The 44,579-nt window shown below is 71.6% G+C and carries 37 protein-coding genes and 1 pseudogene; 6 read left to right on the top strand and 32 right to left on the bottom strand.

Features of this window, described 5'->3' with window-relative positions; all coding sequences use genetic code 11:
• Nucleotides 1-203 precede the first annotated feature (203 nt).
• Nucleotides 204-776 carry a TetR family transcriptional regulator gene (locus ABZ565_RS29690; protein ID WP_361033484.1) on the bottom strand — a complete coding sequence of 191 codons (573 nt, stop codon included), beginning with the start codon at nt 774-776 and terminating at the stop codon, nt 204-206.
• A 119-nt stretch (nt 777-895) separates the two neighbouring features.
• Here ABZ565_RS29690 and ABZ565_RS29685 point away from each other — a divergent pair, with 119 nt between their 5' ends.
• Nucleotides 896-1,825 (top strand): SDR family oxidoreductase, encoded by a 930-nt coding sequence (locus ABZ565_RS29685; protein ID WP_361033481.1) that lies wholly within the window; start codon nt 896-898, stop codon nt 1,823-1,825.
• Between the two features lie 17 nt (nt 1,826-1,842).
• On the opposite strand, the gene ABZ565_RS29680 is transcribed toward ABZ565_RS29685, so the two are convergent.
• Together ABZ565_RS29680 and ABZ565_RS29675 are read right to left on the bottom strand one after the other, a co-directional pair.
• Nucleotides 1,843-2,715 carry an ABC transporter permease gene (locus tag ABZ565_RS29680; protein WP_361033478.1) on the bottom strand — a complete coding sequence of 291 codons (873 nt, stop codon included), beginning with the start codon at nt 2,713-2,715 and terminating at the stop codon, nt 1,843-1,845.
• The gene (locus tag ABZ565_RS29675; protein ID WP_361033475.1) at nt 2,712-3,620 is read right to left on the bottom strand and encodes an ABC transporter ATP-binding protein; all 909 of its coding nucleotides are present in this window, start codon (nt 3,618-3,620) and stop codon (nt 2,712-2,714) included. Before ABZ565_RS29675 ends, ABZ565_RS29680 begins: the two co-directional genes overlap by 4 nt.
• A gap of 133 nt (nt 3,621-3,753) precedes the next feature.
• Between ABZ565_RS29675 and ABZ565_RS29670 the strand changes: the two genes are divergently transcribed.
• Nucleotides 3,754-5,055 (top strand): histidine kinase, encoded by a 1,302-nt coding sequence (locus ABZ565_RS29670; RefSeq protein WP_361033472.1) that lies wholly within the window; start codon nt 3,754-3,756, stop codon nt 5,053-5,055.
• Nucleotides 5,056-5,123: 68 nt separating this feature from the next.
• A complete protein-coding gene (locus tag ABZ565_RS29665; RefSeq protein WP_361033511.1) occupies nt 5,124-5,795 on the top strand; it encodes a response regulator transcription factor in 672 nt (223 codons plus the stop codon).
• Between the two features lie 29 nt (nt 5,796-5,824).
• Here the strand turns inward: ABZ565_RS29665 and ABZ565_RS29660 are convergent, their stop codons facing one another.
• From ABZ565_RS29660 to ABZ565_RS29625, 8 genes are all read right to left on the bottom strand, one after another.
• Entirely contained in the window at nt 5,825-6,436 is a 612-nt protein-coding gene (locus ABZ565_RS29660; RefSeq protein ID WP_361033469.1) for a response regulator transcription factor, read from the bottom strand.
• Nucleotides 6,433-7,611 carry a sensor histidine kinase gene (locus ABZ565_RS29655; protein ID WP_361033466.1) on the bottom strand — a complete coding sequence of 393 codons (1,179 nt, stop codon included), beginning with the start codon at nt 7,609-7,611 and terminating at the stop codon, nt 6,433-6,435. The genes ABZ565_RS29660 and ABZ565_RS29655 overlap by 4 nt, the downstream gene beginning before the upstream one ends.
• A complete protein-coding gene (locus ABZ565_RS29650) occupies nt 7,608-8,348 on the bottom strand; it encodes an ABC transporter permease (RefSeq protein ID WP_361033463.1) in 741 nt (246 codons plus the stop codon). Before ABZ565_RS29650 ends, ABZ565_RS29655 begins: the two co-directional genes overlap by 4 nt.
• Nucleotides 8,345-9,280: an ABC transporter ATP-binding protein gene (locus tag ABZ565_RS29645; RefSeq protein WP_361033460.1), complete on the bottom strand. Its 936-nt coding sequence runs from the start codon at nt 9,278-9,280 to the stop codon at nt 8,345-8,347. Before ABZ565_RS29645 ends, ABZ565_RS29650 begins: the two co-directional genes overlap by 4 nt.
• A 208-nt stretch (nt 9,281-9,488) precedes the next feature.
• A complete protein-coding gene (locus ABZ565_RS29640) occupies nt 9,489-11,381 on the bottom strand; it encodes a peptidoglycan binding domain-containing protein (protein WP_361033457.1) in 1,893 nt (630 codons plus the stop codon).
• 418 nt (nt 11,382-11,799) lie between these two features.
• Nucleotides 11,800-12,255 carry a DUF6113 family protein gene (locus tag ABZ565_RS29635; RefSeq protein WP_361033454.1) on the bottom strand — a complete coding sequence of 152 codons (456 nt, stop codon included), beginning with the start codon at nt 12,253-12,255 and terminating at the stop codon, nt 11,800-11,802.
• Nucleotides 12,252-13,151, bottom strand: coding sequence for an N-acetyl-1-D-myo-inositol-2-amino-2-deoxy-alpha-D-glucopyranoside deacetylase (gene mshB, locus ABZ565_RS29630; RefSeq protein WP_361033451.1), 900 nt, complete (start codon nt 13,149-13,151; stop codon nt 12,252-12,254). The genes ABZ565_RS29635 and mshB overlap by 4 nt, the downstream gene beginning before the upstream one ends.
• Before the next feature lie 52 nt (nt 13,152-13,203).
• Complete coding sequence (locus tag ABZ565_RS29625; RefSeq protein WP_018100847.1) at nt 13,204-13,398, bottom strand: hypothetical protein; 195 nt, start codon at nt 13,396-13,398, stop codon at nt 13,204-13,206.
• Nucleotides 13,399-13,561: 163 nt separating this feature from the next.
• Here ABZ565_RS29625 and ABZ565_RS29620 point away from each other — a divergent pair, with 163 nt between their 5' ends.
• Nucleotides 13,562-15,688 (top strand): alpha/beta fold hydrolase, encoded by a 2,127-nt coding sequence (locus tag ABZ565_RS29620; protein WP_361033448.1) that lies wholly within the window; start codon nt 13,562-13,564, stop codon nt 15,686-15,688.
• 1 nt (nt 15,689) lies between these two features.
• Here ABZ565_RS29620 and ABZ565_RS29615 read toward each other — a convergent pair whose 3' ends face one another.
• The 19 genes and pseudogenes from ABZ565_RS29615 to ABZ565_RS29525 all read right to left on the bottom strand — a co-directional run.
• The gene (locus ABZ565_RS29615; protein WP_361033445.1) at nt 15,690-16,748 is read right to left on the bottom strand and encodes a hypothetical protein; all 1,059 of its coding nucleotides are present in this window, start codon (nt 16,746-16,748) and stop codon (nt 15,690-15,692) included.
• Nucleotides 16,749-16,926: 178 nt separating this feature from the next.
• Nucleotides 16,927-18,186, bottom strand: a complete 1,260-nt coding sequence (locus ABZ565_RS29610) for a dipeptide ABC transporter ATP-binding protein (RefSeq protein ID WP_361033442.1) — start codon at nt 18,184-18,186, stop codon at nt 16,927-16,929.
• Nucleotides 18,176-19,153, bottom strand: a complete 978-nt coding sequence (locus ABZ565_RS29605; protein WP_361033439.1) for an ABC transporter ATP-binding protein — start codon at nt 19,151-19,153, stop codon at nt 18,176-18,178. Before ABZ565_RS29605 ends, ABZ565_RS29610 begins: the two co-directional genes overlap by 11 nt.
• 13 nt (nt 19,154-19,166) lie before the next feature.
• Nucleotides 19,167-20,141 carry an ABC transporter permease gene (locus ABZ565_RS29600; protein ID WP_361033436.1) on the bottom strand — a complete coding sequence of 325 codons (975 nt, stop codon included), beginning with the start codon at nt 20,139-20,141 and terminating at the stop codon, nt 19,167-19,169.
• Nucleotides 20,134-21,057, bottom strand: coding sequence for an ABC transporter permease (locus tag ABZ565_RS29595; RefSeq protein ID WP_361033433.1), 924 nt, complete (start codon nt 21,055-21,057; stop codon nt 20,134-20,136). The genes ABZ565_RS29600 and ABZ565_RS29595 overlap by 8 nt, the downstream gene beginning before the upstream one ends.
• A gap of 100 nt (nt 21,058-21,157) precedes the next feature.
• Nucleotides 21,158-22,789, bottom strand: a complete 1,632-nt coding sequence (locus tag ABZ565_RS29590) for an ABC transporter substrate-binding protein (protein ID WP_361033430.1) — start codon at nt 22,787-22,789, stop codon at nt 21,158-21,160.
• A gap of 320 nt (nt 22,790-23,109) precedes the next feature.
• Entirely contained in the window at nt 23,110-23,586 is a 477-nt protein-coding gene (locus tag ABZ565_RS29585; protein ID WP_361033427.1) for a hypothetical protein, read from the bottom strand.
• 177 nt (nt 23,587-23,763) lie between these two features.
• Nucleotides 23,764-24,909 (bottom strand): dipeptide ABC transporter ATP-binding protein, encoded by a 1,146-nt coding sequence (locus tag ABZ565_RS29580; RefSeq protein WP_361033424.1) that lies wholly within the window; start codon nt 24,907-24,909, stop codon nt 23,764-23,766.
• Nucleotides 24,902-25,960 (bottom strand): ABC transporter ATP-binding protein, encoded by a 1,059-nt coding sequence (locus ABZ565_RS29575; RefSeq protein WP_361033421.1) that lies wholly within the window; start codon nt 25,958-25,960, stop codon nt 24,902-24,904. The genes ABZ565_RS29580 and ABZ565_RS29575 overlap by 8 nt, the downstream gene beginning before the upstream one ends.
• Nucleotides 25,961-25,970: 10 nt before the next feature.
• Nucleotides 25,971-26,927 (bottom strand): ABC transporter permease, encoded by a 957-nt coding sequence (locus tag ABZ565_RS29570; protein WP_361033418.1) that lies wholly within the window; start codon nt 26,925-26,927, stop codon nt 25,971-25,973.
• Nucleotides 26,920-27,852: an ABC transporter permease gene (locus ABZ565_RS29565; RefSeq protein WP_361033508.1), complete on the bottom strand. Its 933-nt coding sequence runs from the start codon at nt 27,850-27,852 to the stop codon at nt 26,920-26,922. The genes ABZ565_RS29570 and ABZ565_RS29565 overlap by 8 nt, the downstream gene beginning before the upstream one ends.
• A gap of 165 nt (nt 27,853-28,017) precedes the next feature.
• Nucleotides 28,018-29,661 (bottom strand): ABC transporter substrate-binding protein, encoded by a 1,644-nt coding sequence (locus ABZ565_RS29560; RefSeq protein ID WP_361033415.1) that lies wholly within the window; start codon nt 29,659-29,661, stop codon nt 28,018-28,020.
• Between the two features lie 460 nt (nt 29,662-30,121).
• Nucleotides 30,122-32,029 carry a translational GTPase TypA gene (gene typA / locus ABZ565_RS29555; protein ID WP_361033412.1) on the bottom strand — a complete coding sequence of 636 codons (1,908 nt, stop codon included), beginning with the start codon at nt 32,027-32,029 and terminating at the stop codon, nt 30,122-30,124.
• A 138-nt stretch (nt 32,030-32,167) separates the two neighbouring features.
• Nucleotides 32,168-32,827, bottom strand: coding sequence for a hypothetical protein (locus tag ABZ565_RS29550; RefSeq protein WP_361033409.1), 660 nt, complete (start codon nt 32,825-32,827; stop codon nt 32,168-32,170).
• Nucleotides 32,828-32,944: 117 nt separating this feature from the next.
• The gene (locus tag ABZ565_RS29545) at nt 32,945-35,254 is read right to left on the bottom strand and encodes an ABC transporter family substrate-binding protein (protein ID WP_361033406.1); all 2,310 of its coding nucleotides are present in this window, start codon (nt 35,252-35,254) and stop codon (nt 32,945-32,947) included.
• Nucleotides 35,255-35,458: 204 nt separating this feature from the next.
• Nucleotides 35,459-36,010: an isochorismatase family protein gene (locus ABZ565_RS29540; protein ID WP_361033403.1), complete on the bottom strand. Its 552-nt coding sequence runs from the start codon at nt 36,008-36,010 to the stop codon at nt 35,459-35,461.
• A gap of 33 nt (nt 36,011-36,043) precedes the next feature.
• Nucleotides 36,044-37,450 (bottom strand): MFS transporter, encoded by a 1,407-nt coding sequence (locus ABZ565_RS29535; protein ID WP_361033505.1) that lies wholly within the window; start codon nt 37,448-37,450, stop codon nt 36,044-36,046.
• Between the two features lie 11 nt (nt 37,451-37,461).
• Nucleotides 37,462-37,914 carry a MarR family transcriptional regulator gene (locus tag ABZ565_RS29530; protein ID WP_361033400.1) on the bottom strand — a complete coding sequence of 151 codons (453 nt, stop codon included), beginning with the start codon at nt 37,912-37,914 and terminating at the stop codon, nt 37,462-37,464.
• A gap of 97 nt (nt 37,915-38,011) precedes the next feature.
• Nucleotides 38,012-38,119: pseudogene (locus ABZ565_RS29525) on the bottom strand (acetylxylan esterase); the annotation flags it as partial.
• A 166-nt stretch (nt 38,120-38,285) separates the two neighbouring features.
• Between ABZ565_RS29525 and ABZ565_RS29520 the strand changes: the two are divergent.
• Together ABZ565_RS29520 and ABZ565_RS29515 are read left to right on the top strand one after the other, a co-directional pair.
• A complete protein-coding gene (locus ABZ565_RS29520) occupies nt 38,286-40,376 on the top strand; it encodes a TPM domain-containing protein (RefSeq protein WP_361033502.1) in 2,091 nt (696 codons plus the stop codon).
• Nucleotides 40,377-40,476: 100 nt separating this feature from the next.
• Complete coding sequence (locus tag ABZ565_RS29515; protein ID WP_361033397.1) at nt 40,477-41,190, top strand: PspA/IM30 family protein; 714 nt, start codon at nt 40,477-40,479, stop codon at nt 41,188-41,190.
• An 18-nt stretch (nt 41,191-41,208) separates the two neighbouring features.
• Here the strand turns inward: ABZ565_RS29515 and ABZ565_RS29510 are convergent, their stop codons facing one another.
• Both ABZ565_RS29510 and ABZ565_RS29505 read right to left on the bottom strand, forming a co-directional pair.
• A complete protein-coding gene (locus tag ABZ565_RS29510; protein WP_361033499.1) occupies nt 41,209-43,770 on the bottom strand; it encodes a SpoIIE family protein phosphatase in 2,562 nt (853 codons plus the stop codon).
• A 194-nt stretch (nt 43,771-43,964) separates the two neighbouring features.
• Nucleotides 43,965-44,393, bottom strand: coding sequence for an ATP-binding protein (locus ABZ565_RS29505; protein ID WP_361033496.1), 429 nt, complete (start codon nt 44,391-44,393; stop codon nt 43,965-43,967).
• Between the last annotated feature and the right edge of the window lie 186 nt (nt 44,394-44,579).

Raw genomic sequence — 44,579 nt, 5'->3', positions numbered from 1 at the left:
GACCTGCTCGTCGTCTCGCTCGGCGGCCAGGGACAGTACAACCACGTCATCAACGACACGGGCTCCCCGACCTCCGGGACCTCGACCGTCCCGTCACAGGTGGTTTCGTTCCCGTAGGGCTTCAGCAGCTACGGACTCCGTTCGCCGGAGCCCTCCGCAACCACGCCCGCTCCGTCACTTCCGACGGGGCGGGTGTCGTCGTGTCAGGGGCGGCCGCCCGTCATCAGGGATTCGAGTCCGGCCAGGCCCTCCAGGACGAACGCGCCCAGGCCGCGCGCACCGACGGTGTCGATCCAGCGCTCGAAGGCGACCTTGAAGACGGCGATCCCCGCCTCGGCCGCCAGGCTCGCCGCCGGTTCACTGACGCCGCGCGCCCGCAGGGCCTCCCCCATCGCCGCGGCGAGCGAGGCGAGTTTCACCAGCTCGCGCTCCTGGAGCTCCGCGTTGGCCGTGATGATCCGCTGCCGCCGCCGGGCGTGCTCGTGGCGCTCGTCGAACACGGCCGCGGCCGCCTGGAGCCCTTCCGCCACCGCGTCCATCGGGGGCGCGGACGGGGGTGCCCCGGCGAGGCCGCTCACCAGGCGCTCCTGGAGCAGTGTGGAGCCCGCGAACAGCACCTCGCGCTTGTCCGCGTAGTGCCGGAAGAACGTGCGTTCCGTGAGCCCGGCCCGCTTGGCGATCTCGGTCACGGTCGTCTGCTCGTAACCCCGCTCGCCGTACAGCTCCATGGCGGCCTGCTCCAGCCTGCCGCGCGCGTTCGGCTCCCATCGACCCATGCGGCGAGTCTATGGGATGACAGTGACAGACATGAGAGCTAGGCTGATGACAGTCGCTGACATCGGGGTCGGCCGTGTGTTCCGCTGCCCGGCTCGTCAGCCTGTTCAGGAGGTTCCTCATGCGTGTATTCATCACCGGCGCGTCCGGCTGGATCGGTTCCGCGGTCGTTCCCGAGCTCATCGGGGCAGGTCACCAGGTCGTCGGGCTCGCCCGTTCGGATGCCTCGGCCGATGCGCTGGCCGCCGCCGGGGCCGAGGTGCGGCGCGGATCACTGGACGACCTGGACGTGCTGCGCGAGGCGGCCGCCGCCGCGGACGGGGTCGTCCATCTCGCCTTCAAGCACGACATCGCGTTCTCCGGGGACTTCCAGGGCGCCACCGACGCGGACCGCCGGGCCATCGACGCCTTCGGGGACGCGCTCGCCGGCTCCGGCAAGCCCTTCGTCATCGCGTCCGGGCTCCTCGGGCTGGCCCCGGGCCGGGTCGCGACCGAGGAGGACGGGCAGAGCGCAGACCCGGACGCGCCCACCGGGGGACCGGGCAGCCGCCAGGACAACGCGCGGGCGACGATCGCCCTCGCCTCCCGCGACGTCCGCTCGTCCGTCGTCCGGCTGCCCCCGACGGTCCACGGCGACGGGGACCAGGGCTTCGTCCCCGCCCTCATCGCCACCGCCCGCGCCAAGGGCGTCTCCGGCTACGTCGGCGACGGCTCCCAGCGCTGGCCGGCCGCCCACCGCGCGGATGCCGCCCACCTGTTCCGGCTCGCCCTGGAACAGGCCCCCGCCGGTTCCACGCTGCACGCGGCGGCCGAGGAGGGCGTCGCGCTGCGGTCCGTCGCCGAGACCATCGGCCGCCACCTCGGCGTCCCCACGGCCTCCGTCGCCCCCGAGGACGCGGCCGCTCACTTCGCCTGGCTGGGCGACGTGGTGAACCTCGACTCGCCCGCATCCAGCGCCCCGACCCGCGACCGCTTCGGCTGGAAGCCTGCCGGGCCGGGGCTCATCGAGGACCTGGAGCAGGGGCACTACTTCGGCGCGCCGGGGGCGTAACGCGTCACCGCGCCGCCTCACTGGTCGCGGCGGTGCACCGCGCACACCGCCACCGCCGCGGCCACCAGCGCCCACAGGGCGTACACGGTCCAGGCGCCCGCCTCGGACCACGGGTAGAGCTCGGGCGCGCCCTGCGCGAGGGCGCCGTCCCGCAGGCGCTCCCACCCACTCAGCGGCAGGGTGTGCCGGAGCACCGCCGTCAGGTGGCGGCGGTCGCTGAGGAGCATCGGGAGCAGGAGCAGCACCGCCACGCACGCCACGATCGACGTGCCCGTGTGCCGGATCACCGTGCCCAGCGCGAAGCCCGCGAGCGAGGCGACCGGGGCGAGCAGCGCGGAGGCGGCGAGGACCTGGAGCACGCCGGGGTCGCCGAGGGAGACGGAGGCGTCGCGCGCCGACAGGAACGCCTGCGTCGAGGCGAAGGAGGCGGCGGCGACGAGCACACCGAAGACCGTGCTGACGGCGGCGAGGACGACGGCCTTGGCGGCCATCACCGAGCGCCGGGCGGGCACGGCGGTGAAGGTGGTGCGGATGAGCCCCGTCCCGTACTCGCCGGTGACCGACACGGCGCCGATCGCGGCGAGGGCCAGCACCAGCACCAGGGCGGCGTTGTCGGTGAAGGCGTCGAGGAGCGCCAGGCGGTGGTGGGCGAAGAAGTCCTGGCTGCCCTTGTCGTACTGGTACCAGTACTTGTAGTGGTCGTAGGCCGTACCGGCGTTGAACGCGACGACGGCCAGCGCGCTGAGCGCGTACAGCCAGGGCGTCGAGCGCAGCGACCACGTCTTCAGCCACTCGGCGGCGATCAGGTCGGTGAAGCGCGCGGGGGGCCCGTCGTGCGTCACGGGGGCGGTGGGGGCGGTGGGTGCCGTGGTGGTCTTCGCCGTGGTCATCGGTGGTCTCCTGCCTGGTACTGGACGCTGTCCGCGGTGAGTTCCATGAACGCCTCCTCCAGCGAGGCGCCGAGGGGGGTCAGTTCGTGGAGCAGGACCCGGTGGCGCAGGGCGAGTTCGCCGATGCGTTCGGCGGGGAGCCCGGTCACGGAGAGCCGGTCGCCGTCCCCGGCCACCGAGGCGCCCTCGGCGGCCAGCAGCGGCGTCAGGTCCGCCGCGTCCGGAGTGCGTACGGTGACGCTGAGGCGGGTGGAGCGGGCGGCGAACGCGCTCAGGCTCTCGGCGGCGATGAGCGCGCCGCTCCCGATGACGACGAGCCGGTCGGCGGTGTGCTCCATCTCGGTCATCAGGTGGCTGGAGACGAAGACGGTACGGCCTTCGGCGGCGAGCCGGCGGAAGAGCCCGCGCACCCACAGCACGCCTTCCGGGTCGAGGCCGTTGAGCGGTTCGTCGAAGAGCAGGACGGGCGGGTCGCCGAGCAGGGCCGTGGCGATCCCCAGGCGCTGGCGCATCCCGAGCGAGAAGCCGCCGACGCGTCGGCGGGCCGCTGCCGCGAGGCCCACTTCGTCCAGGAGCTCGTCGACCCGGGCGCGGGGGATGCCGTTGCTCCGGGCCAGCACGGCGAGGTGGGCGCGGGCCGTGCGGCCGCCGTGGACGTCGCCCGCGTCGAGCAGGGCGCCGACGTGGCGCAGTCCGCGGGGGTGGTCGCGGAAGGGGCGGCCCCGGACGGTGGCCGTTCCGGCGGTCGGCTCGACGAGGCCGAGGAGCATGCGCAGGGTGGTGGTCTTCCCGGCCCCGTTGGGCCCGAGGAAGCCGGTCACCTCGCCCGGCCGGACGGTGAAGGTCAGGTCGTCCACGGCGGTGGTGCCGCCGTATCGCTTGGTCAGTCCGTTGGCTTCGATCATGGGACCCACCCTGCGGGGCGCGACCGGGCCGTGTCGTCGGGCCGTCGCTGACAACCGGGCGGGGCGGACTGCACCCGTGGGTGTACAACCGTGGGCCGATGCGCCGGTGTTCGGCACTGGTTACGCTCGGCACATGTCCAGCTCACCGGTCCTGCCCCAGCTCAAGCGCGTCCCCCCGGCCGCGTGGGTGGCGGCTGCCTGGTTCGGGGGCCTGGCGATGACCGTCCTCATGCGGGTGCGGATGCCCGGCGAGTACGAGGCGTCCGTCATGCGCGGGGTCCTCTTCTACCGCTGGGACGGCCTGCTGACGCATCTGCTGTCCACGGCCCTGCTGATCACCGGGTGTCTCCGCCTCGGCCGGCGCCCGCTGGGCGCCGTGGCGGTGCTGCTCGCCGCCTCGGCGCTGGCCACGATGCCGCTCGGCGTCACGGAGATCCCCCTGGCGCAGTTCCTGGCCGTCGATGTCGCCCTGTATTTCACGGCAGCCGCCCGCCCCCTGCGCACGGGCGTCCTCGCCCTCGTCATGTCGGTCGCCGTCCTGATCGCCTTCGTGGGCGGCCGGGCGCTCGCCGGCTGGCCCGCCGGCACCTCGGCGGAGGTGGCCGTCGCCCTGACGGCGGTCGTCGCCTGGCTGGTGGGCCGCTCGGTGCACGAGAGCCGCAAGCACGACGCGGAGCTGACGGCCAGGGCAACGGACCGGGCGATCGTCGCCGAACGGCTGCGCATCGCCCGCGAGATGCACGACGTGGTCGCGCACAGCGTCGGCATCATCGCCCTCCAGGCGGGCGCCGCGGCCAGGGTCGTGCACACCCAGCCGGACGCCGCCCGCGAGGCGATGAGCGCGGTGGAGGCGGCGGGCCGGGAGACGCTCTCGGGGCTGCGCAGAATGCTGGGCGCGCTCCGGGAGACCGGGCCCGGCCAGGACGCCGCGGGGCGCGAGGACGCGCCGCTGCGCCCCGCCGAGGGCCTGGCCGACATCGACCGGCTCGCCCGGGCCACGACCGCTGCCGGGGTCCGGGTCGAGGTGGACTGGCGGGGCGAACGACGGGCACTGCCACCGGAGTTGGAGCTTTCGGCGTTCCGGATCGTCCAGGAGTCGGTGACCAACGTGGTGCGCCATGCGGAGACCGACGCCTGCCGGGTCCGCGTCGAATACGGCGAAGAGGAGCTGACCATCGAGATCACGGACCGGGGCCGGGGCGGGGACCGGGGCGCGGGCCGCTCCACGGGGCGCGGAGCGGCCCCCGGGTTCGGCCTGGCCGGGATGCGGGAGCGGGTCGCCCTGCTGCACGGCGAGTTCGCCGCCGCCCCGGCCCCGGGCGGCGGCTTCCGGGTCGCGGCCCGGCTGCCGGTGCCCGCGCCGGAGCGTGCGCGGGAGGCGATACCGGCGCCCCCGGAGCCGGAGCCGGAACCGGCGCGGGGAGCGGCGGCATGAGCGGCGGTACGAGCGGCGGCGGGCGCCCCGACGCGCCCGTGGACGCCGCCCAGGACGCGGACGGTGCGATGGCCGCCCCTCCCCCGGTCCGCGTCGTGCTCGCGGACGACCAGCCGCTGGTGCGGGCCGCTCTGCGCATGGTCATGGCGGACACCCCGGACATCGAGGTGGTCGGCGAGGCGGGGACGGGCGAGGAGGCGGTCCGGCTGACCGCCCGACTGGCGCCGGACGTCGTCGTGATGGACATCCGGATGCCCGGCATGGACGGCATCGAGGCCACCGAGCGGATCACCGCACAGGGCGGCGATGCGCATGTGGTGGTCCTGACGACGTTCGACGACGACGATTACGTGTACGGGGCGCTGCGCGCCGGGGCGGCCGGGTTCCTGGTCAAGGACATGGCGCTGGACGACATCCTGGCGGCGGTCCGGGTGGTGGCGTCCGGCGACGCCCTGATCGCCCCGGGCGTCACCCGGCGGCTGATCAAGGAGTTCGCGGCCCGTCCCGCGCCCTCCGCGCCGGTCCCGGCGCCCTTGTCCGCGATCACCGAACGGGAGCGGGAGGTGCTGGTGCTGGTCGGCGGCGGGCTCTCGAACGCGGAGATCGCCGAGCGCCTGGTCATCAGCGTCGCCACGGCGAAGACGTATCTCACCCGCCTGCTCGCCAAGCTGGGCGCGCGGGACCGGGTGCAGCTGGTCATCATCGCGTACGAGGCGGGGCTGGTGTCCCCGGGGCGGTGACACCCGTCCGCGGTGCGTGAGAGGGGCTGCTACAACCAGCCCTTCTCGCGCGCCATGCGGACCGCCTCGGCACGGTTGCGGGCGGCCAGCTTCTGGATCGCCATGGAGAGGTAGTTGCGGACGGTGCCCTGGGAGAGGTGGAGGGCGGCGGCGATCTCCGCGTTGGTCGAGCCGTCGGCGGCGGTGCGCAGGACCTCGCTCTCGCGGTCGGTCAGCGGGTTGGCGCCGTCGGCGAGGGCGGCGGCGGCGAGGCCGGGGTCGATGACGCGTTCGCCGGCGAGCACCTTGCGTACCGCTTCGGCGAGCTGGGAGGCGGGGGCGTCCTTGACCAGGAAGGCGTCGGCGCCCGACTCCATGGCGCGGCGCAGATAGCCGGGCCGGCCGAACGTCGTGACCACCACGACCTTCACGTCCGGCAGGGCCTCGCGGAGCCGGGCCGTCGCCTCGATGCCGGTCATGCCGGGCATCTCGATGTCCAGGAGGGCCACGTCGACGGAGTGTTCCCGGGCCGCCGCCAGGACCTCGTCGCCCCGGGCGACCTGGGCGACCACCTCGATGTCCGGTTCCAGTCCGAGGAGCGCCGCCAGGGCCTCGCGCACCATGGACTGGTCCTCCGCGAGGAGAAGTCTGATCATGCTCATTCCGCGGATCCTAGGCCGGATTCGAACGGAATGCTGAGGACCATGGTGAAGCCTTTGCCCGAACGGGGCTGGGTGGCCCGGGTGGTGAGGGTGCCGTCCACCGAGGCGAGGCGTTCGGTGAGCCCGGTGAGGCCGTTGCCGGGCGTGGTTCCGGCGGCGCCCCGGCCGTCGTCGGCGACGGTCAGTTCGAGCACCCGCCCGTCCAGTGTCTGACGGGGTGCCAGGGTCACCGTGCAGCGGTGCGCACCGCTGTGGCGTACGACGTTGGTGACGGCCTCCCGCAGCCCCCAGGCGAGCACCTCCTCCGCCTTCTCGGGCAGTCCGTCGGGGATGGCGGCCGGGACGTCGGCGTCGACCCCGGCGGCGGCCAGCGCGGTGCGGGCCCCGGCCAGTTCGCCGGGGAGGGTCGGCCGGCGGTATCCGGTGACGGCACTGCGTACGTCCACCAGGGCCTGGCGGCTGACCTGTTCGATGTCCGCGACCTGGGCGGCCGCCAGTTCGGGCCGGTCGGGGAGCATCCGGCCGGCCAGCTCGCTCTTGAGGGTGATCAGCGAGAGGGAGTGGCCCAGCAGGTCGTGCAGATCGCGGGCGAGACGCAGGCGCTCCTCGTTGGCGGCCAGCTGCGCGACGGTGGCCCGGGCCTGGCGCAGCTCGATCGTGGTGCGGACCAGCTGCCGTACGCCGGTCATCGCGAAGCCGCCCAGCAGGGCGGGGAAGACCAGGGCGGTGACGGTCTCGCGCGGGTCCTCCAGAGTCGCGCCGACGCCCACCAGGACGGCGGTGACGACGGGGATCAGCCACCGCGCGGTCCGCAGCGGCATCGTGGCACCCGCCGACACCGCCACGTACACGAAGAGGACCAGCCAGGGCGTGCCGAACGTCAGCGCCAGCAGGACCGCCAGGACCCCGAGGAAGGCGAGCGATGCCCGGACCCGGAAGAGGTCGAGCGCCTTCGACGTGTGCCGGAAGACCAGGACGAGGTAGGCACCGACGAAGACCAGCAGTCCGAGGACGCCGAGCGCGGTCGCCCACCGGGTGTGGTTGCCGTCGGCGAGGTCCTTGACCGGTGCGCTCATGAAGGCGAGCCAGATGCCGATCCACAGCAGCTTGATCCCGGCCTGGCGGGCGGTCGCGGGCGGCCGCCCCAGCCCCACCGACGTCTCGTCGTCGTTCACGCCTTCAGGGTGTCCTTCCGGTAGAGCCAGGCCGCGCCGCCCGCGAAGAGCAGGAAGTAGACACAGAGGACGGCGACGTCCTTGGCGTGCGGCGCGCCGCCCATCTCGACGGCCTGGCCGAGTGCAGCGTACGCGTGCGTGGGAAGCCACTCGGAGATGTTCTGGAGCCAGTGCGGGAAGGTCGCGCTGGGCATCCAGAGGCCGCCGAGGATGGAGAGCCCGAAGTAGATGATCATCGTGACCGGGCGGACCGCGTCCCCGCTGGTGAGGTAACCGATGGCGACGCCGAGGGCGGCGAAGACCAGGGAGCCGGCCCAGATGACGCCGGTCAGGGCGAACCACTGCCAGAGGTCGAAGCGGACGTGTTTGACCGAGGCGGCGACGAGGAAGACCACGACGATGCAGGGCAGGGTGACCATGGCGGCGCTGGCGATCTTCGCCAGGACATAGCCCCGGCCGGGCAGCGCGGTCAGCCGCAGCTGGCGCACCCAGCCCTTCTCGCGCTCCTTGGCGATGCGCTCGCTGTTGCCCATGAGGACGGCGGTCAGCGCGCCGAAGGAGGCCATGGAGACCATGAAGAAGGACTGGAGGGTCAGATCGGTGTGCGGGATCTTGTCGGTGTCGTTCTGGGTGCCGGAGATCAGCAGGTAGATCACCGACGGGTAGATGACCGAGAAGAACATGAACTTCTTGTTCCGCAGGGTGCGGGTGACTTCGAGCCGGATCAGAGTGTTCACGAGTGCTTGGCCTCCTCGGCCTCGGTGATGGCGACGAATGCCTGTTCCAGGCCGAGTCCGGCGACTTCCAGCTCGCGCGGGTACAGACCGAGGCCGTAGAGGGCGTGCACGGTCGCGTCGGCGTTGTGCGACTGGATGCGCACCCGCCGGCCGTTGATGTCGAGCGAGGCGAGGAACGGCAGTGCGCTCAGGGCGGCCCGGTCGATCGCGCCCTCCAGCTCGAAGGCGATCCGGCGGGCCCCGGCCTTCGCCTTGATCTCGGCGGCGGTGCCGTCGGCGAGGAGGCGGCCCTTGTGCAGGACCAGGACGCGGTCGGCGATCGCGTCGGCCTCTTCGAGGTAGTGGGTGGCGAACAGAACGGTACGGCCCTGCTCGGCCTGTTCGCGCATGGTGGCCCAGAACGCCTGGCGGGCGGTGACGTCCATGCCGGTCGTCGGCTCGTCGAGGACGATGAGGTCGTTGGCGCCGGCGGTGGCCAGTGCGAACCGCACGCGCTGCTCCTGGCCGCCGGAGAGCTTGTTGACCATCCGGCCGGCGATCGACGCGATGCCCGCACGGGCCAGCACCTCGCCGACCGGGTGGGGGCGGGGGTGCAGATCGCAGGCCAGCCGGACCAGTTCCTCGACGGTGACGTCCTCCATCAGGCCGCCGCTCTGCAGCATGGCGCCGACCCGGCCGGCCTTGATGGCCCCCTGCGGGGTGGTGCCGAAGAGGCTGACCGTGCCGGAGTCGGCGGTGCGCAGGCCGAGGAGCAGGTCGAGGGTGGAGGACTTGCCGGCTCCGTTGGGGCCGAGGAGCGCCACGGTCTCGCCGGGATGCAGGTCCAGGGTGAGCCCGTCGACGGCGCGTACGTCTCCGTAGACCTTGCTGACCTGGTCGAAGCTGACCACCGCGGTCCTCGTCGCGGTCGCTCCGGTGGCTGTCGTTGTCATGCGTCCAGCCTGGCCGACCGGAGGGTGCGCGCGGCAGGGTCAGCGGTCGTGGATCCGGGATGACAGATGTCATGCGCCGGGGGTGACGGGTGTGCGGGGGCCGGATGCGGGGAAGCCGCCACCCCGGCCGGGGTACGGTTCCGCCCGTTCACGCCACCGCCCCCGGCCGGGGTCCGGTCGGGGGCGGGTCGGACGGGGTGCGGGCGGGTCAGCCGTTGCCGTCGAGGTCGATCGTGACCGTGCGCTCGGCGGGGGTCTTCCCCAGCAGCGCGCCCTTCATGGCATAGGCCACGTCGTCCGCGCTGAGCTGGTGCTTCTTGCCGTCGCCCTTGGTGATCATGATGCCGTCGAAGACACCGGCGAGGAGCCGGTCGATGGCCTTCTTGTCGTAGACGTCGACCAGCTTCCCGTCGACCGGCTTCATCGACAGGATCTGTGGCAGCGACTTCGCCGGGCCGAACGGGATCTGCTTTCCGCCGGCCTTGATGACGATCAGACCGGACATCGCGGGCTCCGCGAACTCCTTCATCGCCCGGTCCAGTTCGGCCTGGGTGATGGTGGGTTCCTTGGAGACGACGGGCAGTTCGACGGGCCTGGAGCTGCCGGTCTCGACCTGGGCGCGGTAGGCGTCCCGGACGGAGCCCATCGCCTTGTTCACGTCGATCGCCTTGCCGGCCTTGCCCGGTACGGCGACGGCCTTGCCCGGCTCGAACTTGATGGTGCCGTCCTTCGCGGTGCCCGAGGCGCCGGCCAGGTCCTGGAGCGCGACGCCCAGCTTCTCCTCGTCCACCGGGAAGACCGGCTCGACGGTCCGCTCGCCGCCGAAGAGCGAGCCGATCACGGAGACCGGGTTGTAGTCGCTGCCGGCCGCGGCGCGCACCGTGGCCTGGCTGTCCAGGGAGAGCCCGGCCTTGTCCGGGGCGAGCTGCGTCTCCTTGCCGTCCACGGTCAGCTTGAGCGGGGTCGCGGCGCGCTTGGCGAGCGCGGCGTCCAGCTTCTCGACGCCGTCCTCCTTCGTGCCGCCGCCGATGTCGACGCCGAGGACCGTCGTGCCCTTGGGTACGTCGGAGTGGTTCATCAGGAGTCCGGCGCCGTACGCGACACCGAGCAGGCAGACGGCCGCCGCGCCGAGCAGGACCAGCTTCGAGCGGCCCTTCCTGGCGGGCGCCGGCTTCGGAGCGGGCCGGGCCGCCGCGGCCGGCCGCGGCGCCGCGGCTCCGGGTCCGCCAGGGCCCCCGGGCCCACCGGGTCCGGTGCCCATCGGGTCGCCCGGGACGTTCCGGTCGCCGGGCACGACGGGGATGCCGCTGTTCAGCGTGTCACCCGAGACGTTGCCGCCGGGGCCGCCCGGGATCGGGGCGAACTGCGGGGTGAGGATGGCGGTGTCGTCGGACATGCGCGGCGGCACACCGCCCTGCCCGGGGCCGCCCGGATTCCGCGGACCTGGGCCCGTCGGGAAGGGGCCGGAGCCGTCGAGGTTCGGGGTGAGCGGCGAGGTGCCGGCGGCCGGGCCCGTGGTGGGGCCGGCCGGGCCCGGCGGGCGGACGCCCAGGTCGGGGGTGGAACCCGGGCCGCCCGGGCCCTCGCCGGGGCCCTCCGGGAAGTCGCGCCGCGGGCCGTCCGAGAAGTACGGCAGGTCGGTACGGGGGCCGGAGGGCGGGGAGACGCGGCCGGGACCGGGAGCACCGGGGCCGGTCGGGGCGCCGGGGCCACCGAAGCCGCCAGGCCCACCCGTCACACCAGCACCGCCGGACCCGCCGACACCACCAGGCCCGGCCGGAGCGCCCGGACCACCAGCCGCACCCGGACCACCGGCACCGCCCGGACCACCGGCACCGACCGGCGTCGGGAAGCCCGCGCCGTCCGTGTCGCCGCCGGGCCGTCCGTCCGTCGGGGGCGTCGCGGCCGCCGGGGGCTTGCGGGGGGCGAACCAGTCGCTGCCGCTCTTCTCCTTGGCCGGCTTGTCGGACTCCGCCGGGTCCGCGTCCGCGCCGCCCTCCGCGATCGGTGCCTGGGGCGTCTGCGGTGCGCCGCCCGGCGCGGACGCGCCCGGACGCGGGGTCGAGCCGGTGCGCTCGCCCTCGCCGTCGGCGTCGCTCATGGGCGTACGCATGACAACAGGCGGGATGGGGCGCGAGCCCGGGATGTTGATCCGGATGCGCGTCGTCAGCGTCGTCTCGGTCTTCGGCTCGTCGGACCGGTCCGCACCGCCGGGTTCCCGGGATCCTTCCTGGGCGTCCTGCGACGGGTGCGTCGACGGATACTGGCGGGATCCGTACGGCGGCGTACCCGAGGGGTACGCGGCTCCTCCGCGACCCTGGGGCCCGGAGGACGAACTGTCAGTTTCACGACTCAAAGCAGGTTCTCCCGATTGGCTCCGCCGCCCGTACTCCCCCGTGCCGCAGCCCGGGCGCGCGAACCACCATACTGGCCGCCGCCCGCACACACCCCGCGACCGGGGGAAACGACTGCGCACCCCCCGTACGGGCGGGGGGCATTACGGGATCGGACGGAGCACATTACTTGGCAGGTCGACCGCTTTCGGCCCGCTGTCCGGACGATCGCGGCATGGTGGCACAGATCACAGCGATGGCCATTCCGCCCAGCATGAAGAGCCCGAGGCCGAGCGCGTCACCGAAGACATAGTCCCCTTCGGGCCGCCCGCCGAGCAGAAAGACGACCGAAATCAGCCATCCCGCCGCCGGCGCCACCGCTCCCGGCTGGGTGCCCGTCAGCGTGCGCCCGCCGTAGAAGAGGCCGGCCGCGGCCGCCAGGGCGAGGAGCAGCCCGCCGGGGAACCAGGCGGGCTGGACGAGCGTCCCGGCGATGCCCACGACGGCACCGAGGACCGCGAGCCCGAACAGGGCGGCGATCCGGGCGGGGTTGAGGGGGGCGGCCATACCGCCGGCCGGAATGACCTTCTTCTGCGCTTCCGTCCGGCTGCCGCCGGCCCGCGCCCTGCTGCTGCCGCTCACCGGCCGGCCCCCGGCACACCCGCGAAGAGGTCCCGTTCGCGTTCGCCCGCCGGAGCGCCGGGGACCCCGGCGGCCAACTCGTAGTACTCCGTGGTGAACACGGGCTGCCCCAGGTCGTTCGACAGGGCGAAGTACGGCCCCTGGACGGCGATCTGGGTGGCGTGCGCCCGCATCGCGGCGGTCTTCGCGTCCTCGTGCCCCGCGCCGTCGATCTCGGTGGTGATCCGGTCGTCGTCCACCACACCCGGTACGTCGCCGATCGCGGCGATCCCCGGGAACGCGTCCGGGGCCTCGGCGCGCAGCGCGGCGAATCCCTCCTCGGCGACCGAGCGCGGCACCCGGTTCCAGTAGACCTTCGCGACGGCGTGCGGGGCACCCGAGCCGGGGCGGTACGCGGCGTCGGCGGCCAGCTCCGCGGCGCGGGTGGCGACCCGGTGGGCCTGGATGTGGTCGGGGTGCCCGTAGCCCCCGTCGGGGTCGTACGTCACCAGGACCTGGGGGCGCACCTCACGGATCACCTCGACGAGGTGTCCGGCGGCCTCGTCGAGGTCGGCCGACCAGAAGGCGCCGGGGCGGCGGTTCTGCTCGGCGCCCATCATCCCGGAGTCCCGGTAGCGGCCGGGGCCTCCGAGGAAGCGGTGGTCGGTGACGCCCAGCTCCTTCATGGCCGCCGCCAGTTCGCCGACGCGGTACGGGCCCAGTGCGTCGTCGCGGTCGGCGGCGAGGTGGGCGAGCGCGGGCGGGATGATCTCGCCCTCCTCGCCGAGCGTGCAGGTCACCAGCGTGACCAGGGCGCCCTCGGCCGCGTACCTGGCCATGGTGGCGCCGTTGTTGATCGACTCGTCGTCCGGGTGCGCGTGCACCAGGAGCAGCCGCCGGGCGGGAAGGTCCGTCATGGGGACCAGCCTACGAGCCCGCGGGGCGGCCGCCCGCCGACGGGTGACCGCGTCAGAACTTGATGCCGCCGATCATGCCCGCCACGTTCGTGGTCAGCTCGGAGATGGTGGGCGCGATGGACGAACTGGCGAGATAGAAACCGAGCAGCGCGCAGACGACCGCATGTCCTCCCTTCAGTCCGGACTTCCGGATCAGCAGGAAGACGATGATCGCCAGCAGCACCACCGCCGAAATCGAGAGCGCCACGGCGGTTCACCTCCATCTGTACGGTCGGGACGGGCAGCACGCGTGGAGCCAGCAGGTTCATACCCACCGAGCGCTACGGATCATAACTATCCGTGGCAACGCATTGTTCGGGGCACAGCAGCACGAGGGGCGCACGGACGGGCGCGGCCGATAGGTTCGGCGCATGACTTCGTCAGAGATCACGTTTCCGCTCCAGTTGGCCCGGACCATGAGATTCACCCTTGGGGCACCGCGCGCGTTCACGGTGTCACCCGACGGTGGACGCGTGGTCTACCTGCGCTCGGGTTCGGGCACGGACCGCGCGGGGCAGCTCTGGGTGCTGGACCTGGACGAGGGCACCGGGCCGCGAGAACGCCTGGTGGCCGATCCTCTGGCGTTGCTGGGCGGTTCGGAGGAGCGTCTGTCGGCGCAGGAGCGCGCCCGGCGGGAGCGCAGCCGCGAGGGCTCGTCGGGGATCGTGGGCTACGCGCTGGACGGGTCCGCCGAGCTGGCCGCTTTCGCGCTCTCCGGGAAGGTGTACGTCGCGGATCTGGGCGCGGGCACGGCGCGCGCGCTGCCCGTTCCCGGCCCGGTGATCGATCCGCGCCCCTCCCCGGACGGGCGACACGTCGCCTATGTGTCCAAGGGTGCCCTGCGCGTCGTCGGTGTGGACGGCGAGGCGGACCGGGCACTCGCGGAGCCGGAGGACGGCCATGTCACGTACGGGCTGGCCGAGTTCATCGCGGCCGAGGAGATGAGCCGCAACCGGGGCTACTGGTGGTCGCCGGAGTCCGACCGGCTGCTGGTGGCCCGGGTGGACGACAGCCCCGTGCGGCGGTGGTGGATCGCCGACCCCGCGCATCCCGAGCGCAAGCCGGCCGAGGTCGCGTACCCCGCGGCGGGCACGCCCAACGCGGTGGTGGGGCTCCACGTCGTGGACCTGGAAGGCAAGCGCACCGAAGTGGAGTGGGACCGGGCGCGGTTCCCCTATCTGGCCCGGGTGCACTGGTCCTCGTACGGGGCTCCGCTGCTGCTCGTCCAGGCCCGGGACCAGCAGAGCCAGCTGTGCCTGGCGGTGGACCCGGAGACCGGGGCGACCCGGACCGTGCACGCGGACGAGGACGAGGTGTGGCTGGAGCTGTTCCCCGGGGTGCCCGCGTGGGCGCCGGACGGGCGGCTCGTACGGATCACGGACGAGGGCGGGGCGCGGCGGCTCGCGCTCGGCGACCGGACGCTGACCGGGGGCCGGCTGCACATCCAGTCGGTGCTGGACATCGGGGACTCCGACGTCCTGGTGTCGGCGTCGGCGGGCGCGGAGGCGGAGGAGCCGGAGACCGGCGAGAGCCATGTGTACCGGGTCAACGAGCTGGGCGTCGAGCGGGTCTCCGAGGGCGTCGGTGTGCATACGGCGGTCCGGTCGGGCCGGGTGACGGTGCTGGTCTCGGCGACGCCGGAGCGGCCCGGGTCGACGGCGCGGGTGCTGCGGGACGGCAAGGAGATCGCCGTCGTGGAGAGCCGCGCGGAGCGCCCGGTGCTGACCGCGCGGCCGGTGTTCACCGAAGGGGGCGCACGGCGGATTCCGTGCGCCGTGTTGCTCCCCACCGGGTACTCGGAGTCGGACGGTCCGCTTCCGGTCCTCATGGACCCGTACGGCGGACCGCACGGCCGGCGGGTCGTGGCCGCCCACAATCCGCATCTCACCTCGCAGTGGTTCGCGGACCAGGGCTTCGCGGTCGTCGTCGCCGACGGGCGTGGGACGCCCGGCCGTTCACCGGGCTGGGAGAAGGCGGTCAAGGACAATCTGGCCCTCAGCCTCGACGATCAGGTGGAGGCCCTGCACGCGCTCGCCGAGCGCTTCCCGCTCGATCTGGAGCGGGTGGCCATCCGGGGCTGGTCGTTCGGCGGCCTCCTGGCCGGGCTGGCCGCGCTGCGGCGGCCCGACGTCTTCCACGCGGCGGTCGTCGGCGCCCCGGTGACCGACCAGCGGCTCTACGACACCCATTACACCGAGCGCTACCTGGGCGACCCGGCGGAGAACCCGGAGGTGTACGCGTACAACTCGCTGGTCACCGACGCGGGCCTGTCGAACGCGGCCGACCAGGTGCGGCCCATGATGATCATCCACGGTCTCGCGGACGACAACGTGGTCGTCGCGCACAGCCTGCGGCTGTCGTCGGCGCTGCTCGCCGCGGGCCGGCCGCACGAGGTGCTGCCGCTGAGCGGGGTGACCCACATGACCCCGCAGGAGAAGGTGGCCGAGAACCTGTTGCTGCTCCAGGTGGACTTCCTGAAGCGGTCGCTGGGGCTCTGAGCTACCAGCCGGGCGGGGGCTGCGAAGGCGGCGGGGGCGGGCCGAATCCGCCGCTGCCGCCCTGCGGGTAGCCGTAGCCGGGCCGCTGTCCGGGGTACGGGGGCGCGGCCGGCGCGGGGCCCCAGCCCGGGCCGCCGCCGGCCCACGGGTCCTGGCCCGGGGCGCGGACCTGCCCCGGCACGGCGAGGGCGATGAGCGCGGCCACGGCGGCGAGGACCTGGAAGAACGAGCTGAGCTGGCTGAGCTGGAGCTCGACCGGCAGGTCACCGAAGTGCTGGAGCATGTCGTAGTGCACGATCCGGACCACCCCGAACACCCCGCCCGGCAGCAGCACCGCCGCGGCCACCAGGCCGAACGGGCGGGCGTGCGGGGCCCGGGCCACGGCGCTGATCCCGGCGGCCACGCACAGCAGGGCCAGCATCACGGTGGCCCAGCCCGGCGGCGGACCGGTCAGGTACTGCCCGATCCGGTCACCGCCCACGTACCAGTCGGGGAAGAGCTCCGGGTCCCGGACGATCTGGCGGATCTCCCAGGCGATCAGCACGAGCCCGGCGGCGCCCAGCGCCAGGAACGCGAGCACGCCCGCGCCGGGGCCCGGCCCGGTCGGCGTCCGCTCGTAGGAGTCGGCGGGTGGCCGGCGGCCCGCTCCGGCGGTGATGATCATCGCGGCGGCCGCGGCGAGGGCGGCGAAGGCACAGATCAGGGCCCGAGAGCGCAGGTCGTCGGGGTACGCGGTCTCCATCCGGCGGGTGCCGATGGTCCAGAGTCCGGGGAGCCGCACGGTGAGGGTGACCACGCCGGCGACGACGAGCGCGGACGCGGCGGACGCGGCGCGCAGAGCGGCCACGGCGACGGCCACGTACACCACGAACAGGACGAGGTCCGTGCCCGAGGTCGTGGGGACGGCCCGCATCCGGTTGTCGTACAACCCGGCCCAGTAGCGCCACAGTTGTCCGAAACCGATCGCATCGACGTCCCGTATCAGCCAGCACGCGACGATCACCGCGAGCACGGCGGACAGGACGGCTCCGGTGACTCTTGCTCCGCGGGTGAGTATCACACCCGCGATACTTCCGTGCGTCCGCCCTCCGGACAAGAGGGCCTGCGCCGCCGCGTGCACGGCGACCGGCCGGGGGGCGTCACACCCCGCCGGCCGGTCCACGGCACCCGCACGGCCGTACGTTGTCCATGGTGCCGCGTCCGTATATCGGGGACGTTGCCCGTGTGTTAACGACGCGTCAGACGGCCCGGCTGCTCCCCGAGGGCGGGGGCGGGCCCTCGTCGCGGTCCGTCGGTCCGGGCTGTTCCGCCGCCTCCGCGGCGCGCTCCGCCGCCTCCTCCTGGCCGCCCTCCCCCGGCACCGAACCGAGCGTGCCCTCGGGCGGGACCACCCGCTTCTCCTCCGCGAAGTGGCAGGCGGAGGCGTGCCGGGCCGGGCTGTCCACGTCCAGGAAGGCCGCCGGGACCGCCAGCAGCGGCACCTCCAGCTCGCACCGCTCCTGCGCCTTCCAGCAACGGGTGCGGAAGCGGCAGCCGGAGGGCGGATTGGCGGGCGAGGGCACGTCGCCGTGCAGGATGATCCGCTCGCGGTACTCCCGCGCCGCGGGGTCCGGCACCGGCACGGCGGAGAGCAGCGCCTGCGTGTACGGGTGCGTGGGGTGGTCGTAGATCTCCGCGTCGGTGCCGATCTCCACGAACCGGCCCAGGTACATCACGCCGACCCGGTCGGAGATGTGCCGCACGATCGACAGGTCGTGCGCGATGAAGACGTAACTCAGGTTGAACTCCGCCTGGAGCCGGTCCAGCAGGTTGACGACCTGCGCCTGGACGGAGACGTCGAGCGCGGAGACCGGTTCGTCGGCGACGATGATCTCCGGGTTGAGCGCGAGGCCGCGGGCGATGCCGATGCGCTGGCGCTGGCCGCCGGAGAACTGGTGCGGGTAGCGGTTGATGTACTCCGGGTTGAGCCCGACGACGTCGAGCAGCTCCTGCACCTTGCGGCGCCGGCTGCCCTTCGGGGCGACCTCGGGGTGGATCTCGTACGGCTCCCCGATGATGTCGCCGACCGTCATGCGCGGGTTGAGCGAGGTGTACGGGTCCTGGAACACCATCTGGATGTTGCGGCGCACGGCCTTGAGCGCGCGGCCGGACAGCTTGGTGATGTCCTCGCCCTTGTACCGGATGGAGCCGGCCGTCGGCCTCTCCAGGTGCACGAGCAGCCGGGCGACCGTCGACTTGCCGCAGCCGGACTCCCCCACGACGCCCAGCGTCTCGCCGGCCCCGAGGTCGAAGGTGACCCCGTCGACGGCCTTGACCGCGCCGACCTGCTTCTTGATGAGGACGCCCTGGGTCAGCGGGTAGTGCTTGACGAGGTCGCGCACCTCCAGGATCGGTTCGCCGCCCGCGTACGCGCTCTGCCGGCGCGACTTGGACAGCAGGGTGCGCGCCGTCTCGCCCTCCTCTCGCGCTTCCTTGCGCCCCGAGTGGTCAGCGTGCATCGAGCGTCTCCTTCCAGAAGTGGCAGGCGCTCTGTCGGTGCTCGGCCACGTCGTACAGCGGCGGCACGTCGGTGCGGCAGACGTCCTGGGCCATCGGGCAGCGCGGGTTGAAGGCGCAGCCGGGCGGGATGTGCAGCAGGTTGGGCGGCAGGCCCTTGATCGCGTACAGCTCCTGGCCCTTCTGGTCCAGGCGCGGAATGGAGGCCAGCAGGCCCTTGGTGTACGGATGGGCGGGCGCCTTGTAGATGTCGTGCACGGGCGAGGTCTCGACGATCCGGCCCGCGTACATCACGGCGATCTTGTCGGCGACGTCCGCGACCACGCCGAGGTCGTGGGTGATGAGGATCAGGCCCATGTTCAGTTCGCGCTGGAGCTCCGCGAGCAGGTCCATCACCTGGGCCTGGACGGTGACGTCCAGGGCGGTGGTGGGTTCGTCGGCGATGATCAGGGAGGGCTCCAGGGCGAGCGCCATGGCGATCATGATGCGTTGGCGCATGCCGCCGGAGAACTGGTGCGGGTAGTTGCCCACCCGCTCCTTGGCGGCGGGGATGCGGACCCGGTCCATCAGCTCGACGGCCCTGGCCTTCGCGTTCTTGCGGGACATCCCGCGGTGCACGACGTACATCTCGCCGAGCTGCTCGCCGACGGTCAGAACGGGGTTGAGGGAGGACAGAGCGTCCTGGAAGATCATGGCCATCTCCTGGCCGCGGATCTTCCGGCGCTCCTCCTTCTTCATGGTCAGCAGGTCGCGGCCCTTGAACAGGATCTCGCCCTGCGGGATCTTTCCCGGGGGCATGTCGAGGATGCCCATGACCGCCTGTGCGGTGACCGACTTCCCGGAGCCCGATTCACCGAGGACCGCCAGCGTCTCGCCCTCGGCCACCGAGTAGTTGACCCCGTTGACGGCCTTCACGACTCCGTCCCGGGTGTGGAACTCCACGTGCAGATCGCGCACTTCGAGCAACATGGCAGCGGACTCCTCAGCGCAGCTTGGGGTCGAGGGCGTCGCGCACCGCGTCGCCGAGCATGATGAAGGCCAGCACCGTGACCGCCAGCGCGCCGGCGGGCCAGAGGAGCATGTGCGGGGCGTTGCGGATGTACTGCGACGCGGCCGAGATGTCGATGCCCCAGGAGACGGCGGGCGGCTTCAGGCCGACGCCGAGGAACGACAGGGTCGCCTCCAGCGAGATGTACGTGCCCAGCGCGATGGTCGCGACGACGATGACCGGGGCGACGGCGTTCGGCGCGATGTGGCGCAGCATCATCCGGCTGTTGGACGCGCCGAGGGCCCGGGCGGCCTGGACGTAGTCGTTGTGCTTGGCGGTGATGACGGAGCCGCGGGCGATGCGGGCGATCTGCGGCCAGCCGAGCAGGACGATGAAGCCGATCACCGGCCAGACGGTGGAGCTGGTCACCACGGAGAGGAAGACCAGGCCGCCGAGGACCACGGGGATGCCGAAGAAGATGTCGGTGAGCCGGGACAGGAACGCGTCCCACCAGCCGCCGAAGAACCCCGCGAGGCCGCCGAGGACGCTGCCGATCAGGGCGACGCCGAGGGTGGAGCAGATGCCGACGGTGACGGAGTTGCGGGCGCCGTAGACGACGCGGGTGTAGACGTCGCAGCCCTGTCCGTCGAAGCCGAAGGGATGGCCCGGCTGGGAGCCCTGCTGGGCCTTGCCGAGGTCGCAGTCGAGCGGGTCGCCGGACGCGATGAGCTGCGGCCAGATCGAGATGACCACCAGGAAGAGGATGATCAGCGCGGAGATGATGAAGACCGGGTTGCGGCGCAGGTCGCGCCAGGCGTCGGACCACAGGCTCTGCGGTTTGGTGTCCGGCCCGGTCCCCTCGGGGCCGCCGGGGGTCTTCTCCAGGCTGTCGCCCTCCGCGAGCGCGAGGTCCGTCGGCCCGCCGGCTCCGGCGGCCGAGATCGCCTCGTCCGGTGTCTGCTCAGGCATAGCGGATCCTCGGGTCGAGTACGGCGTAGAGGAGGTCGACGATCAGGTTGGCCGCCAGGAAGACGAGCACCAGGACGGTGACGAAGCCGACGACGGTCTGCGAGTTCTGGCGCAGGATGCCCTGGTAGAGCTGGTAGCCGACGCCGTGGATGTTGAAGATCCGCTCGGTGACGATCGCCCCGCCCATCAGGGCACCCACGTCCGTACCGATGAAGGTGACGACCGGGATCAGCGAGTTGCGCAGCAGGTGCCGGATGACCACGCGGCGCCGGGGCAGCCCCTTGGCGGTCGCGGTACGGACGTAGTCGGCGCGGGTGTTCTCGGCGATCGAGGTCCGGGTGAGCCGGGTGACGTACGCCAGCGAGACGGAGGCGACGACCAGGCCCGGGATGAGCAGCTCGTTCAGCGGGGCCTCGGGCGAGACGGACGGCTTGATGACGCCCCACTCGACGCCCAGGAGCAGCTGGAGCAGCAGACCGGTGACGAAGGTCGGGACGGAGATCACGATCAGCGTCAGGATGAGGACGGTGGTGTCGACCGGCCGGCCGCGGCGCAGCCCGGTGACGACGCCGAGGCTGATGCCGATGACGATCTCGAAGACGATCGCGACGAGGGTGAGGCGGATGGTGATGGGGAACGCGGTGCCCATCAGCTCGGTGACCTTCTGCCCGTTGAAGGCGGTGCCGAAGTCGCCGGTGAAGACGTTGCCCATGTAGGTGAGGTATTGCTGCCACACCGGCTTGTCGAGGCCGAACTCCGTGCGGAGTTGGGCGGCGGTCGCCGGGTCGCACTGGCGGTCGCCGCAGAGACCGGCGATGGGGTCACCCATCACGTTCACCATCAGGAAGATCAGCAGCGTGGTGCCGAAGAAGACCGGGATCATCTGCAGCAGCCGCCGGATCACATAACGTCCCATGAAGGGCTCCGGGGGTCGCGGGGACGGAGGCTGAGGAGTCGGGGGACGGGGAAGCCGGGCGGCCGGTGCGTCACCGCACGGGTCACCCGGCTTCGTCCCCTTACTTGACCTTGATCTGCTCGTACACCGGGACGCTGAACTGGTTCAGCGAGACGTTGGTGACGTTCTCCGAGTAGCCGGCGCTGCCGTTCTGGTACCAGAGCGGGATGACGGGCATCTGCTGGACCATGACCTTCTCGGCGTCCTGGAAGGTGGAGACGGCCTTGGCCTTGTCGGACTCGGCGTTGGCCTTGTCCACGAGGTCGTCGAACTGCTTGTTGTTCCACTTGCCGTCGTTGGACGAGGCGTTGGTGTAGTAGACGGGCTGCAGGAAGTTCTGGATGAGCGGGTAGTCCATCTGCCAGCCCGCGCGCCAGGCGCCGTGCAGCTTCTGCTGGGAGACCTGGCTGCGGAAGTCGGCGAAGGTGCCGACGGGGGCGCCCACGCACGCCTTGTTGTTGCCCATGACCTTGTTGATGCTGTTGCAGACGGCGTCGACCCATTCCTTGTGCGAGCCGGTGTCCGCGTTGTACGAGATCTTGAGCTGGCCGCCGGGGATGCCGCCGCCGTCCTCGATCATCTTCTTGGCCTCGGCGGCGTTGTACGTGCACTCCTTGCCGCAGAGCCCCTTCTTGAAGCCGCCCTCCTCGCCGAGGACCGGGGAGGTCCAGTCGGACGCGGGGGTGCGGGTCTTCTGGAAGATCTGGTCGGTGATCTGCTGGCGGTTGATCGCCATCGACAGGCCCTGGCGGACCTTGACCGCGCCGGGGGTGTTCCAGTTCTTGTCGTAGAACGGGAAGGCGAGGGTCTGGATGATGCCGGCCGGGGTGTTGATGTAGCGGTCGCCGAGGTCCGACGTGACGTTCTTGAGCTGCGAGGCGGGCACGTCGTCCACAAGGTCGAGGTTGCCGGCCGTCAGGTCGGTGTAGGCGGTGTTGTTGTCGGTGTAGACCTTGAGGTCGATGCCGCCGTTCTGGGCCTTGTCGTCCCCGGGGTAGTCGTCCCACTTGCGCAGGCTCATCGAGGAGCCCTTGGTGTACTTGTCGATGGTGTACGGGCCGTTGCCGACGGGCTTGGAGAGCCAGCCGGCGTGGTCGGTGTAGAAGGTCTTGGGGAGCGGGGCGAAGGCCGGGTAGCCGAGGGTGTCGGGCCACAGGGAGAATTTCTGCGACAGCTTGACCGTGAAGGTCTTGTCGTTCACGACCTTGAGGCCGGACAGCTTGGTGGCGCCGGCCTTCCCGGACTCGGGGTGGACCTTGTCGTAGCCGTCGATGTAGCCGAAGAAGTAGGCGTTCTTCTGGTTGTTCTTCAGGAGGGCGCCGTAGTTCCAGGCGTCCACGAAGGACTTGGCGGTGATCTTCTCGCCGTTGCTGAAGGTCCAGCCGTCCTTCACCGTGACCGTGAAGTTCTGGTTGTCCTTGGTCTCGATCTTCTCGGCGAGCATGTTCGTGGCCTCGCCGGTCTTCGGGTCGTACTTCTTCAGACCCCGGAAGATCATGTCGAGCACCTTGCCGCCCTGCACCTCGTTGGTGTTGGCCGGCTCCAGCGGGTTCTGCGGGTCGCCCCAGGACGAGCTGACGATGCCGTCGGCGCCACCTCCACCGCCACCGCTGTCGCCCCCGCCGCAGGCCGTCGCCGCCAGGGCGACTGCCGCCGCGCATGCGGCCCACTTGACGTGCGTGGCTCCGCGCATGGAGTGCCTCCTCGTTCTGCTCCGGCTTACGTGAGGTCAAATATCGCCTCATAGGAGGATGAGTGCACTCGTACTGCGGCCGAAAGTGTCGGTCGCAACTGAAGGGAACCACCGGGGCCCGGACGCGACCCGCGTCCGGCCGCCGGATCGCCACCGTGTGCGGGGCCACCAGCGCGGCTCCTTCCGGCATAGCACGAGTCGCGTCGTCGGCCGGTTTCCGCAGCGCGGTCCCGCCGCTGCCGCCCTGTTCATCGAACCCACGCAAAAGCGCCCGGCCGGAAAATCGGCCGGGCGTCTATGCGAATTCCCCACGACTCGGGTCAGACGTTGCTGGCGTCGCTCACCCTGAACGGATAGCCCTGACCATTGCACTTCGAGTAGGTTTTGGTGCTCGACTCGTAGAGGCACGTCTCGGCCTCAAGAGTGCTGTCCTCCGCGAAGTCCTTGTTGCACTTGGCCCAGGACGGGGAGCCGTGGTTGTTTATACAGACGCCCTGGCGAATCAGCTTTCCGTTGCGCATGTTCCACCACTTCACCGCGACTGACTTGCCGTCCGCCAAGCCGTCCAGAAGCCACCAGACGTCACCGTAGGACTGGAACGCGGACATCTCGTTCCCACCGACTCCCGCCGCCCCCTGATACCACCAGCCACTGCTGGTGTAGTTCGGATTGGCGCTCGTCTTGACCGCGTAATCCGTCTCGAAGGTGACCGCGGAGGCGTGGGGGGCTACAGCAAAGTTAACCCCCACGCAGATCATGGCGGAAGAAAAGATTCCAATCGCAGAACGAGCCTTCATTTCCCATCACTTCCTTTTTCGAAATCCCCCGTCGTCCGCCGACCCTAATGGTCACGGGGCCCAGCCGCGCAGCCACTGCAGCGATGATCGAGCGTGCTTCGAGGCACATTGGGTCCGGTACGGAAAAGGCGCCCCGGAACCGATCGGTTCCGGGGCGCCTTCGTCGCGCGCGGCGGGTTACGAGGCCGCGTGCACCACGTCCTTCTCCTCAGCGAAGTGGCAGGCCGACTCGTGGGCGGCCGGCGTCTTCGAGGCCTTGAAGCGCTCGGGGACCGCGAGGAGCGGCACCTCGGTGGCGCACTTGTCCTGGGCCTTCCAGCAGCGGGTGCGGAAGCGGCAGCCCGACGGCGGGTTGGCCGGGGACGGGACGTCGCCGGTGAGGATGATCCGCTCGCGGCCCTCGCGGGCCTCCGGGTCGGGGACCGGGACCGCCGACAGCAGCGCCTGGGTATAGGGGTGCGTCGGGTGGTCGTAGATCTGGGCGTCCGTACCGATCTCGGCCATCTTGCCGAGGTACATGACGCCGACCCGGTCGGAGATGTGCCGGACGATCGACAGGTCGTGCGCGATGAAGAGGTAGGAGAGGTTGAACTCGTCCTGGAGCTTCTCCATCAGGTTGACGACCTGCGCCTGCACCGACACGTCGAGCGCGGAGACCGGCTCGTCGCAGATGATGATCTCCGGGTTGAGCGCGAGGCCGCGGGCGATGCCGATGCGCTGGCGCTGGCCGCCGGAGAACTGGTGCGGGTAGCGGTTGATGTACTCCGGGTTGAGCCCGACGACGTCCAGGAGCTCCTGGACCCTGCGCCGCCGGTCGCCCTTGGGCGCCACCTCGGGGTGGATCTCGAACGTCTCACCGATGATGTCGCCCACCGTCATACGGGGATTGAGCGAGGTGTACGGGTCCTGGAACACCATCTGGATGTTGCGGCGGACGGCCTTCAGGGCACGGCCGGACAGCTTGGTGATGTCCTGGCCCTTGTAGAAGACCTCGCCGGCGGTGGCCCGCTCCAGCGTCATCAGGAGCTTGGCGACGGTGGACTTCCCACAGCCGGACTCGCCCACGATGCCGAGCGTCTCGCCCGCGTACAGGTCGAACGAGATGCCGTCGACGGCCTTGACCGCGCCGACCTGCTTCTTGAAGAGGATGCCCTGCGTCAGCGGGAAGTGCTTGACGAGGTTGCGCACCTGGAGGATCGGCTCCCCCTGCGACACGGGCGCGTCGATGGCGGCTACGGCCTCCGCCTCGCTCGCCGCGTCGACGGTCTCCACCTCGGAGACGTTGGGGGTGGCGTCCACGGACTCCTTCGAGATGTCAGCCATGGATCGTCTCCTTCCAGAAGTGACAGGCGCTGCGGCGGCCGGCCAGCTCGGTGCCGTCCTGCTCGGTCACCGGCTGGAGGACCGGAACGTCCGAACGGCAGATGTCCTGGGCCATGGTGCAGCGCGGGTTGAAGGCGCAGCCCGACGGCACGTGCAGCAGGTTGGGCGGCAGGCCCTTGATCGCGAAGAGCTCCTGGCCCTTCTGGTCCAGGCGCGGGATCGAGGCCAGCAGACCCTTGGTGTACGGGTGCGCGGGGCGCTTGTAGATCTCGTGCACCGGGGCGGTCTCGACGATCCGGCCCGCGTACATCACCGCGATCTTGTCGGCGACGTCCGCGACGACACCCAGGTCGTGGGTGATCAGGATCAGGCCCATGTTGTACTCGCGCTGGAGTTCCGCGAGCAGGTCCATCACCTGGGCCTGGACGGTCACGTCGAGCGCGGTGGTCGGCTCGTCCGCGATGATCAGGTCCGGCTCCAGGGCGAGCGCCATCGCGATCATGATGCGCTGGCGCATACCGCCGGAGAACTGGTGCGGGTAGTCCGAGACCCGGGCCGCGGCGGCCGGGATCTTCACCTGGTCCATCAGCTCGATGGCCTTGGCGCGGGCTTCCTTCTTGGAGAGGCCCTGGTGGACCCGGAACATCTCGCCGAGCTGGTAGCCGACGGTGAGCACCGGATTCAGCGAGGACAGTGCGTCCTGGAAGATCATGGCGATCTTCTGGCCGCGGATCTTCCGGCGCTCCTCGTAGGACATCTTGAGCATGTCCTGGCCGCGGAAGAGGATCTCGCCCTGCGGGATCTTCCCGGGCGGCATGTCGAGGATGCCCATGATGGCCTGCGCCGTCACGGACTTGCCGGAGCCGGACTCACCGAGCACGGCGAGGGTCTCCCCGGCGTCCACGCTGTAGTTGACCCCGTTGACCGCCTTGGCCACACCGTCGCGGGTGTGGAACTCCACGTGCAGGTCACGGACTTCGAGCAGGGGACCGACGTGGTCGTCACCCCGGCGTGCGGACGGGACTTCGGCGGTCTTGTTGATGGTGGCCACGTTCGCCCTCCTATCGCGACTTCGGATCGAGGGCGTTGCGGACGGCTTCGCCGAGCATGATGAACGCCAATACGGTGATGCTGAGCAAGATCGACGGGTACAGCAGGATGTGCTGTGCGACGCGGATCGAGCTGGCACCGGCGGAGATGTCCATGCCCCAGGAGATCGTCGGGTCTCCGAGTCCCAGACCCAGGTAGGACAACGTCGCCTCGGCGGAGATGTAGACACCGAGCGAGATGGTGGCGACCACGATCACCGGTGCCATGGCGTTGGGGAGGATGTGCCGGAAGAGAATCCGGTTGGTCCCCGCCCCCAGCGCCCTGGCGGCCTGCACGTAGTCCGACTGCTTGATCACGATCACCGCGCCTCGCATGACACGCGCGATCTGGGTCCACCCCAGGAACGCCAGCGCGAAGACGACCACCCAGACCGAGTGGTCGGTGAAGGCCTGCAGCACGACCATGGCACCGAGCAGGAAGGGGATGCCGAGGAACACGTTGGTGAAGAACCCGGAGAGGAGGGCGTCGACCCAGCCCCCGAAGTAACCGGCGAGCATGCCGATGAGCCCGCCGAAGAGGGTGACCAGGATCGTGACGCAGATGCCCACGGTGATCGAGGCGCGGGTGCCGTACACGACACGCGCGTAGACGCTGTGGCCCTGGCCGTCGTAGCCGAGCCAGCCCTCGGAGCCGATCTTGCTCAGCTCGGGCTTGCCCAGGTAGTGGTGCACCAGGTCCGCCGACGTCGGCGAGGCGCTGGTGAACAGGCCCGGGAACACCGCCATCACCAGGAGGATGACGATGAGCACGGACGAGATGATGAAGTACCAGTTGGAGCGCAGGTCCCGCCAGGCGTCGCCCCACAGGCTGCGGGCCTTCTCGGCCTTCACGGTGGCCGCCGGGTCCGCGATGGGCGCCTTGGCGTCCTCGGGCGCGGGGGCGGAAGCGGTCTTGGTGGCGTCAGGCATAACGGATCCTCGGGTCCAGGACCGCGTACAGCAGGTCGACGATGAGGCTCATGCAGAGGTAGACGAGCACGAGGATGGTGACGAGGCCGACGAGCGTCGTCCCCTCGCGCTTGACGATGGACTCGTAGATCGTGCCGCCGACGCCCTTGACGTTGAACAGGCCCTCCGTGACGACCGCGCCGCCCATGAGCGCGCCGAGGTCGGTGCCGAGGAAGGTGATGACGGGGATCAGCGAGTTGCGCATCAGGTGGATGCCCACGATGCGGCGCTTCGGGAGGCCCTTGGCGACCGCGGTCCGCATGTAGTCCGAGCGCAGATTCTCGGCCATCGTCGTACGGGTGAGCCTGGCCACGTAGGCGAGTGAGAGCGAACCGAGCACGATCGCAGGTGCCAGCAGCTCACTCCATTTGGCTTCTCCCGAGACGTTCGGTGAGATCCAGCCGAGTTGGAAGGCGAACACCGTCTTGACGATGAAGCCGAGGACGAACACCGGGATCGAGATGATCAGCAGCGTGAACACCAAGATCGCGTTGTCGACGAGCCGGCCGGCTCGCAGACCGGCCACGGTGCCGAGCCCGATGCCGATGATGATCTCGATGACGAACGCCATGCCGGCCAGGCGGAGGGTGACGGGGAACGCGTCGCCGAGAACATCCGTGACGGGACGTCCGCTGGCTATCTGGTCACCGAAATCAAAGTGCAGGACGATGCCTGTCATGTAATTCCAGTACTGCTGCAGGATCGGAAGGTCGAGACCCTTCTCGTGGCGAAGTCTCGCCAGAGTGGCCGGGTCGGCACCCTTGTCCCCGAAGAGCCCGCGCACGGGGTCGCCGGGCAGCGTGTAGACCATCAGGAAGATCAGCAGCGTTGTCCCGAGAAAGACCGGGATCATCTGGAGCAGTCGTCGTGCGACATAGCGCCCCATCATGCCTCCATGTAATAGGCGGCGGCAGCCGACGGGCCCTCCCCCGCGCCGACTGCCCCTGAGGGTGGGTCGGTTGCGTGGAAGGGCCCCCCGGCCACTGCGAGCGGCAGGCGCGGGACCGTTCTTCTGCGGTCCCGCGCGTGCGCGCGGACTACGTCGGTGTGATTACTTCTTGACTTCGATCTGCGTCAGGATCGGGTCGCCGTCCTGGGCGTAGTCGACGTTCTGGACCTTCTCCGAGTAGCCGGCGTTGACCTTGTAGTACCAGAGCGGGATGGAGGGCATGTAGTTCACCAGCTCCTTCTCGATCTTCTGGTACGCGGCGACGGAGTCCTCGAGGGAGGCGGCGGAGTCGGCCTTCTTGATCTCCGCGTCCAGGCTCTTGTTCGAGAAGTCGCCCTGGTTGCCCGCGGCGCCGGTACGGAACAGGTCCGAGATGAAGTTGGCGTTCACCGGGTAGTCGAGCACCCAGCCGGAGCGGTACAGGGACTTGACCTGCTTGTCGTCACGCGCGTTGGTGTCGGCCTGGAAGTCGGCCTTCGAGTCACCGGTGCACTTGACGCCGGTCGACTGCGTGATGCTGTTGCAGACCGCCTCGACCCATTCCTTGTGGCCGCCGTCGGCGTTGAACTGGATCGAGATCTTGTTGCCCGGGACGCCGCCACCCTCCTTGATGAGCTTCTTGGCCTTGGCCGGGTCGTACTTGGTGACGTCGCCGGTGGCGTTCGGCTGGTAGCCGAGCACGCCCTTGGCGACCCAGCCGGTGGCCGGCTCACGCGTGCCCTGGAGCACGGTCTTGGTGATGGTGTCGCGGTCGATGCCCATCGACAGGCCCTGGAGGACCTTCGGGTCGATGTTCTTCCACTGGTCGGTGTAGAAGGCGACGGCGATCGTCTGGATCGCGGAGTACGCCTTGTCCACGGCGCGGTCACCGAGGTCGGACCGGTAGACCGGGAGGTCCTTCGGGCCGATCTGGCGGAGCACGTCGACGTTGCCCGACTTCAGGTCCTCGTAGGCGGTCTCGAGGGTGGTGTAGTTCTTGAAGATCACACCACCGTTCTTCGCCTTGTCGAGACCCTTGTAGTCGTCGTTGCGCTCGACCTTGATCTGCTTCTTGTGGTCCCAGCTGACGAACTTGTACGCGCCGTTGCCGACCGGCTTCTCACCGGCGGCCTTCGGGTCCGCGTAGAAGGACTCGGGCAGCGGGGAGAAGACCGTGTAGCCGAGCTTGTACGAGAAGTACGGGAGCGGGGCGTTGAGCTCGATGGTGAACGTGTAGTCGTCCACCTTCTTCAGACCGGACATGGTGTCCGACTTCGGCTTGGCCTTCGCGTCCTCCGGGTGGACGTCCGCAAAGCCCTTGATGTCGCCGAACCAGGACGCGTTGGTCTGGTTGTTCTTGATGTTGGCGGCCCAGTTCCAGGCCTTGATGTAGGACTCGGCCGTGACGGGGGTGCCGTCGTGGAACTTCCAGTCCTTCTTGAGCTTGACCGTCCAGAGCTTCGAGTCCTTGGTGTCGACGGACTCGGCGTTGATCATCTCGAGCTTGCCGGACGGGTCGTAGTCCACCAGCTGCGAGAAGATCGCGTCGGTGACGATGCTGCCGTTCGACTCCATCGTGTTGGCCGGCTGCAGCGGGTTCTGCGGCTCGCCGACCTCGACGGAGAAGAAACCGTCCGGGTTCACAGCACCCTTGGCGCTGTTCTTGCTGCCCTTGTCGGCATCGTCGTCGCCGCCACCACAGGCAGTCGCAGCCAGGGCGATGATGGCCGCTCCCGCGACCCACTTGGCGCTCTTGGCACCACGCATGGGTTTCCTCCTCATGAGTCCACTTTTGACTACAAGAAGGGCACTGGGTCGATACACCGACACCCCTGACGGTGATCGTTCAGTGCCCTTAGTGTGCTCGTGAGTCGGCGCACTCCCCACAGTGCGTGACCCATTGACCCGAGCTCAATGGAGCCAACTATTAAGTACGACTGGGCCGTAAACCACACTTAAAGGGTCTCGGTTTGACAACATCCGTCCCTTGCGCGGACCAAAATCCGGACAAAGTGATCCCAGACAGACACCCCCGAAACGGACTGTTAACACACGTTTCGGAGAGCAACCTCCGATAATCGGATGAAACTGTCTCAGATGCTGGACAGGCAAGCCGAAAACCGGTTGACCAAGACCCAGGGCCCCCACAGTGTCTGTGAGGGCCCTGGGCTACGGCAATGCCTGGAGCTGACGGATCGTCGGCCGGAAATCGCCTACCGGTAGCGGCTCAGCCGTGCTTGGCGCGCGAGGCGGAGCGGCTGCGCTCCTTCTGGTCGAGGACGACCTTGCGGATGCGGACGGCCTCCGGGGTCACCTCGACGCACTCGTCGTCGCGGCAGAACTCCAGGGACTGCTCCAGGGAGAGCTTGCGCGGCGGGACGATCGCCTCGAACGAGTCGGCCGACGAGGACCGCATGTTCGTGAGCTTCTTCTCCTTGGTGATGTTCACGTCCATGTCGTCGGCGCGCGAGTTCTCGCCGACGATCATGCCTTCGTACACCTCGGTGCCGGGGTCGGTGAACAGCACGCCGCGCTCCTGGAGGTTCGTCATCGCGAAGGCGGTGACGGCACCGGCGCGGTCGGCCACCAGCGAACCGTTGTTACGGGTCGTCAGGGTGCCGAACCACGGCTCGTGGCCCTCGTGGATGGAGTGCGCGATACCCGTGCCGCGGGTGTTCGTCAGGAACTCCGTACGGAAGCCGATGAGGCCGCGCGACGGCACGACGAACTCCATGCGGACCCAGCCGGAGCCGTGGTTCGACATGTTGTCCATGCGGCCCTTGCGGACGCCCATGAGCTGCGTGACGGCGCCCATGTGCTCCTCGGGCACGTCGATCGTCATGCGCTCGACGGGCTCGTACGTCTTGCCCTCGACCTGCTTGGTGACCACCTGGGGCTTGCCGATGGTCATCTCGAAGCCCTCGCGGCGCATCTGCTCGACCAGGATGGCCAGCGCCAGCTCACCGCGGCCCTGCACCTCCCAGGCGTCGGGGCGCTCGGTGTCCAGGACGCGCAGCGAGACGTTACCGATCAGCTCGCGGTCCAGGCGGTCCTTGACCTGGCGGGCGGTGACCTTGCGGTCCTTGACCGCGGCCTTGGCCTCCGCGCCCTTGCCGGTGCCGCCCCGGCCGACGAGCGGCGAGGTGTTGGTGCCGATGGTCATGGAGATCGCGGGCTCGTCCACCGTGATCAGGGGCAGCGCGACCGGGTTCTCCGGGTCGGCGAGGGTCTCACCGATCATGATCTCCGGGATACCGGCGACGGCGCAGATGTCACCGGGGCCGGCCACCTCGGCGGGCTTGCGGGTGAGCGCCTCGGTCATCATCAGCTCGGTGATGCGCACGTTCTGGATGGAGCCGTCGCGCTTGATCCAGGCGACGGTCTGGCCCTTGCGCAGCTCGCCCTCCTCGACGCGGAGGAGCGCGATGCGGCCGAGGAAGTTGTCGGCGTCGAGGTTGGTGACGTGCGCCTGGAGCGGCGCGCCCTCCTCGTACGTCGGGGCCGGGACGTGCTCCAGGATCGCGGAGAAGAACGGCTCCAGGCTGGTGGAGTCCGCCGGGACCGTGCCGTCCTCCGGCTTGGTCAGCGAGGCGATGCCGTCACGGCCGCACGCGTAGACGATCGGGAACTCGATCTGCTCCTCGTCCGCGTCCAGGTCGAGGAAGAGGTCGTAGGTCTCGTTGACGACCTCGTCGATACGGGAGTCCGGGCGGTCCGTCTTGTTGATGCACAGGATGACGGGCAGGCGCTGCTGGAGCGCCTTGCGCAGCACGAAGCGGGTCTGCGGAAGCGGGCCTTCGGAGGCGTCGACCAGAAGCACGACCGCGTCCACCATCGACAGGCCGCGCTCGACCTCGCCACCGAAGTCGGCGTGGCCGGGGGTGTCGATGATGTTGATGGTGATGACGTCGCCGCCATCCTTGGGGTGGTACTTCACGGCCGTGTTCTTGGCCAGGATCGTGATGCCCTTCTCACGCTCCAGGTCGTTCGAGTCCATCATGCGGTCGTCGAGCGACTCGGCGGCGTGCGCGGCGAAGGAGCCGGCCTGCTTGAGCATGGCGTCGACGATGGTCGTCTTGCCGTGGTCGACGTGGGCGACGATGGCTACGTTACGGATGTCGTGGCGCGTGGGCATGGTGTGGCTTGCGCTTCTCTCGGATCGGGGATTCAGGCGCCTGGGTCGGTCTTGAGTCCTCGTACGCCCGCCGGGCGGACGCGCCACGGCTACTCCCATGGTACGGGGCGGCCGCTGCTGCGGCTTCCCGGGCGGTTTCTAGCAGGACAGCCGGACGGCCTCGCGCGCGGCGGAGGAGGCGTCCTTGCCCAGCGGCTCGTCGCAATTCACCGCGCCCCCGCCGGAAGGCCCCCAGGTCGACACGTGTCCCACGACCGGCTGCCCGCCGCCGGCGCACGTGTAGCGGAAGTCCGTCTCGATCAGCTTGAAGTAGCTGAAGCTCACCAGCCGCGCACTGCTCCTCAGGTCGCTGAGCCGGCCCAGCGGCTCATCGAGCGGCGCGTACGTGCCCGGCTCGCCGAGGCCGGACCCCTCCGCCGGGTCGTCGTCCGCGGACACCAGCCCGACCCTCGCCCCGAGGGCGTGGAGGACGGCCTCCGCGCCCTCGGTCTCCACGGTGACCGGGTCCGTGCGCAGCCGCCGGATCGGTTTCGCGACCCGGGCGGACCGGGTTGTCACATGCTGGGCATCGGCGACCCCGTTGATCACCCAGTCCTGGCGCAGGTTGAACCAGGTGTACGTGCCGCCCCGGCACGCCTGCGGCTCGCGGGCGACGGCCTCGTCCGCCGTCGCCGCCGACGACCGGGCCGGGGCCGGGTCGTCGGCACCCCGGTCGCCCGGCGTCGAGGTGCAGCCCCCGATGAGGAGGCCCGCCGCCATCATGACCGCAGCCGTGGTGACCGCTCGTGTCCGCTTCATGGTTCCGCCCCCGTGGCCCGTTCTTCCGGTGGAATTCACCGGTGGTCACGGACCACGGTTGCCGTAAGGGACCTCACGGACAAGCGACTTGAGCAACCCCCGAGGTGCGGATGTCCGCTACTTCTTCCTCTGGGCCGGAGCGCCCGCCGTCTGCGGGGCCTTGTAGCCGATGTCCTGGTAGTGCGGCACCCCGAGGCCGAAGGCGCCGACGTTCACGAGCTGCTTGCCGGTGGCGACCAGCTGGGGGCGCTGGAAGAGGGGAATCGATCCCGCGGCGGCCCAGATCCGGGCGTCCGCCTGCCGCACGAGGTCCCGGGCGGCCTTCTCGTCCAGCTCCGACGCCGCCTGGTCGAAGAGCTGGTCGATGTGGTCCGTGCCGACGCGGGTGTAGTTCTGCTCCACGAGCAGCGAGCCGTCGGACGCGGGCAGCGGTTTGGCGAAGATCGGGCGGTCGTCGGTGGCCGGGTAAGCGGTGGCGGGCCAGGAGTACAGCGCCATGTCGTAGTCGCCCGAGGCCACGTGGTCGCGGAAGTAGCTGTCGTCGGAGACCTTGGTGATCACCGTGCGGATGCCGATCGTGTCGAGCATCGCGGCGATCTTCTCGCCGACGGTACGCAGACCGGCCGAGCCGGGTCCTGACGGCAGGACGAAGCGCAGGCTCAGCGGCTTGCCGTTCTTGCCGAGCGGACCGCGCGCGGTGTCGGCCGCACCGGCCGGAGCCGCGGTGCCCGCCGGGGCGTACGCTCCGGCGGCGCCTCCGGGCTGCCGGTCCTGGGCCCGGACGGCGTCCCGGGCGTCCTCCGAGGTGCCCGTGGAGCCGAGGTGCCCGGCCTGACGCAGCAGGGCGGCGCTCTGCGCGGCGGCGTCGGGGGCCGGGGCCAGGACGTGGGTGCCGCCGGGCTTGTCGTCGCCGACGATGTAGAGGCCGTCGTCGGCGGCGGGCTCGCCCGCGGCCCGGTTGCCCTTGCCGTCGTCCGCGTCCTTGCCGGCGTTCCCCTTCTTCTCCGTGCCCTTCCTCTCGCCCTCGCTGCCGGCCTTGGTGCCGTCGCTCCGGCTCAGGGCGCCCTCGCGCGTCCAGCCCGCGTCGGCGAGCAGCGCCTGCGCCTGCTCGGTGTCCTGCTTGCCGAGCGCGTCGCTGCCGTCCCGGTACGCGGGCTGCCCGGCGACGGCGAGGTGGCTGCCGAGCGGCTGCGCGGGCAGTCCGAGCGGCTTGAGCACGGTGTCGGCCAGCTCCTGGCGGTCCAGGGCGCGGGCCACCGCCCGGCGCACCCGGTCGTCGGCGAGCGGCCCGGTCTCGCCGTTCAGCGCGAGCTGGGTGTAGGCGGGCTCCAGCGACTTGCGGACCACGTAGGCGCGCAGCCCGCTCTGCTCGGTGGCGTACGCCTCGGCGGCCCTGGCCTTGTCGTCCCGCGCCTCCTGCTCCTCCTCGGCCGCCTCCTCGTCGGTGCCGTGCGCCACGGCCCAGGAGCGCAGGGCGTCCGCCGGGCTCTGCGCGGCGCCGGGGCCGTGGGCGGGCGGTGCGCCGGCCGCGCCCTCGCGGGCCGCCTGGGCGATGCGGTGGGCGGTGGTGGAGTCGATGTCGGCGATGTCGACGGCGCCCTCGGCCAGCGCGTCGGTGCGGTCCTCGGGCTCGACGGCCTTGAAGACCAGCGAATCCAGCTTGGCGCGGCCGCCCCACCAGCGCGGGTCGCGGGTCAGCGTGACGGACCCGGCCTTCTTGTCCACCTCGCGCAGCCGGAACGGCCCGGCGGTCGCCTTGAGGGTGGTGCGCGCGCCGTCGTTGAAGGCGTCCGGGGAGCCCGTCACCTGCTTCGGGTAGAGCGGCGAGAACAGCGAGCGCCAGTCCGCGTACGGCTTGGCGAAGGTGACCTTGACCTCCAGGTCGTCGTGGCCGCGCTCGATCTTCTCGATGCGTTCGTACCCGGCGTTGCGGGCGGTCCAGAACGCGGAGTCCTTGCCGCTGAGCGCCCGCCACTGGGCGACGAAGTCCGGGGCGCCGATCCCTCGGCCGTCGCTCCAGACGGCCTGCTGGTTGAGCCGGTAGACGACGACCTGGCGGGGCTCGGTCTCGGTCACCTTCGCGGATTCGAGGTAGTCGGGGTTGAGCTGCGGCCGGCCCTGGGCGTCGAGCGGGAAGAGGGTCGGCAGCAGGGCGCCGGTGATCCGGGTGGTGGCGCTGTCGGCGTCCGCCTGGAAGGCGTTGAAGGTGGCGGGCAGCGCGTCGATCGCCCAGGTGACCTTGCCCCCGTCGGCGACCTGGGCGCGGGCGGCGCGGGCCACGTCCTGCGGTACGGCGGCGACGGCCGCGGTCTCCTCCCCGCCCGAGCCGCATCCGGCCAGCACGGGGAGGGTGAGGACGCCTGCGGTGAGGAGGGCGGGGATGCGCCGCTTTCGGGCCGTCCCGCGCGGGACGCCGACGTGGGACATGGCTGATACCTCCGGGGACGGCCTACCCCGCACCGGGAATGGGCCTGATTGAGCGTTTTTGGTGGCATTTGCAGTTGATCACACTGGTTCCGCCCCTCCACTGAAAACGCCCTCGCGCGGGAACGCCGCGCCGACACGGCGCGTACGCCCCGAAGCCCACCCGTACGGCGGAGCGCCGCGGCGCTCCGTCCTGTGCGGGTCCGGTCAGCCCAGGAGCTTGACGATCTCGTCGGTCGTGCCGGTCTCACCGAGGCGCGGGAAGATCCGCTGCACGCTGTTGTCGTGGGCCTCGCCGCTCATGTCGGTCATCGCGTCCGTGGCGAGGGTGACGTGGTAGCCGTGCTCGTGCGCGGAGCGGGCGGTGGACTCGACGCCGATGCTGGTCGCGATGCCGGCCACCACGACCTGGGTGACGCCCCGGCGGCGCAGCTGGAGGTCGAGGTCGGTGCCGTAGAAGGCGCCCCACTGCTGCTTGGTGACGATGATGTCGCCCTCGCCGGGGCCCATCTCCGGCACGATCTCGGCCCAGTCGGCGGCCGGCTGACCGGACCGGGCCGGGCCCTCGGTGCGGCCGGGGGCGCCGCCGGTGACGCGGACCAGGACGACGGGCAGGCCCTTGGCCCGGAAGGCGTCGGCGAGGGTCGCGGCGTTCGCGATGACGTCGGCGGCGGGGTGGGCGGCGGGCAGGGCGGTGATGCCCTTCTGGAGGTCTACGACGATCAGCGCGGTGCGGGGGTCGAGGACGGTGGCGGTCATGGTGGTGCTCCTTGTGGTGGTGCTTACGGACGATCAGGTGCGCCCGCGCAGGGCGCGGTCGGTGACGGTGAGGACGATGAGCAGAAGGCCCAGGACGGCGGCGACGGCGGCCATCAGGTGCAGCCCCCGGTCGCCGGCCGACTGCCCGTAGGCCAGGGCGATGAGACTGGAGGCGGTGATCGCCCCTATGTACTGGGCGGTGCGCTGGAGGCCGGCGGCCGAGCCGACGGAGGCGGGCGGCGCGTATGCCTGCACGGCCGCCTGGTTGCTGGTCCCGATCAGTCCCTGCGGGATGCCGAAGCAGGCGCCGGCGAGCAGCAGGAGGGCGACCGGCGCGTCGCCGGACAGCAGGAACAGCATTCCGGCCCCGGCGGTGAGCAGGACGCAGGCCAGGACGAGCGGGCCCCGGATGCCCTTCGTACGGGCGCCGAGCAGCGAGCACACCAGCGCCGCGACGGACATCGGCAGCATCAGGAGTCCGGTGTGCCCGGAGGAGTAGCCCCGGGACTCCTCCAGCCACTGGGTGTATCCGTACATCACGCAGTAGATCAGCAGGTAGCTGATCCCGTGCCGGAGGTACGTACGCGAGAGCGCGCCGTTGCCCGCGAGCATCCGCAGATCGATGAAGGGGGCGGGGGTCCGCAGCTGCCACCAGACGAGGGCGGCGCCCAGCGCGGCGAACGGCGCGAGCAGCCACCACATCGGGTGCGCGAGGTCGAGCAGGAAGACGGCCAGGACGGTGAGCGCGCTCGCGAACAGGCCGATGCCGAGCGGGTCGAGCCCCAGCCGGGGCGCAGGGCCGCCGGCCACGCGTGCGCGGGGCGGGTCGGCGGGGATCCAGAGCAGGGCCGCGCCGAGGGCGATGAGCGCCACGGGCACGTTGACGGCGAAGATGCCGCGCCAGCCGGCCGTCATGACGAGCAGTCCGCCGAGCGTGGGCCCGACCGCCGCACTGCCGAGCGCGGCGAAGGAGAGCCGGGCCAGCACCGGGCGCGGGGTCGCCCGGCCGATCCGGGCCGACTCGTCGCGCAGAACCGCCATCGCGGCCGGGTAGGCCGCCGACGTACCGATGCCGAGCAGCAGCCGCGACACGATCAGCTGGCCGAAGCCCTGCGCGAAGGTGCCGACCAGGCCGGAGGCGACGACCACGACGAGCCCGGCGAGGAAGACCCGGCGCGGCCCGAGGACGTCGGCGAGCCGGCCCAGGACGGGCTGGGCGACGGCGCTGGCGAGGTAGAGGACGGAGATCAGCCAGGCGGTGTCGGCGGCGCCGACGGAGAAGTGGTGCCCGATCGCCACCAGCGCGGTGGAGATCATGGTGGTGTTCAGCGGGTTGAGCAGTGAGCCGAGCAGCAGCGGTGCGGTGAGCCGGGCGCCGAAGCCGGGGTCGGGCGCCGTCCGGTCCGGGCGGGCCGCAGCGCGTACCGCTCCGGGGAGCACCTCGCGAGCGGTCACGAACCGACCAGGCGTTCGATGAGGGCCACGGCCTCGGCGACCGTCCGCCGCTCGTGCCCGTCCAGCTCGGCGGCGACGGCCTCGGCCAGCCAGTTCCGCTTGGCGGCCCGGACCCGGGCGAGCGTGGCGCGCCCGGCCTCCGTGACCGACATGACGGACTTCCTGCCGTCGGCCGGGTCCGGCGCCCGCTCGACCAGCCCCTGCGTCTCCAGCGCGCCCAGGGTCAGCCGCATGGACTGCGGGCGTACGAATTCGGCGCGGGCCAGGTCCGCCGTGGTCGCGGCGCCCCCGTCGTCCAGCCGGGCCAGCACCGAGCGCTGGGTCGGCGTCAGCAGCGACTCCGACGAGGAGGAACGCAGCCGCCGCAGCAGCCGGCTCACCACGGCGGCCAGCTGGTTCGCCACCTCTTCGGCCGTGGGGTCCGGGGCCGCCCCAGATGCTTGCGTCATACATCCACCGTACGAGAACGACAGGCCACCTTGCAAGGCGACCTGTTTTTCTCCGGCCCGGTCGCCGCCACCGTCAGCTCCGCTCCCCCGCGCGGCGGCCGTGGCCGATGACGAACCCGTGCCGTACGGGCTCCGCGGGCAGCGCGAGCCGGCCGCCCGGGCGGATGCCGCCGACCGAGGTGCGGGCCACCCCGTGGAGGCATAACGCCGTCGCTCTCCTCCTCAGGGGGGTCGAAGGGGAAGTCGTGCGCGAAGGACGTCATGGGCGCGACGGCATGGATGCGACGGGCTCACGGAGAAGGTGTCGGCCTCGGCACCTCGTGTCGCGGCCGCCCAGAGGTGGACATAGCCTCACAAACGTGACGCCGCCCGTGAGCCGAACCCGGATCCTCATACCGGGCCGGTCCCTGCTCGCCGTGCTCCTGACGGTGTGCTGGCTGGCCCTGGCCCCCGCACCGGCCGCCCGCGCCGACGACCCGGTCACGCTGTCCCGCGACGGGCAGATCACCGACAAGGTGGGCGCCCTCGGCGACCGCCGCCCCCAGGTGGTCACGGCCCTCGACCGGCTCTACGCCGAGCACCGCCTCCAGCTCTTCGTGGCGTACGTACGCGACTTCTCCGGGCGCTCCCCGCAGGACTGGGCCGACGAGACGGCCGACCGCAACGGCCTCGGCCGCGACGACATCCTGCTCGCCGTCGCCACCCACGCCCGGCAGTACGCCTACTCCGTCGACCAGGACGCCCCCCTCACCGACGCGCAGCTGCGGGACGTGGCGAACACCGCGATCGAACCGGCGCTGAAGCGGAACGACTGGGCGGGCGCCGCGATCGGGGCCGCCGACGGCTACACCGCCGTCCTGGCCGGCGAACCCGTGCCCGTGCCCGCGATCACCCCCGGCGCCTCCGACCCGGGCTCCGGCTCGGGCGGCACCAGCACCGGCGACCTCCTCCTTCCGATCGTCCTCCTCTGCGCGGTGGCGGCCGTCGCCGCGTACGCCTTCCTGCGGCGCAAGCGGCGCGCCACCACCCGTACGACGCCCGGCACGACCGGCTGGGGCGGGGGCTTGCCGCCGCCCACCCCGCTGCCGGAGCTCGACGCGAAGGCCAAGGAGACGCTCGTCGCCACCGACGACGCGGTCCGCACGAGCGAGGAGGAGCTGGGGTTCGCCACCGCCCAGTTCGGGGAAGAGGCCGCCGCGCCGTTCGCCGAGGCGGTGGCGTACGCCAAGGGCGAGCTGACCACCGCGTTCCGGCTGCGCCAGCAGCTGGACGACGCGTTCCCGGAGGACGACGAGACGCGCCGGCGGATGCTGGACGAGATCATCGGCCGCTGCGCGGACGCCGACGGCCGCCTCGACGCGGTCGCCGAGGACTTCGACCGGCTGCGCGAGCTGGAGCGCGAGGCGCCGCAGGCCCTGGCCGCCGCCGAGACCGCGCTCCGCGAGCTGACCGGCCGCGTCCCGGCCGCCGAGTCCGCGCTCGCCTCGATGCGCGAGCGGTACGCCGACCAGGCGTCGGCCCCCGTCGCCGAGGACGCCGGCCAGGCCGGGGACCGGCTCGCCTTCGCGACCTCGTCCCTCGACCGGGCCCGGCAGGCGGTGGACGGCGGCGACCACGCGGCGGCGGCCGTCTACGTCCGGGCCGCCGAGGGCGCGCTCGACCAGGCGGGCACCCTCGTCGACGGCGTGGAGCGGCGCGCCCGCGAGCTGGACGAGGCGGCGGACCGGCTGGCCGCCGCGCTCACCGAACTGGACACCGACCTCGCCGACGCGGGCGGGCTGCTCGACGGGATGGCGCAGGGGACGTCCACCGCCGACCTGAGCGGCCGGATCGCCCGCGCCCGGGCGGTGGCCGGCGACGTGGGCGAGGAGCGGGGCGGCCGCTACCACCCGATCGACGCGCTGCGCCGGGTGGAGGAGGCGGACCGGGCGCTGGACGAGGCGCTGGCCGGGGCCCGGGAGCGGGAACAGGGCGACACCCGGGCGCGCTCGCTGCTCGACGGGGCGCTGCTCGCCGCGCGCGCGGCGGTCGCGGCCGCCGCGGACTTCGTGACCACGCACCGGGGCGCGGTCGGCAGCACCGCCCGGACCCGGCTCGCCGAGGCGCAGCGCCGGCTGGAGCGGGCCGCGGCACTGGCGGGCACCGGCGACCCGCAGGCCGCCCTGGCCGAGGCGAACCGCGCGGACGCGCTGGCCGGCGAGGCGCGGAGCCTGGCCGAGCAGGACGTACGCGGGTACGGGTACGGCGGGCGCGGCGGCCCCGGGGGCATGGCGGGCGGAGGCGGCGGGGGCATGGGCGGCGCGGTGCTGGGCGGCATCATCCTCGGCGGCCTGATGGGCGGGGGCGGCCGGGGCGGATTCGGCGGCGGGGGTCTGGGCGGCGGCTTCGGCGGAGGCGGCGGACCCGGCAGCTTCGGCGGCGGCGGGACGCGGGGCCGCCGGGGCGGCGGCGGGCGCTTCTGACGCGAGGAGCTTCCCGTACAGCCGTATGCGTAACCCACGAGCGGCGCCGGCCCCGCATGCGTCACCCCACGAGCGGCACAACCTGACGAGAGAGGCCCCCATGAGCAAGCAGACCATCCTCGGCCGTGTCACCCAGCTGGCCAAGGCCAACATCAACGCGCTGCTCGACCAGGCGGAGGATCCGCAGAAGATGCTGGACCATCTGATCCGCGACTACACCGCCAACATCGCGGAGGCCGAGCAGGCCGTGGCCGCCACCATCGGCAACCTCCGCCTGATGGAGCAGGACCACCGGGAGGACGTCGAGGCGGCACGCGAGTGGGGCGGCAAGGCGCTCGCCGCGAGCCGTAAGGCGGATGAGCTGCGGGCGGGCGGCTCCGGGCCCGAGGCGGACAAGTTCGACACCCTGGCGAAGGTCGCGCTGGGCCGGCAGCTCCGGTCGGAGAAGGAGGCCGCGACCGCCGAGCCGACCATCGCCGCGCAGACCGAGGTGGTCGACAAGCTCAGGACGGGCCTGGACCAGATGAAGGCGAAGCTGTCCGAGCTGAAGGCCAAGCGGGACGAACTGGTGGCGCGCGCCAAGTCGGCGCAGGCGCAGAACCGGATGATGGACGCGGTGAAGAGCATCGACGTCCTGGACCCGACGAGCGAGCTGAGCCGGTTCGAGGACAAGGTGCGGCGCGAGGAGGCGCGGGCCCTGGGCAAGCAGGAGCTGGCGGCCTCCTCGCTGGACGCGCAGTTCGAGGAGCTGGACGCGCTGGGCGACAGCGCCGAGGTGGAGGCCCGCCTCGCCGCGCTGAAGACCACGAAGTGAGCCGCGCGCCCGGCACGCTCAGAACATGCTGAGCAGCTCCTCCACCGAGCGCTCGGCGGCCGGCCGCCCGTCGGGCAGCGGCAGTTCGAACCAGACGGTCTTGCCGCGCGGGGTCCGCCTCGCCCCCCAGGCCGCGCTGAGGAGCCCGACCAGCTGGAGGCCCCGGCCGCCCTCGTCCGTGTCCCGGGCGCGCCGGCGCCTCGGCTGGACGAGACCGGCGTCCCACACCTCGCAGACCAGGGTGCGGTCGCGCAGCAGGCGGAGCCGGATCTCGCCCTCGCCGTAGCGCAGGGCGTTGGTGACCAGCTCGCTGACCAGGAGCTCCGTGGTGTCCACCAGGTCATCGAGGCCCCAGCTGGTCAGCTGGCCCCGGGCCAGTTCGCGGGCGCGGCCGACCGAGCGGGGCTCGCGGGGCAGCCGCCAGTCGCCGACGGCCTCGGTGGGCAGCCCCTGGATGCGGGCCATCAGGAGCGCGATGTCGTCCTCGCCGTGCCGGGTGTGCAGCGAGCCGAGGACCCGGTCGCAGACGTCCTCCAGCGGCTGGGCCGGTTCGACCAGGGCCTTGCGGAGGGCGGCCAGGCCCTCGTCCAGCGGGTGGTCGCGGGACTCGACGAGGCCGTCGGTGTAGAGGGCGAGGAGCGCGCCCTCCTTCAGCTCGACCTCGACCTCCTCGAACGGTTCGCCGCCGACGCCCAGCGGCATCCCGGGCGGTACGTCGAGGAGCGTCGCGGCCTCCCCCGGCTCGACCACGACGGGCGGCAGATGGCCCGCGTTGGCGAAGGTGCAGCGCCGGGTGACCGGGTCGTAGACCGCGTAGACGCAGGTCGCCAGGTACACCTCGGAGAGGTCCGCCTCGCGGGCCCTGTGCGCGGCGCGGCCGGGCCACTGGGCGCCCCCGCCACCGGACGCGGGGGCGGCCCCGGGGGTGCCGAGGCCCCGGGCGACCTCGTCCAGCGCGGACAGCACCTCGGCGGGTTCCAGGTCGAGCAGGGCCAGCGTGCGCACGGCGGTGCGCAGTTCGCCCATGGCCACGGCGGCGCGCAGGCCGCGCCCCATCACGTCGCCGACGACGAGCGCGGTGCGGTGTCCGGGCAGCTCGATCACGTCGAACCAGTCGCCGCCGACCTCGTTGGCGGTGTTGCCCGGCAGGTAGCGGCAGGCGATGTCGAGCCCGGCGGCCTCCGGGTCGCCGGGGGGCAGCAGGCTGCGCTGGAGGATCAGCGCGCGTTCGTGCTCGCGGCGGTAGAGGCGGGCGTTGTCGATACAGACGGCGGCGCGGGCGGCCAGCTCGGTCGCGAGGGCCCGGTCCCGGGCGTCGAACGGCTCGCTGCCCTTCGTGCGGGAGAAGCGGACGAGGCCCACCACGGTGTCGTGGGCGACCATCGGCACGGCCAGCGTGGACTGCACGAAGCCCCGCTCGTCGCCCGGCACGTCCTCCACACGGCCGGTGCGCAGCGCCGTGGCGCACGGCGAGCCGAAGGGGTAGCGGTGGACGGAGCCGAGGGCGGGGGGCGCGGCGGCGCCGCCCGGCGGTCCGGAGTCGGACGAGCCCCGGGCATGGGGCAGGGCGCCGGACACGGCGCTGGCGAAGGCGACGCGGCGCAGTTCGGCGGAGCCGCCGACCGCCTCCTGGCTGAGCGGGCTCCAGCCGCCGGGCGCTGCCTCGTCCCCGGTGAGCAGGGCCTGGTAGAGGTCGACGGAGGCCAGGTCGCAGAAGACCGGGACGGCGACGTCGAGGAGTTCGCGGGCGGTGGTCTCCAGGTCCAGGGAGTTGCCGATGCGGGCGCTCGCCTCGTTGAGCAGGGCGAGGTTGCGGCGGGCGCTGGCGGCCTCGCGGGCGGCGGTGTGACGCCGGGTCACGTCGGTGGCGAGCCCGGCGATGCCGATGGGGCGGCCCGATCCGCTGTGCACCCGGTAGAGGTTCATCGACCAGTGGCGGCGCTCGGTGTCGCCGGGGGCCGTGCCGACGAGCTGGAGGTCGGTGACGGAGTTGCCCGTCTCCAGGACCCGTTCGAGCGTGGCGGTCAGGCGGTCGGCCTCGGCGCCGGTGAGGTAGTCGCCGACGGTGCGGCCCCGGTGGTCGTCGGCCCGGCCGCCGAAGACGGTGGCGAAGCGCTCGTTGGCCCGGACGACGGTGAGGTCGGTGCCGAACAGGACGAAACCGAAGGGAGATTGGCCGAAAATCGCCTGCGAGGCGGCGAGGTCCGTCTCGATACGGCGCAGGGCGCGGACGTCCACGACGATACAGACGGCCGCCCGTTCGCCGGTGGCCGTCTCGCTGGGCATCACATAGATCTCGGCGAGCCCGTGCACCCCGTCCCCGCCGGGCATCCGGAAGGGGACGAGACCCGTCCACTCCTTGCCGTCGAGCACCTCCCCGATCCTGCGGTGGCCCTCGCGGCGGACCTCGCCGGGCAGGAACGCCTCGACCGGGTCCCTGCCCACGGCCTCGTGGGCGGCCACGCCGAAGAGACCGGCGGCCCGGCGGCTCCACTGCTCGATCAGCCCGTCGGGCCCGATCGAGAAGGAGGCGACTCTTATGTAGTCGTAGATCGAGCCGGGCGGACTGCTCTGCCACACGACGTCGCCCGCTGTCCCAGGTATTTCGCTCACGCGACCGTCCCCTCCAGCTCACACACCGGACCGGTCATGCCCGCAGTATTCAGCACTACGGCCCCGTCCGGCACGGCGTTCACGATCACAGCACGGTCTCAGTCCATTTCAGCCAGGTTCGGCCCCGACCTTCGGTGATCGCTGTGCGTCCCACCTCACTCCTAACCAGGCAGAGCCAGCTCGAACCACACCGTCTTGCCGCTCTTTCCCCGCCGGGTCCCCCAGCGCCGGGCCGCACAGGCCACGAGCTGCAGTCCCCGGCCGCTCTCGTCGTCGGGTCCCGCCGTACGTTCGGTGGGTGGGTCGGGGAGGGGGTCGGAGACTTCCACGAGGAGGCCGGAGCGGGCGGCGGAGCGGTCCCCGTCCGGCTGGGGGCGCAGCAGCCGCACCCCGATGGGGCCGGGTGTGTAGCGCATGGAGTTGGTGACCAGCTCGCTGACCAGCAGCATCGCCTCGTCACCGACGGCGGCGTCGAGCCCCCAGCCACGCAGGGTGTCCTGGACGGCGTGCCGGGCGGTGCGCACGGCACCGGGGACAGCCGGAAAACTCCACTCGGCGTGATCGCCTTCGGTATCGGTCACGCCGATCACTCCCAGAGCCGGCAACGGTGACGTCCTGTACGCGGGGGCCAAACACCACATACCCGATATCAAGGAGCAAATACCGCCGGGCTCGACACGCGGGGCGTACGGGTGTACGGCGGCGCGCACGTACGGGTGCCCGGGAAGCGGGGGCGCATACCCCTGGTTCCGCGCGCCGCGCCATGATCCTCCCGC

It is taken from the genome of Streptomyces sp. NPDC016469, assembly GCF_040632905.1.
GTDB lineage: Bacteria > Actinomycetota > Actinomycetes > Streptomycetales > Streptomycetaceae > Streptomyces.
Note: the sequence above shows the minus strand (reverse complement) of the source record. Positions and strands in the feature narration are given on the sequence as shown.

Coding starts and splice junctions, on each gene's coding strand:
- ABZ565_RS29690 (WP_361033484.1), bottom strand. CDS start 776: ATGGGTCGATGGGAGCCGAACGCGCGCGGCAGGCTGGAGCAGGCCGCC.
- ABZ565_RS29685 (WP_361033481.1), top strand. CDS start 896: ATGCGTGTATTCATCACCGGCGCGTCCGGCTGGATCGGTTCCGCGGTC.
- ABZ565_RS29680 (WP_361033478.1), bottom strand. CDS start 2,715: ATGACCACGGCGAAGACCACCACGGCACCCACCGCCCCCACCGCCCCC.
- ABZ565_RS29675 (WP_361033475.1), bottom strand. CDS start 3,620: ATGATCGAAGCCAACGGACTGACCAAGCGATACGGCGGCACCACCGCC.
- ABZ565_RS29670 (WP_361033472.1), top strand. CDS start 3,754: ATGTCCAGCTCACCGGTCCTGCCCCAGCTCAAGCGCGTCCCCCCGGCC.
- ABZ565_RS29665 (WP_361033511.1), top strand. CDS start 5,124: ATGGCCGCCCCTCCCCCGGTCCGCGTCGTGCTCGCGGACGACCAGCCG.
- ABZ565_RS29660 (WP_361033469.1), bottom strand. CDS start 6,436: ATGAGCATGATCAGACTTCTCCTCGCGGAGGACCAGTCCATGGTGCGC.
- ABZ565_RS29645 (WP_361033460.1), bottom strand. CDS start 9,280: ATGACAACGACAGCCACCGGAGCGACCGCGACGAGGACCGCGGTGGTC.
- ABZ565_RS29640 (WP_361033457.1), bottom strand. CDS start 11,381: ATGAGCGACGCCGACGGCGAGGGCGAGCGCACCGGCTCGACCCCGCGT.
- mshB (WP_361033451.1), bottom strand. CDS start 13,151: ATGACGGACCTTCCCGCCCGGCGGCTGCTCCTGGTGCACGCGCACCCG.
- ABZ565_RS29620 (WP_361033448.1), top strand. CDS start 13,562: ATGACTTCGTCAGAGATCACGTTTCCGCTCCAGTTGGCCCGGACCATG.
- ABZ565_RS29610 (WP_361033442.1), bottom strand. CDS start 18,186: ATGCACGCTGACCACTCGGGGCGCAAGGAAGCGCGAGAGGAGGGCGAG.
- ABZ565_RS29605 (WP_361033439.1), bottom strand. CDS start 19,153: ATGTTGCTCGAAGTGCGCGATCTGCACGTGGAGTTCCACACCCGGGAC.
- ABZ565_RS29600 (WP_361033436.1), bottom strand. CDS start 20,141: ATGCCTGAGCAGACACCGGACGAGGCGATCTCGGCCGCCGGAGCCGGC.
- ABZ565_RS29595 (WP_361033433.1), bottom strand. CDS start 21,057: ATGGGACGTTATGTGATCCGGCGGCTGCTGCAGATGATCCCGGTCTTC.
- ABZ565_RS29590 (WP_361033430.1), bottom strand. CDS start 22,789: ATGCGCGGAGCCACGCACGTCAAGTGGGCCGCATGCGCGGCGGCAGTC.
- ABZ565_RS29585 (WP_361033427.1), bottom strand. CDS start 23,586: ATGAAGGCTCGTTCTGCGATTGGAATCTTTTCTTCCGCCATGATCTGC.
- ABZ565_RS29580 (WP_361033424.1), bottom strand. CDS start 24,909: ATGGCTGACATCTCGAAGGAGTCCGTGGACGCCACCCCCAACGTCTCC.
- ABZ565_RS29570 (WP_361033418.1), bottom strand. CDS start 26,927: ATGCCTGACGCCACCAAGACCGCTTCCGCCCCCGCGCCCGAGGACGCC.
- ABZ565_RS29565 (WP_361033508.1), bottom strand. CDS start 27,852: ATGGGGCGCTATGTCGCACGACGACTGCTCCAGATGATCCCGGTCTTT.
- ABZ565_RS29560 (WP_361033415.1), bottom strand. CDS start 29,661: ATGCGTGGTGCCAAGAGCGCCAAGTGGGTCGCGGGAGCGGCCATCATC.
- typA (WP_361033412.1), bottom strand. CDS start 32,029: ATGCCCACGCGCCACGACATCCGTAACGTAGCCATCGTCGCCCACGTC.
- ABZ565_RS29550 (WP_361033409.1), bottom strand. CDS start 32,827: ATGAAGCGGACACGAGCGGTCACCACGGCTGCGGTCATGATGGCGGCG.
- ABZ565_RS29545 (WP_361033406.1), bottom strand. CDS start 35,254: ATGTCCCACGTCGGCGTCCCGCGCGGGACGGCCCGAAAGCGGCGCATC.
- ABZ565_RS29540 (WP_361033403.1), bottom strand. CDS start 36,010: ATGACCGCCACCGTCCTCGACCCCCGCACCGCGCTGATCGTCGTAGAC.
- ABZ565_RS29530 (WP_361033400.1), bottom strand. CDS start 37,914: ATGACGCAAGCATCTGGGGCGGCCCCGGACCCCACGGCCGAAGAGGTG.
- ABZ565_RS29515 (WP_361033397.1), top strand. CDS start 40,477: ATGAGCAAGCAGACCATCCTCGGCCGTGTCACCCAGCTGGCCAAGGCC.